Source organism: Arthrobacter sp. P4_F10, assembly GCF_056401435.1.
In genome coordinates this window covers 1-55,323 of the sequence record NZ_JBFUJJ010000005.1, presented here as the reverse complement: position 1 = coordinate 55,323, position 55,323 = coordinate 1, and the positions used below count along the sequence as shown (strand labels likewise).

Sequence of the window (55,323 nt, the reverse complement as noted above, 5' to 3'; positions counted from 1 at the left end):
TGAGCCACGCCATCCTTACGCACAACCGGAACGCCGCTCCGGGCGCGCCGCAGGCCGACGGCATCGTGGTGACCCCGAGCCACAACCCGCCGGGAGACGGCGGATTCAAGTACAACCCCCCGCACGGCGGCCCCGCCGACACCGACGCCACCGGCTGGATCGCCAACCGCGCCAACGAGCTCCTCGAAAACGGCCTGCGCGGAGTCAAGCGGATCCCAGTGGCCGACGCCCTCGCCGCCGGGACCACCGGCAAGTTCGACTTCCTCAGCAGCTACGTCGACGACCTCCCCTCGGTGCTGGACCTGAATGCGATCCGCGAGGCTGGCGTGCGGATCGGCGCCGACCCGATGGGCGGCGCGTCGGTGGACTACTGGGGCGAGATCGGCGAGCGGCACCACCTGAACCTCACCGTGGTCAACCCCACCGTCGACCCCCAGTGGGCCTTCATGACCCTCGACTGGGACGAAAAGATCCGGATGGATTGCTCCTCGCCGTCGGCGATGGCCTCCCTGATCAACCGCATGTCCGACGGCGCCAAGTTCGACGTCGCCACCGGCAACGACGCGGACGCCGACCGCCACGGAATCGTTACGCCGGACGGCGGGCTGATGAACCCGAACCATTACCTCGCCGTCGCCATCGATTACCTGTACCGGCACCGCACCGGCTGGAACCCGCAGTCCGTGATCGGCAAAACCCTGGTCTCCTCCTCGATCATTGACCGCGTGGCTGAAAGCCTGGGCCGCAAGCTTGTCGAGGTTCCCGTGGGCTTCAAGTGGTTCGTCCCCGGGCTGCTGTCCGGAGAAGGCGCTTTCGGCGGCGAGGAATCCGCCGGTGCCTCCTTTAACAAGATGGACGGCAGCGTCTGGACCACCGACAAGGACGGCATCCTGCTGGCACTGCTGGCCTCGGAGATCACGGCGGTGACGGGCAAGTCACCGTCGCAGCTGTACAAGGGCCTCACCGACCAGTTCGGCGACCCGGTCTACGCCCGGATCGACGCGGCGGCCACCCGGGAGCAGAAGGCGGCCCTCGGCAAGCTCTCTTCGTCCGACGTCACCGCGACAGAGTTGGCCGGCGAAACGATTACGGCGAAGCTGACCGAGGCACCGGGCAACGGCGCGGCGATTGGCGGCCTCAAGGTTGTGACCGAGAACGCCTGGTTCGCGGCCCGGCCCTCCGGCACGGAGGACGTTTACAAGATCTACGCCGAGTCCTTCAAGGGTGCCGAGCACCTCAAGCAGGTCCAGGCCGAGGCGAAGGCGCTGGTGGACGGCGTTATTTCGTAGTTCAGCCGCCGGTGGCCAACTCGGCGCGGTCCCTGCCAAGCGTTTTTGCCTGGTAGAGGGCCGCGTCGGCCAGGACCACTGCAGCGTCGAGGCCGTCCGGTCCGGAGCCGGTGGACGCGATGCCGTAGCTCACGGTGGGCAGCCGGGGAACGGCTGCCGAGCCGGTTTGATGGAGCCGGACGCTGATGTCGGCCGCGATTTCCTGCGCCCGGTCCGGAGTGACGCCCGGCAGCAGGAGGATGAATTCCTCGCCGCCGTAGCGGCCCACGAGGTCGGTGGAGCGGACGCTACCGACGCAGGCCCTGGCAAACGCCTGCAGGGCGGAGTCTCCGGCTGAGTGGCCGAACTGGTCGTTGATCGTCTTGAAGTGGTCCAGGTCCGCCAGGATCAGCGACGCCGTGGTGCCGGTCCGGCGCAAGCGGCGCAGTTCGTTTTCCGCAAGATCCAGGAACGCCGAGCGGTTGAGCAGGCCCGTGAGGCCGTCCACAGTGGCGCGGGCCCGCAGATCCCGGGTCTGTTGTTCGTAGCTCAGCTCGGCCATGGTGAAGGAAGCAACCACCAGCGTCACCATCGAGAAGACCGTCATGGGGACGGATCCGAAGACTGACGTGAAAACCGCACCGTCCGGTCCCTTCGTCAGGAAGGCGAAGAGGCGGCCAAGGTAGAAGACGGCCAGGATGCCGGCGCCGACGGCGAGGGGACGGTGGACGCGCGAGTAGTCGCGCTCGAGCAGGAACAGCTCCCGGGATCCCAAGCCGATCAGCACGGCCATGAATCCCAGGTACACGGGGCCTCCGGCCCACGTGTTGGTGGCCGGGTGGTCAAGAACTGAAGCGACGGCGGTGGCAGCCGGGCCGGCCGCTAGGTGCCAGAGCCGGGGTGAGGGGGCCCTCAGCGATCGTCCGCCGGCCCAGATGCTGGCGGCACCGGCGACCAGCAGGACGTTGCCGGCAGGGTTGGCCCACCCCTGGTGCACCGTACCGTCCAGCAGGTACGCGGCGTTGCCGACCAGGAACAGCAAGAGGGCCATGCACCACCAGCCGCTGTAGGGCGACCGGGTGCGCCGGAACGTGATGAAGTAGAACAGCATGAGCAGTGTGAGGTCGACAAGCGCCAAGGCAACCCGCAGTGTCGCGGTGTCAAGCATCATTTAGTGGTCCCCCCGGTCCGCCGTGATTTGCCCGAATACGTCACTTCACCGTCGAAGTTGACCCAAGTATGGCACCCGGCCCGCAGGAATCCACCGCCGGTGTCCCGGATATGACGGGAAGGCTATCCCGTGAGACCGTTCCGGCGCTTACGCCGGGCCTTCGGTCCACAACTTCAGGATCCGGCGCGTGGCGTGCCCGCCGTCGGGCGCCATGTCCACCAGCGCTATCCGGTCAAGGGCGAAGGTGTCGCCCTGCTGGAGCCGTTTGTCGCCGTGGTGCGAGACGTGCGGCCGGTATCCTTCCAGGGTGTAGGCGGGCGTCGAGATCCTGCCGGGCAGCTGCTCCACGATCCGGACCAGCTCGTTGTGGAGGAACTGCAGCTCTTCGCTGGGCTCAATCAGGTTGACCGGGATCGACCCTGCGCGCCCGAACCCGGCTTCGCCGTCCACGCTGAGCCGGCAGCCCAGGGCAGCGGTCACCGGGTCCGCCATGAGGGTGGCGATCCGTTCGGCGAGCGGATCGACTGAGGCCGGCGCGTCAGGTTCAGGTTCGGTGCCGGCTTCCTCGCGGGGTTCGACGGCGCCGAACTTAACCACATCGAACTTAACCACGTCGAACTTAACCAGGGTGAGGTGCAGCGGCCAGTCATCACGGGGAAACTCGAGCCCCTCGGCTACCGGTTCCACGAAGGCCACCGCGATCAGGTTCCGCATGGGAAAAGTGTGCCACGTCGCGGCGTTTACGGACCGGGCGGCCGTCGCAAAACGCACAGTGCCGGCGGCGAAGGCACGGACTAAAATAGGAAGTGGCCCTGGATGTGGGCCTTGCGCTGAACCGCAGAATCGCATCCCGCGTGCCTCCGGCCTGTCCCCCATGGTGCCGGAGGCACCTCCGCGGGTGCACAGTGCCGGAGGCACCTCCGCGGGCGGACAGCGCCGGAGGGCGGCGCCGGGGCCTTAGACGGTACGGACGACGTCCTCGTAGGCGAATTTCGGCTTGGCTGCGCCCCATGCATCTTCCCCGGGCTGGCCGATGTTGACCACCAGGAAGCTCTTCTGGCTCCCGTCGGGGAAGAACGCGGCGTCGATCTTGGCGAAGTCGGCGCCGGTCATTGGACCGGCCGCGAGGCCCAGGGAGCGGACCGCGAGGATGAAGTAGCCGGCCTGCAGGTGGGCGTTGTTGTTGCCCGTGGCCGCGGCGAGGTCCGGCGCGGCGTCGTACATGGCCTTGGGGGCGTTGTAGCCGGGAAGGAACGCGTCCCACTGTTCCTGCCAGGCGGTGTCGTAGCTCAGGACCGCGACGAGCGGCGCGGAGGCCGTCTTGGCACGGTTTCCGGCGGAAAGTGCGTCCACGAGCGTGGCCCGGGCTTCGTCGGAGCGCACGTAGGTTACGCGCAGCGGCTGGGAGTTGAAGGCGGTGGGGCCGAACTTCGTCAGTTCGTAGATGGCGCGGGCCTGGTCCTCAGTAACGTCGCCGGTGAAGGCGTTCGCGGTGCGGGCCTCGGCAAAGATGGCGTCCACCGCTGCTGCGTCGATTACTGCTTCTTCATGGGCGATCGTCATTCGCGTCCCTTTCCCTGGGCTGGCGCACTCTTGGGTGACCGGCTTCTCCTGCTGTCCATAGTTGCAACTTCAACGGCCTGCGTCTGCTTCCCGCTGCGTCCTGTGACGTCGGACACCAGCCCGGCGCACCCCGCCGTCCCGATCCGCGCCGTCCCGATCCGCGCCCTCCCAACACACGCCCTCCGGAGGCAACGGACGGCCGGTAGAGGATCGGCCGGTATACCCCTGGGCGGTAAAGTTGCTCGGGCAGATTCCTTCCGCCCCCGCCCCACATTCTCTGAAAGGCTCCCGGCATGAGCATGCTCGGCACCAAATGGAAGCTCCACGGCACGGGCAAGTCCGTCCGCCCCGGTGAGGTCGTCAGGCCGGATGAGCGGCTCATATGGCCCCTGACGGTAGGGATCGGGATGCAGCACGTTGTGGCCATGTTCGGTGCCACCTTCCTGGTCCCGATCATCACGGGCATGCCGCCAGCCACCACCTTGTTCTTCTCCGGCATCGGCACCCTGCTGTTCCTGGTCATCACGCAGGGACGCGTGCCGAGCTACCTCGGTTCCAGCTTCGCGTTCATCGCACCGATCATGGCTTCCCAGCAGCAGTTCGGCATCCCCGGGGCGCTGGGCGGCGTGGTGCTGGCCGGCGCGGCCCTCGCCGTGGTTGGTGCCGTGGTGCAGAAGTTCGGCGCCGGCTGGATCAACCGGGTCATGCCGCCGATCGTGACCGGCGCGATCGTGGCCTTGATCGGGCTGAACCTGGCGCCCGCGGCGAAGAGCAGCTTCGACCAGGCCCCGGTGACAGCCTTCATCACCTTGGCCGTCATCATCGTGGTCAGCGTGCTGTTCCGCGGCATGCTGGGCCGGCTGAGCATCCTGGTGGGCGTTCTGGTGGGCTACCTTGTTGCGATGATCCGGGGCGAGGTGAACTTCTCCAAGATAGACGGCGCGGCGTGGGTCGGCCTGCCGCACTTCCAGACTCCCGAGTTCCACCTCGGCGTCGTGGGCCTCTTCGTGCCGGTGGTGCTGGTGCTGGTGGCGGAGAACATCGGCCATGTGAAGTCCGTGTCGGCCATGACAGGCCAAAACCTCGACGGCGTTTCCGGCCGGGCGCTGCTGGCAGACGGCGCCGCCACTGTACTTGCCGGTCTGGGCGGCGGGTCCGGGACCACCACGTACGCCGAGAACATCGGCGTCATGGCTGCCACCAAGGTGTATTCGACGGCAGCGTACTGGGTGGCCGGGATCTTTGCAGTGATCCTGAGCTTCTCGCCGAAGTTTGGCGAACTTATCGCCACCGTCCCCGCCGGCGTCCTGGGCGGCGCGGCCACGATGCTCTACGGCATGATCGGCGTGCTGGGTGTGAAGATCTGGGTCCAGAACAAGGTGAACTTCTCCAACTCGATCAACCTGACCACGGCCGCCGTCGCCCTCATTGTCGGGATTGCCGACTACACCTGGACCATCGGGGACCTGAAGTTCACCGGGATCGCGCTGGGCTCGGCTGCGGCGCTGGTGATCTACCACGGCATGAAGGCAATCGCGAAGGTGCGCGGCACGGTGGCAGAGCCGGAAACTGAAGATCCTTCACCGGCTGCGGCCTCGACGGCCGCGGTCAAGGCAGCCACAAAGCGCACTCCCAAGAAGCGCCGCTAAAAAACTCCGCTAAGAAGCGCCGCAGCGGAGGGGCGACGGGGGGCGACGGCGCGGGGACTAGCCGGCGTCGAAGGCGTCCTTGTCGTCGTCGCGGTCCTTCGGCGACCTGCCCTCCGGCAGGTCCGTCCCGGAGCCGTCCGGCAACCCAGCAGCATCCTGCCCGGACTCGGAGGAGAAGGACCGCCCGGGGGGCAGGCTCGTCGGTATTTGCCGGGTCCATTTCGGCCTCAGCGGACGGCACGGCAGCCCCGGACTCCGCCCGGACATGCCGGCCGGCCATTTCCTGCTCGGCGGTCGGCGCGCCGTAGCCGCCCTCTTCTTTGGCGGTCTTCGGATCCTGCTGGTTGTCAGTCATGTCATTGCTCCTGTCGTTGGAAATGGGACTAGCTGGCATTGGGACGGGTCCGGAGCGGGCTCAGAGTCCTTTGCCTCCGGTGACCGGAAGGACTGCTCCGGAAATGTAGGAACCGTGGTCCGAGGCGAGAAGCACATAGGCCGCCGCGAGCTCCGCCGGCTGCCCCGCCCGCTGCAGGGGCGTGTCCTGGCCAAAGGACGGCAACTTCTCGGGCCACTCGGTGGCCGGAATCAGCGGCGTCCAGATGGGGCCGGGGGCCACGGCGTTGACCCTGACCCCTTTTGGCCCGAGCTCCTGCGCCAGCGCCTTGGTGAACGCTACCTGCGCGGCCTTGGTCATGGCGTAGTCGATGAGTTGCGGGGACGGGTTGAAGGCCTGGATCGATGCGGTGGTGATGATGGAGGCGCCGGCTTTCAGGTGCGGGACGGCGGCGCGGGCGGTCCAGAGCAGGGAGTACAGATTGGTTTTGAAGACACGGTCGAACTCTTCGGTGGGGAGCGATTCCAGGCTGTCCCGGTTCTTCTGGTAGGCCGCATTGAGCACCAGGACATTGAGGCCCCCGAATTCGGCCAGCGTCGCCTTCACGATGTTCGCCGCGAAGTCCTCGCTGCGGCCGTCGCCAGGAAGCAGCAGGGCCTTGCGTCCGGCCTTCCGGATCCACTCGGCGGTGTCCTGCGCGTCTTCCTCTTCCTCCGGCAAGTAGGAGATGGCGACGTCGGCCCCCTCACGGGCGAAGGCGATCGCCACCGCTTTGCCGATTCCGGAGTCACCGCCCGTGATGAGGGCGGCTTTGCCGTTCAGGGCGCCGCTGCCGCGATAGCTTTCCTCGCCGTGGTCCGGTTTGGGCTCCATCGGCGAGGTGAGGCCGGGCTGTTTCTGGACCTGTTCCGGGAACGGGCCGGAATGGTAGCCGGCGCGGGGATCGCGCGGCTGGTCCTGCTGCTTGCCCTGGCCGCCCGAGCTGCTGGCTGCGGTGCTGCTTGCGTCACTCATAGTCCACCTAACCAATGTGTGTCGGTTTCCAGGAATGCGCCTCGGGCCCGTGTGACCGGGCCGTCGGAGAACATCCCAGCGAAGTAAACAGTCCTACCCTAACCGCAATATCATCAGCAAGCTTAGTACCGACTTGTTTTTGGCAACTCTCAAGCCTAGGTTGAGGGTGGACTGCACGCTGCGGCAGGTTCACGATGATTTCAGGATTGCGCGGAGGAGCACCAAATGACAGGCCCAGTGGCGCCGAAGGATGACGGCAGGGATGAATCACGCGCTGAGCGGATGGACCGCAACTGGGCCGAACTGCTGCAGGAACTGCGGGTTCTCCAGACCGGGGTCCAGCTCCTTGCCGGCTTCCTGCTGACGCTGCCGTTCCAGGCGCGCTTCGAGACGCTCGATGATTACCAGACCCGCCTGTACCTCGCCAACGTCGTCCTGGCCGCCCTCACCACGGCCACGATCCTGCTGCCTGTGAGCGTGCACCGCCGGCTGTTCCGGCAAGGCCTGAAGGCCACGCTCGTGGCCAGCGCCGACACCATCGCCAAGTTCTCACTGGCCGGCGTCGGGCTCCTGAGCGTGGGTACCACATCCCTCATTTTCGACGTCACCGTGGGCCGGACGGCGGGCCTGATAGCCGGCGCCGGCCTGCTGGCCGTACTGGTGCTGCTGTTGGTGGTCGTCCCTGCCGGCCTCCACCGCAAGGGCCGCGAGGAGGAGCCACTATGACGGACGTTTCGCAGGAGCAGCTCGGGGCAGGCACGGGAGGAACCATGGGCAGGTGGGTCAAGGAACACGGACTGCTGCTGGCCAATATCGGGCTGTTCGCCATCTTTTTCGGCGGCATGGTCCTCAGCGGAGCCAGCACCTACAGCGACGAGCAGATGGCCCACGGCGAACCGGCCGTGACCGTCCTGAGGTACCTCGGCACCGGGGCCTTCCTGGAGGCGACATTCGAGAACTGGGAGTCGGAATTCCTGCAGATGGGCATGTACGTCGTCCTGACCGTCTTCCTGTTCCAAAAGGGGTCCTCGGAGTCCAAGCCAATGGGCCGCACTGCCCCGCAGGACGAGGACCCCCGGCAGGCCAGTGTGAAGGCTTCCACCCCTTGGCCCGTACGGCGCGGCGGCTGGGTGCTCACGCTCTACGAACACTCGCTTTCGATCATGTTCCTGCTGCTGTTCCTGGCATCCTTCATCCTGCACGCTGTGGGCGGCACGGACGAGTACAACAGTGACCAGGAGGCACACGGACAGCCCACCGTGACGGTGCTGGGCTATCTGGCGACGAGCCGGTTCTGGTTCGAGTCCTTCCAGAACTGGCAAAGCGAGTTCCTCGCTGTGGCGGTCCTGGTGGGCGCCTCGGTCTACCTGCGCGAGAAGGGCTCCCCCGAGTCCAAACCCGTGGCCGAGCCGCACTACGAGACCGGCGCCTGAACCACAAGGTGGTCGGCACGGCAGCCGGCCAGCAGGTGCGCTAGGCGCCTTCGAGGACCTGGCTGGTGACCCAGGCAAGGTACTTTGCGGCGTTGGCGACGGCGTCCTCCGCGCTGCCGGCGACGTCCAGCAGTTGCGCCGCGGCGACGACTCCGTGCCGGCCGAGGTCCTCCGGGGTGACGAGGATCCGGCCGGCCACCACGATCACCGGAATGCCGAGGGCCTGGGCGGCGTCGGCGAGGGCGATCGGCGCCTTGCCCGTCAGCGATTGGCTGTCCATGGAGCCCTCCCCGGTGATGACCAAATCAGCCACGGCGAGTTTCGCGGCAAGCCCGGTGAGCCCGGCCACCAGCTCGAAGCCGCCTTCGAGGGCGGCGGTGCTGAAGGCCAGGAACGACGCCGGGAAGCCGCCGGCCGCGCCGGCGCCGGGCACATTGACGTCCCGGCCCGTCGACGCGCGCAGGACCGAGGCCCAGTTGCGCAGGCCGGCGTCGAGCAGCTCCATCGCATCGGCGTCGGCGCCTTTTTGCGGACCGAAGACGTACGCCGCCCCGTCGCTGCCGTACAGCGGGTTTTGGACGTCGACGGCGATCCTGAACTTCACTTCGGCCAGCCGCGGATCGAGGCCACTGATATCCACGGATGCGACCTCGGCGAGCGATCCGCCGCCGAGGGGCACCACGTTGCCGGCGGCGTCCAGCGGCTTGAGTCCGAGGGCCCGGAGTGCGCCGCTGCCGCCGTCGCTCATGGCTGAACCGCCTACGCCCAGCACGATTTCCGTGGCACCGGCGTCCAGCGCGGCGGCAATCAGCTGGCCGCAGCCATAACTGTGGGCGCGCAGCGAGTTCGCCGGTGTGGGCTCCATGTGCGCCAGCCCGGAGGCCTGCGCCGTTTCAATCACCGCGGTGGCCCCGCCGAAGGCGTCGGCACGGATGGCCCACGCGGCACCGATCGGGGCCAGGATGGGGCCAACGACTGCGTTGAGCCGTTCCTCGTAGCCGGCCGCGACGGCCGCCTCGAGGGTCCCTTCGCCGCCGTCGGCCACCGGAAACTGGACGGCCTCCGCGTCGGGGTAGACGCGCAGGGCGCCTTCGGCAATGGCGGCGGCGGCTTCGACGGCGGTGAGGGAGCCCTTGAACTTGTCCGGGGCGATGAGGATGCGCATGGCTCTATCCTGCCAGTCCGGCGGTCCCGGCGTGCTGAGGAGACGCGGTGTTCAGGCCCAGGTTCCGCGCTCCGTCAGGACCGCTTTGAGCAGGTCCGCTCGGTCCGTGACAATCCCGTCGACGCCGAGGTCCAGCAGCCGGTGCATTTCGGCGGGCTCATTGACTGTCCACACATGGACCTGCAGGCCGTGCCGGTGTGCCCGCCGGATGAAGCCGGGCGTCACCACAGGCACGGCGCCGTAGCGGACCGGGACCTGAAGGGCGTGGACGCCGCGCAGCGCCCGGCGCGCCACGAGGGACATCAGCCGCGTCGGCAGCACGGGCCCGAGCAGAACGAACACGGCACTGGACACGATGCCGGCCGAGCTCGCGGCAGGACGGCTCAACTGCTTCAGCACCGCGCGGCGCCGCCGGTCCGAGAAACTGGCCACCAGCACGCGGTCGTGCAGTCCGTGGCGTTCAATCGCCGAGGCCAGGGGACCGACGGAATTCCAGTCCTTGACGTCGACATTGAGCCGGACGTCCGGGAAGGCCGCGATCAGTTCCTCGAACCGCGGGATCGGTTCGGTCCCGCCGATCCTGGCCAGGTCCACGGTCGCGGCCGGAAGGTCCGCGATCCGGCCCCGGCCCTCCGTGATCCGGTCCAGGGTTTTGTCGTGGAAGAGCACCAGCACGCCGTCGGCCGTTGTGTGCACGTCCGTCTCCAGATGCCTGAACCCGAGGTCGACGGCGGCGCGGAACGCGGCCATCGAGTTCTCCAGCCCGTCCAGCGAGAAGCCCCGGTGGGCCATCGCCAGGGGCGCCCGGACGCCGCCCGGGGCCCGGGCTGCGGTGTCCTCCGGACCGCCGTCGCGATTGCCGCGAGGGGCAAAGTAGGGGTGCTGGTCAGTCACTCCTGAAGCGTACCCGAGCCCTTGATCTGCCGGCCGCCGGGCCTCAGCTGCCCTTGGCGGGACGAGGTGTCAGGACTCGTGTTGGCGGATTTCGACGTCGTCGCTGCAGTGCAGCAGCGTGCGGCCGCGGCCGCCGTCGAGATCCACCCAGACCACGCTGTGGTCCGCCGTCACGGCGTCCACGAGCCCGCCCGTCTCGAAGCCCGGACCCAGCCGGACGCTGACGCGGTCGCCTTGGCGCAGCTGCCGCCAGTGCCGGTCCGGCTCCACCGGGTGCAGGGGTTGTTCGTCCGTGTTGTTGATGCGATGCCTGGCCATGATGTCCCCACTATCAGTCAAACGATCTGTCGCGAGCTTCCAGCCTAGGACGCCAAGGTGAACGCAAGTTGACTGTCCGCTGGGAATCCGGTGTCCACGGGGAACTGGACCGGTGTGCGGCGCAGTGCCGGCCGTGCCGGGCGCCTGTTCGGACAGCCGGGCGCCGGGTGGCTTTTAGCGGAGCCGGACGCCGAGTTCGGCGAGCTTGGCCTCGAGGATCTGGGCGACGCCGTCGTCGTCGAAATGCGGGGCCTGCTGGCCGGCGGCCCGGATCGCTTCCGGGTGGCCGCTGGCCATCGCGTAGCCGTGCCCGGCCCAGCGCAGCATCTCGATGTCGTTGGGCATGTCCCCGAATGCCACCACGTCCGCGGCGCCGATGCCGAGGGACGACGCATATTCAGCCAGGGTCACGGCCTTGTTCACGCCGGGCAGGGACAGCTCCAGCAGGGCCATATTCGGCGCCGAGTGCGTGGCGGCGGCCAGATGGGCGACGGCGGGCGTCACCTCGGCCAGGAAATCGTCGGCGGTGCCTTCCCGGACTATGGCCAGGAACTTCGCAATGGAGTCCCCCTCGGTGAGGGTGGTGTGCAGCGGGGCCGGAGTGAATTCCGCGAGCAGTCCGCTCGAGCCGTTTTCGATAAACCCCGGCTCCAGGTGGAAGCCGGTCAGGGTTTCGGCGGCAAAGAGTGCGGACGGACGCAACCGCTTGATGATGCGGCGGACTTCGAACATAGCGTCAAGGTCCAGTGTCCGGGCCGAGAGCATGCGGTCCGCCTCGAGGTCCCACACCACGGCCCCGTTGGAGCAGATGACCGTTCCGGTGTGCCCCAGCTGGTCCTGCAGGGGGTGGAGCCAGCGCGGCGGCCGTCCCGTGACGAACACCAGTTCCAGCCCGGCGTCGCGGCAGGCGTGGAACGCGCGGACAGTCCGGCCGCTGATTTTGCCGTCATGGCCGAGGATCGTTCCGTCGATGTCACTTGCTACCAGCCGCATAATGCCAGTCTACGTGCGCCGGGACGGTCGGCCCTCGCGGCCGTATGCGCCGAGATCGCCGGACCGCGCCGGGTTCGCCGGACAATTCCGGCGATCTGGAGAGTTTCCGGCGAACTCGGCGACGGCGACGGCGGCCGGCTCAGTGGCGTTCGAGGATGCCGGTGAGTGTGCCCCGGCCCAGGGTGTGCCGCGACAGCTTCGCTTCCAGGCTGCCCGGAGCGGTGTGCTCGTTCAGCCCGCACGGTGCAATGTCGAGCGCGTGGACGGTGATGACGTAGCGGTGCGGCCCGTGCCCGGGAGGCGGCGCGGCGCCCAGATAGCCGTGGAATCCGCCGTCGTTCCTTAACTGGATGGCGCCCGCGGGAAGGAGCTTGCCGCCCTCGGCGCCCGCCCCTGCCGGCAGCGACGTGACGCTGGCGGGGACGTCCAGCACCGCCCAGTGCCAGAAGCCGCCGCGGCCTGGGGCGTCGGGGTCGAACATCGTGACTGCATAGCCTTTGGTGCCGGCCGGGGCGCCGCTCCAGCTCAGCTGCGGGGATTCGTCCTGGCCGCCGGCGCGCATCTTCCCGCTGCGCTGGGCAGGCGGGAGCGTCTGGCCCTCCGTGAAGGATTCACTACGGACAGGGAACACCGGAAAATCGTGGCGTGTCATGGCTGCCTTTCACTCACTGCAGGGGCGGGGCCCCCATTTCCATCCGTGCCATCTCCGCGCGGGTGGGCGGGTTGGCGCCGGCGCGGGACACGGTGACCGCCGCTGCCCGGGAGGCATGGGCGAGAAGGTCGCGGAGACTTTCGGGGGAGAGTTCGCGCAGGGCCTCGCGGTTTTGTGCCCCGTCCAGGCCCAGGTCCACCACGCCGGACAGCAGCGCGGCCATGAACGAATCCCCTGCCCCGACTGTGTCCGCGACGCTGATCTCGGGGGCGGGGAACTGCGCCGCACCTGCAGCGTTGATGCCCCAGGGGCCCTTGCCGCCGCGGGTCACCACCACCATTGCGGGACCTTCGGAGCCGCCCAGCGCCAGCCAGCGGCGGGCCGAGTCCAGCGGGTCAACACCGGGGTAGAGCCATTCGAGGTCCTCGTCGGAGGCTTTCACAACGTCAGAGAGGGTCACGAACTTTTCGGCCTGCCCGCGGGCATAGTCCACGTCCGGGATGATGCTGGGGCGGCAATTGGGGTCAAAGCTGATAGTGGCGGACGGGTGGGCGCGTTCGACGGCGGCAAGCACGTCAGCGGCGCCGGGCGCCAGCATGGTGGCGATGGATCCGGTGTGCAGCAGCGTGGTTCCCTGGAGCAGGAACGGCAAGCGCGCCGCGACGCCGGGAAGCTCCCAGGCGAGGTCGAAGGTGTAGGTGGCGGCGCCGGCGTCGTCGATCAGTGCGGCGGCCACGCTGGTGGGCAGCTCGTCGGGTCCTAGCGGGAGCAGCACGGAGCTCGACTTCAGGTGCGCGGCCAGGGCCTCGCCATAGGCATCGCGGCCGTAGCGGCCAATGAACTGGACGGGATGGTCCAGCCGCGCCAGCCCTACCGCCACGTTGAGGGGGCTGCCGCCGACATGGGCCTGGACGCCGGAGGACCGCTGGACTACATCAACCAGCCCCTCGCCAATAACTGTGAGCATGACCATACTCTGCCAGAGAATCCGCTCCGGCGCCGTGTGTTGCGCGCACGGCCCGCAACCGCCTCGCTGCCCGCTCAGGCCGCTGTGGTGTCCAGGGCGATCCCGGCGGACGCGGCGTGGGCGAACCTGGCGTCGATGTGGACCACATCCCGGCCTGCCCGCGCCAGGAGGCTGGCGGCGATCCCGGCACGGTACCCGGAGCCGCAGTGCACCCAGAGTTTCCCGGCAGGGACGTCCCCGAGGCGCAGCAACAGCTCGTGCAGCGGCACGTTGACCGCGCCCACAACGCGGGCGGCGGCGAATTCGTCAGCCCGGCGCACGTCCAGGACGGTGTCCCCAGGCGCCCGGTGCGCGAGCACGCCGTCCCAGCCCACGCGCGGGTAGGAGGCAAGGCCGGCCTGCGGCGCCAGGACCTCCGGCTCGGTTCCGACGGCGGCGTCCGGGGATTCGATGCCGATCCGGGAGAGGTCGCGGATGGCGCTCTCTATGTCTTCCCGCGAGCCCACCAGGGTCACCGGTTCRCCCCACGGCAGCACCCAGCCGAGATAGGTGGTGAAACTGGAGCCGGAGCCATACTCAAAACTGACGCTGCCTTTGAGGTGGCTGCTGGCGAACGCCACCCGCCGCCGCACGTCCACCACCCACTCGCCGTCGTCCAACCGCCGGGTGAGCTCGGCGGCATCGAGCGATTCGGGAACGGCCAGCTCCGCAGGCCCCGGGCCCCGAAGGTTGGCCGGACTCATGTGGGCGTAGTACGACGGGTGGTCCGTGAGGTTGGCGATGAGCTGGCTGACGAAGTGGTCCTCGTCAGGGTCCGTCAGGGCATGGTTGGCGGCGAGCTGTTCGCCGATGGTCGAGGACCGGGCGCCCGTGGCGGGTCCCGAGGAGCAGAACGAGCCGAATCCGTGGGTCGGGAACAGCGCGGCACCACGGCCGGCCTCGGCGGCGAGGCGCCGGACCGAGGCGTACTGGTCATGGGTCAAGCCGACCGTGTCCGCCTCGGCTACGAGGTCGGTGCGGCCCACGGAACCGTACAGCAGGCTGCCGCCGGAGAAGACGGCCCGCTTCCCGCCGTCGTCCACGATGAACGACATGTGGGTGTGCGTATGGCCCGGCGTGGCCACCGCCTTGACCGAGAGCGAGCCCACCCGGATCGTTTCGCCGTCGGAGATTGGCGTGCGCTCGAATGCCACGGGATCGGCGGCGTTCACGAGGTAGCTGGCGCCGTGGGCGCGGGCCAGGATCAGGCCGCCGGTGATGTAGTCATTGTGCAGGTGGGTCTCGGCCACGTGCGTGATGGAAACGCCGGCGTCGCGGGCGGCCGCCTCGATGCGGTCGGTGTCACGCTGCGGGTCGATCGCCAGCGCCACAGAGCCGTCGTGGACCAGGTAGCTGCGGTCCCCGAGTTGCGGGGTCTCGATAACGATGACTTCCATGGTCCCTCCGCTGAGGTCAGCCCTGTCAGGTCAGCCCCGGTTGACGGGGTGCCCCTCGTCCTGCCACTGCATGATCCCGCCGGTGACGTTGACGGCGTCGTACCCCTGGTCCTCCAGGTAGGTGGTGGCCTGGGCGCTGCGGCCCCCGGCGGCGCACATGACGTAGACGGTTCCGCTGGCCGGAACCTCGTCGAGGGACTGGACAAACCGTGAAAGCGGGATGCTCCTGGCGCCAGGAACGCGGACAGCGGCGTATTCGTCTTCCTCGCGGACGTCGACGATTTCGGTGGCGTCGCCCAGGGCGGCCAGGTCCTTGACGGAAATGCTCTTCATGCCTGTTCCTTTCGCGGGCGCCGGACGGCCCGGCGCGCGTATTCCAGCGAGACAATGATACCCCTTGGGGTATCATGCATGCTCTGGACGGCACGTCCTTGCCGCACCCTCAAATCTAGTCCGTCGGCCTGTCCTGTCCATCTGGCCCGCGGACTCCACTTAGTCTGCGGGACGGTCTTGCTGGTAGACGTCCGGGATGCCGTCGTGGTCCGAGTCGATCTTTTCTTCCTCCTCGGCCCGGCGGTACTGCTGGTTGCGGGCCCGGAGCACGCCGGTGGCGAGGAGCGCCGCGAGCACAGAGGCCGCGAGAATCCCCACCTTCGCGTGGTCTTCGTGGGCAGTACCTTGACCAAAGCTCAACTCAGCCAACAGCAGCGACACCGTGAAACCAATGCCGGCCAGGATCGAGAGGCCGAAGACGTCGATCCACTTGAAGGAGCCGTCCAGCCGGGCCCGCGTGACTTTGGTGATGAGCCATGTGGTGCCGAGGATCCCGGCCGGCTTTCCGGCCACGAGCGCCAGGATGATGCCCACCGCCACGGGATCCGTAAGGGCGGCACCGAGGCCCTGCCAGCCACCAATGACCACCCCGGCGGAAAAGAACGCGAAAACCGGGACGGCGATCCCGGCCGAAATCGGGCGGAACCGGTGTTCGAAGAGCTCCGCGAGCCCCGGGCCGGCTTCAGGGCCGCCGCTGGCCCGGGAGCGCTTGACGGGAATTGCAAACCCGAGCAGGACCCCGGCCACGGTTGCGTGGATGCCTGACGCGTGCACGAGCGCCCACGTCGCCGCGCCGAGCGGCAGCAGGATCACCCAGGCCGCCCATGCGTGCATGCCGAAGAACCGGCGGCATTTGTGCGCCAGGATTGTGTAGAGGCCCAGCGGGAGCAGGGCCAGCAGGAGCGGCTCGGGGTGGAGGTCGCTCGTGTAGAAGATCGCGATGATGGCGATGGCCAAGAGGTCGTCCACGACCGCGAGGGTCAGCAGGAAGATGCGCAGCGCACTGGGAAGGTGGGAACCGATGAGCGCCAACACCGCGACGGCGAAGGCGATGTCTGTGGCGGTGGGAATCGCCCAGCCGTGCAGGGTCTCGGGGCCTGAAAGGTTGACGACCGCGTAAATGAGCGCCGGAACGGCCACACCGCCCACGGCGGCGGCCACCGGAACCACGGATTTGCTCGGCTGGCGCAGATCGCCGGCGACAAATTCGCGCTTGAGTTCGAGCCCGACCAGGAAGAAGAAGATGGCCAGCAGGCCGTCGGCGGCCCAGGCGCCCAGGGTCAGGTCCAGATGCCAGGGCGCGTAGCCGACTTTCAAGTCGCGCAGCGCGAAGTAACTCTCCGAGGCCGGGGAGTTGGCCCAGACAAGGGCCACCGCCGCCGCGGCGACCAGCAGCGCGCCGCCCACGGTTTCCTTGCGGAGGATTTCGCCGATCCGCAGGGCCTCGGAGTAGCTGCCCCGGCCGATAACGGTGAGTCGAGGGGGTGTGGGAGTGGGTGGCAGGGCGCTCATGGAGTCCTCAAAGTGGGGTCGACGGAACTATGCCGACCAGACTTCCCGGCGCACCTGCGGTCCAGTGTATTCGCTTTCGCCGCCGTGGGACGCCGGGTGGACGCCGGACGAGTGCTTGGCTGGCGGCAGGGCGGGCGTCTGGCCGACAGCTTCACCGGCAGCCGGGCCGGCCGGATTTCAGGCCAACAGCTGCTGCACGAGTTCACGGCATTTCCGGTAGGCGGGTGCTTTCGGATCAATCAGCGCAAAGTGGTCGCCCGGGACCTTCAGCAACTGAACCGGCGCGCCGGCCGCCTTGGCTGCTCCGGCGTAGGTCTCGGACTGGCTCACCGGCACGGTGTCGTCTTCCGTACCGTGAACGGCATATACGGGCACGCCCAGCGGCACCGCGCTCATGGGGTCCGCATATCTATGACGCTTGGGATATTTCTCGGACGAGCCGCCCAGGAAGTTGCTGACGGCGCCGTTGCTGAGATTGAGCCGCTCGGCGGCCGCGAGGTTGAGCACCCCCGACTGACTGACGACGCCGGTAAGCTGCACCGCGCCGTCGTCGTCGCCTCGGCGCGTGAGCTGGCGGTCCGCATCCGGGGCGCCGAGCCCGGCGAGGCGGCTGCGTCCCGCCGCCCAGACCGCGAGGTGACCGCCGGCAGAGTGGCCCAGGGCCACCACCCGGTCCAGCCCGAGCCCGTGCTCGTCGGCGAGTTCACCGAGCTTGTCGATTCCGGCCAGGACGTCGGCAAAGGTGTTGGGCCAGCCTCCGCCGTTGCCGGCGCGCCGGTACTCCAGGTTCCAGGCTGCCATGCCGTGCGCGGCGAGGTCCTTGGCAAGGGGCTCCCCAAGTTCTGCGCCGTACTGCGAACGCCAGTACCCGCCATGGATCACCACCACCACACCCTTGGGCGCGGCCACTTCCGGGAGGAAGAGCTCACCCCACTGGCTGGGGTCCTCGCCATATTGGTACTTCTGCCTCTTCACAGCGTCCTCCTTGGGGCCCGGTGAACAGGCGGCGGAGATTGCCCCCAAAGTCACCGCCGCTGCGCCAGCGATCATAGTCCGCCGCCGCATTTCAGCCATGTGCTGAGCCTACCTTGGGCGCCAAGCGGCCCCGCGCAGGCCGGCCCCCTGCACGCCGCCCTTGCCCACCGCCCTTTGGCGGCGGCTGCGAAAGTGCCTGCGGGAGAGCCTGCGGCCCGGTGTCGGTGGTGCGCCGTAAGCTGGATCCATGGCGAGCAACTGGGACCGTTTGGACTTGAGCCTGCGCGATTCCGTGCAGGAAAACGTGGAACTCTACGAGCGGGTCCGGCCTGCCCTGAAGCTGGTCACCCGGGAGGTCCTGCTCACGCTGCGGACCATGCTCAAGGACACCGAGGTCACGCCGTTGTTCGTCACCGGCCGCACCAAGACGGTTGAATCCTTCCGCGAGAAAATTTCCCGCACGGAAGAACCGCTGGAGCCGGGCGGACCACCGGTGCTGAAGTTCCCGGACCCGTTCCGGACCCTGAACGACATGGTGGGCATCCGCGTGATCACCAAGCTTCCGGCGGAAAACGCGGTGGTGGCCAATCTGATCAAGCGCCAGCGCCAGCTCTTTGACTGCCGCGGGGACCGTGAAAAGGACATCGGCTCGATCGAGTCCGGCACCTACGGCTACTCCAGCCGGCACCTGATCCTGCGGACCATACAGAACGAGGCCGTCAAGGACTACCAGCTGGCCTTCAACCCCGACATCCCGCCGAACGGCAGCTACTTCTTCGAGTGCCAGATCCGCACAGTGTTCGCCCACGCGTGGAGCGAAATCGAGCACGACATCCGCTTCAAGGCCGAGGACCCGAGGGCCTGGACCCCGCACTTCGACCGCCAGTTCACCGCCACGGCCGCCATGCTGGAGACCGTGGAGAGCGCCTTCTCGGACCTGCATGAGCGCTACGAGGAGGTCCGCGGTTACTGGGATGTGGACGGCGAGGGTGCCGCACCGCTGACGCCCAACCGGATCCGCGACGTCTGGCGGACCCTGCTGCCGCACGTGGACCGCAAGGTCGACGACGACTGGGGCTGGGCCGCGGAGCTCATGGCCGCCCACGGCCTCAACCAGACCATGCAGCTCGCCGGGCTGCTCAGCGCCAACCGGATCACCGAGGTCCGCAAGGCCCTGGACCACCGCTACTCGCCCGGCCCGGACCGGCTCCTCGATGACCTGCTGCTGTGGCAGTACGGCACTGAACACATCGAGCTCACCGCCGAGCCGGCCGACGCCGTCCCGCACCCCCGGCGCGACAGCCTCCTGCGGCGGCTCAAGCAGATCGAACGGTACCGGCTCACCCAGGGCTAGCGCGGGCGGGCCTGCGGACGCCTATGGCGCGCTCTGCTGCGCTCTGCCGCGCTCTGTTGCGCCCTGCCTGCCTGCCGAGTCTCCCCACCTTTGACACAGCTACGCCGGGACTCGCCGGCGATTCGGCGGGGCACGCCGGGCGCCGACTTCAAAGGTGGGGAAAGTCCGGCGTCGATTCCGGTGGAGACGGCTGGTATTCCTTGGTTCGATGGGCGCGGACGCCGCGTGCGGCTTATTTGTGGGCGTAGGTGAGGCAATCGGCGTTGTCGACCCCCGGGCCCACGTGAACTTCGGAGGCCTTGCACATCAGATGGTCGTTGTGGGTGCATTCAGTTCGCTGGCAGGCGCCGACGTCGGCCAGCACCTTGGGGAGCCCGCCGTGCACACCGATGTCGATGAAGGTCGCGCACGAGGCATGATCTTCAGCGCCGCCGACGGTAATGGCGGCTGCGTTGCAATGGGAGTGGTCGTTGAAGGAGCAATTGTTCACGCTGCAGTCGGCTACGTGCGTCGTCATTGGGTCTTCCTCCATGCTCCGGCCACCCCGGCCGGGCGGCGCCGTGGTTCCACCGTAGGCCGCACCTGGGCAAACAAAAAGACCCAAACGTGTGACCTAATACCGGTCCGGACGGGCGCCCTGCCGGCTAGTTTCCGGCGCCGAGCTTGCCGGCCAGGCGTTCGCGCATCAGGGCGCTGGCCTCATTCAGGCCCACGACGTCGACGCTCTTGCCGTGCCGCCGGTACTTCTCAGTGATGGCATCCAAAGCTGCGATCGTGGAGGCGTCCCACAGGTGGGAGTCGCGCATATCAATGACCACGTGCTCCGGGTCCAACGCGTACTCGAACTGGGTGTAGAGGTCATTCGAGGAGGCGAAGAACAGTTCGCCGTCCACACGATACGTGGCGCGGCTGCCGCCGTCGTCCTCCGTCACCGAGCGCTCCACTGTGACGAAGTGGGCCACCCGCCCGGCGAACAGAACCATCGCAACAATGACGCCGACGCCGACGCCGATCGCCAGGTTGTGCGTGGCCACGGTCACCACCACGGTGGACGCCATGACCGCGGTTTCGCTCTTGGGCAGCGCCTTGAGCGTGGCGGGCCGGATGCTGTGCCAGTTGAACGTGGCGACGGAGACGAAGATCATGACGGCCACCAGCGCGGCCATCGGGATCAGGGACACGATATCTCCGAGGGCCACCACGAGGATGAGCAGGAAAACGCCGGCCAGGAGGGTGGAGATCCGGGTGCGGGCGCCGGAGGCTTTGACGTTGATCATGGTCTGGCCGATCATGGCGCAGCCGCCCATGCCGCCGAAGAAGCCGGTGACGATGTTCGCGACACCCTGCCCCCATGCCTCGCGGGTCTTGGGTGAACGCGTGTCCGTGATGTCATCGACGAGCTTCGCGGTCATGAGGGATTCGAGCAGCCCGACGAAGGCCATGGCCAGCGCGAACGGGAAGATGACCTGAAGCGTTTCGGGCGTGAACGGCACGCCTGGAAGGGACAGGGCGGGCAGCGAGTCCGGCAGTGCGCCCTTGTCCCCCACCGTAGGAACGCCGACGGCGGCCGTCACCGTGATGAATGTCAGGGCCAGAATGGCCACGAGGGGTGCGGGGACGGCTTTGGTGAGCCTGGGCAGGCCGAAGACGATCAGCAGGCCCAGGGCGGTGAGCGGGTAGACCAGCCATGGCACGCCGATCAGCTCGGGCACCTGCGACATGAAGATCAGGATGGCCAGGGCGTTCACAAAGCCCACCATGACCGGGCGCGGGATGAAGCGCATCAGTTTGGCCACGCCGGAGAGGCCCAGGACGATTTGGAACACGCCGGCCAGAATCACCGCCGCCACAAGGTAGTCCAGGCCGTGGGACTTCACGAGTGGGGCGGTCACCAGGGCGACGGCGCCGGTGGCAGCCGAGATCATCGCCGGACGGCCGCCGACGAAGGCGATCGTCACCGCCATCGTGAAGGACGCGAAGAGCCCGATCCTCGGGTCCACGCCGGCGATGATCGAGAAGGCGATCGCCTCAGGGATCAGGGCCAGCGCCACGACGAGTCCGCCCAGGACCTCGGTCTTGAGCCTGCGCGGGGACGTCAACGCACCTCGGACCGATTGCAGTTGCTCGGGCGTGAAGGCCGGGGCCTCCGCGTCGATACTGGTGGCCATCGCTGGCTCCGTTCGTGGCTAAGAAGGCGCAACGGCCTCCAGATTTCAAAGAATGTGCAGAATTCAGGGAATGTGGGGCGCTGCGTCGCGCCGGAGGGGCGGGGAGTTCGCCGATTTGGGCTCACCCACCCACTGAAACCCTACCCGTTGGGTTCTCCCGGCAGACGGATGCCCAAAAATCTGACATATTAGTCCGACAGGTGGTCACGAAGTGGCCAGTGCCCGGACGCCGGTGGCACCATTCTTGGATGCTTGAGGCAACTAAAATCCCCGATACCGTCCAGGACGCGAGCATCGCCGCAGGCGTCCCGGCCAATCCCGCCCTCGCCGCCGAGGCAAAGATCGCCCGCATCGCAGTAACGGTCTTCCCGATCCTCGTCGTGGTGGCCGGGCTCGCCGGTTTCCTGCTCCCCGGGGCGTTCAAACCCCTCGCACCCAGCGTGCCCTTCCTGCTGGGCATCATCATGTTCTGCATGGGCCTGACGCTGACCCCGCCGGATTTCGCCTCGGTGGCCAAGCGCCCCTGGGCGGTGGCCCTGGGAATCGTGGCGCACTACGTCATCATGCCGGGGGCCGGCTGGCTGATCGCCGTCGCCCTCCACCTCGAGCCGGAGCTTGCGGTGGGCCTGATCCTGGTGGGCTGCGCGCCGTCGGGCACGGCCTCCAACGTGATGGCGTTCCTCGCCAAGGGCGACGTGGCCCTGTCCGTGGCCGTCGCTTCCGTGTCCACCCTGATCGCCCCGATCGTGACGCCGCTGCTGGTGCTGTTCCTGGCCGGCTCGTACCTGAGCATCGACGCCGGCGGCATGGTCCAGGACATCGTCAAGACCGTCCTCCTGCCTGTCATTGCCGGCCTGCTGGCCCGCCTCTTCCTCCGCAAACTGGTGGCCAGGGTCCTCCCGGCGCTGCCGTGGGCCTCCGCCGTCGTAATTTCCCTGATCGTGGCGATCGTGGTGGCCGGCAGCGCGAGCAAGATCGTCGCCGCGGGTGGCATCGTGTTCCTCGCTGTGGTGCTGCACAACGGTTTCGGACTGGGCCTGGGCTACCTGGCCGGCAAGCTGGGACGCCTGGATGACAAGGCGCGCAGGGCCCTCGCCTTTGAGGTCGGTATGCAGAATTCCGGCCTGGCCGCCACCCTCGCCACGGCGCACTTCGGCGCGCTGGCAGCGCTGCCGTCTGCCGTCTTCTCCCTGTGGCACAACGTCTCCGGCGCGATCGTGGCCGCATGGCTGGCCCGGCGCCCCATCCGGGAAACCGCAACGCAGGAAACCGCAACGCAGGACACAGCACCGGAGGCCTCCGCGCTGAAAGCCTAGGCGCGACCTAGCCCCGGAGCCGGGCGAGCAGCAAAGCGACGGCGCGCTCGGCCAGGACCGCGGGCGTGTCCGTTCCGGCCGGGACCACATCGTATCCGCCCTGGACAGCGAGGCTGCCGGCCCCGGCGTCGTCCGTAATGAGCACCTGGGCCATGCCGCGGCCGGCGAGTTCCGCCATTGTCCCGGAGTCATCGCCAGTCGCCGGCGCGCAGGTGTGGATCACGCCGTCAGCGCCGCCGGAGAGCATGAACTGCCGCCAGCCCCCGCCCAGCAGGATGACCGCCTGGTAGCCGCGCTCCGGCAGGATCCCGGCCAGCAGCGTGGCGATAGCCCTGTCCCGCGGCTGTTCGAGGTCCGCGACGGCCACAACCACGAGCTCCGTGCGGCCCCGGCGCATTCCCCGGGCGGCACGGTTGGCCACGTAGCCAAGTTCGCGGACCGCGGAGTGCACCCGGTCCTGGGTGGCCTGGCTGATCCGGGTGGTGCCGCCGGAGCGGCCGGAGAGCACGTAGGAGACGGTGGTCAGGGAGACCCCGGCCGTCTCCGCGACGTCGCGGATGGTGGGCTTGGATCCATGCCGCACGAATTGCTCCCGGTACTTCGGCGCCGCGAATGCGCGGCGGTTGAGGCGATACTGGCACGGCGCGGAAGTCGCGCCGGCCTGTTCTGCACTCTATCGCCGGGATGGCCCCCGGCGTGACCCTACGGGCAGGTCCTTGGTGAATGCCAGCGGTCCGATGGTTTCCGGGTCCGCGGAGAGATCAAACTGTGCCTCGTAGCCGGTGTTCAGGTAAAGGTGTTTCGCCTCCGGCTGGCGGGGGCCGGTGGTCAGGTAGACCTTCCGGTAGCCGCGGCGGGCGGCCAGCGCCTCCAGTTCGGCGAGGACAAACCGGGCCAGTCCGCGGCGGCGATGTGCCGAATGCGTCCAGATCCGCTTGAACTCGGCGGTCTGCGGGCTATGCCGGCGGAAGGCACCGCCCGCCACGGACTCGCCGTTCTCGCGCACAATCAACAGGGCCCCGCCCGGGGCGGCGAATTCCTCGGCCGGGTAGCGGTTGAGTTCCTCCGCGGCGGCTCCCCTGCCGAAGAGGTTGCCGTAGCGGGTGTCATATTCGAGCGCGAGCTCATCCAGGAGCGGCCGGACCCTGGGATCGCTCATGGGGAGATTGAGGACCGTCAGCGCGGCGTTGTCCACGGGCGGGGTTTCCACGGGCGGGGTGTGTAGTGGTGACGGGGTCATGACTGGTCCTTTCCGCCGCCGGCGGCGGCCTGAGGCACCGCCTGGCCGCTGTTGGTCTGGCCGGTGTTGGTCTCGGCCAGGAGGTTCAGGATGCGCCGGGCCAGGGCGTCGTTTTCGCGGAACGGCGCGGCGTTGGTGCCGGGCCGGGCGAAGGCGCCGGCGCCCCAGCCCGAGGTACCGGGCCCGACGCCGAACAGCCGCTCGCGCCGCTCCCCGACCGGACTGATCAGCTCGTTGTGGGCGGACACCAGGAGCCGCCCCGTCGCGTGCGTCCCGTCCGCGGTGAGGAGCTGCTGTTCGGTGCCGAGCCCGGAGCTGTGCAGCTGGCGCAGCAGCGGGTTCGCGGAGCGGGCCACCGACGGCGCCGGGAGCCGGGCCTCGATCAGCGCCGCCGCTGACACGGTGATCCCGGCCTGGGCCGAGCGGGCGACGAACCGGCCCGAGTACTCCGCGGCCTCGATCTCCAGCCCCGGGCCAATGAACTGCAGCAGCCCGGACCGGTGGATGGCCAGCATCTCCCGCAGCCTGCGCGGCGGCGGCCCGGAATCGACGAAGCTAAAGAAGCCGTGCCACCAGCCCTGGACATCGCGCTGTGAGCGCGCGTTGAGCCGCTCGGACGGCACCAGCCGGCCCAGGTCCATATAGGACTTGAGCAGCGAGATGAACAGGGCCAGGGTCTCCGAATGGTCCGGCCCGGTGCGCAGCTCAAGGTCGCGGCCGATGTACGCCGCCACCGCGGCCTGGGCGTCCGCGTGGCCGGCGAAAACCCGGCCCGCGAAGGGATGGTCCAGCCGTTCGAGGTCCAGGTGGAGCTCTGCGTCTGGGACGGACTCAGTGACCAGCCGCTGGCGCTCCTGGCTGTACCACTGGGCGGCGGAGAACCGCTCGGCGAATTCCTGCCAGCCAATCCGGACCCGGCCCGGGTAGCCGGTGAACAGCTCGCGGTAGTACGCGTAGCCTGCATCCTTGGCAATCAGGGGCCAAAGCTGGGCGCGGAAGTCCAGCTCGCCGGGCCCGTCCAGCAGCGCCGCGACGGCGTCTGCGGTAAAGAACGCCGGTTCCCCCGCGGCGTCACCGCGCAGGGTGGACGTGATCTTGGAGTGGTAGGGCACGCCGCGGCGGGAGCCGGCCCACAGCCGCGGCTCAGCACCGGAGGGCCGGTAGCGCAGGCCGCCGTCGGGCAGCTCCTCGAACCTGCCGCCGCGGCCCTCCATGAGCAGCACCAGCAGGTCCACGAAGGCCAGGCCCATGCCGGAGACAATCACGTCCTGGCCGGCGGCGAGCGGTGAGTAGTCGACGTCGGTCGTGTAGCTCGGCGCCGCGTGGAATGCGCCGTGCCGGGCGGCAAAACCGGCCCACGCGGCAGACTCCGGTTCGGGCAGCGAATCGGTGTGCCCCAGGGAGGCGATCACGACGTCGGCGCGCAGCATCGCGCCGCCGGCCAGCCGGACGCGGTAGCTTTCGGCGCCGGGTTCCGGTTCGCCCTCTTCGAGTTCGACGGCGGACGCGGTGTCCCGGTGCACCGTGACGGTGACGTCCGGTCCGAGCGCGGCGACGGAGCGGCGGAAGAACCATTCCAGGTAGACACTCTGCAGCTGCCGGGTGGGAAAAGTGGAGCCGGTGAGGGCAGCCAGCTGGCGCCGGAGTTCCTGCGGCAGCTCCGGAACATCCACGATGGAGCCGTCCAGGACCCCGGCGGCCCAGTCCGCCAGGCCGGGGCCTTCGATGGCCGGTCCCTCGCATTGGACGGTGGCATCGGTGAACATCGTGACATCCGCCGCGGCGGAGTTGAGCATCAGCCCGGGATGCTGTTCGTAGCGCCAGATCCTGCCCGCACCCGGAGTGTGCGGCTCCACGACGTGGACCTGGAGCGTACCGGCGAACAGTTCCGGCCGGTTTGCGGCGAGGCGTTCCAGCAACCCGGCCGTGCGCGGGCCGCCGCCGATGAGGACCACGGATGGGGCATTCACTTGCATGACGGTCTCCTGGCTCTGGTGCGGAGCCCTCATGCTAGGCACCCGAAACGGGGCCGGTCGAGGCACCGGTCACAGCCGTTCACCCCCCGTAATGCGGCGTAAATCGAGGCAAGAAAACGTCGTGTGACGCCGTGCGAACCTGCGTGAACGTATGCAACTTGCCGCCTTGCCGCGCGTTTTCGCACGCCCCTAGATTGGCAGCCAACCGTACCCCCACAGCAACTGGAAGAAGCGAGGTGGCGCATGAGTTCAACAGCAACCCCGGTGGCACAGTCCGCCCCAGAGCCGGCGTCCGCCAGCATCGAATCCGCACCCGACACTGCACCGGCCGGAGCTGCCGGCTCCGGTTCAGCGGGCCGCAAGGCCGCCACCGACTATGCCGACTACCGGCTGGTCCCGGCCCGCCACCCGTGGCGCTGGGTGGGCACCGCCGTCGTCGCCCTGGGCGTGGCCGGCATTGCCTGGTCCCTGGCCACCAACCCGCGCTGGGAATGGGGCGTGGTGGCGCAATGGTTCACCGCCCAGTCAATTGTGAATGGCCTGCTGGAGACGCTCAAGCTGACGGCCATCTCCGGGGCGCTCGGGTTCATCCTGGGGTTCATCCTGGCACTGATGCGGCTCTCCGCGTCCCCGCTGCTGGTCTCGGTCTCCTGGACCTTCTCCTGGATCTTCCGCTCCACGCCGCTGCTGGTGCAGATGCTGCTCTGGTACAACCTGGGCTACCTCTACGAGAAAATCAGCTTAGGGCTCCCGTTCACGGACGTGCGCTTCTTCGAGGCGCAGACCACCACCCTGATCAGCCAGTTCGCCGCGGCCGTCCTCGGCCTGACCCTGAATCAGGCCGCCTACTCCGCCGAGATCATCCGCGGCGGCATCCTCTCCGTGGACCAGGGCCAGCTCGAGGCCGCAACCGCCCTGGGCATCCCGGCATGGCGGCGCTCCACCCGGATCGTCCTGCCCCAGGCCATGCGGGCCATCCTGCCCACCGCCTTCAACGAGGTGATCGGCCTGGTCAAAGGCACCTCGATTGTCTACGTCCTGGCCTATTCCGAGCTGTTCTACACCGTCCAGGTCATCTACAACCGGACCCAGCAGGTCCTGCCGCTGCTGCTCGTGGCCACCCTCTGGTACGTCGTGATCACCTCGGTGCTGAGCGTCTTCCAGTACTACATCGAGCGGCACTACTCCAAGGGCGCCGTCCGCACGCTGCCCCTGACCCCGCTGCAAAAGGCCCGCAAATTCCTCGCCACGCATGCGCCCGCTACCGGGGAAACCACCCAGGAAAGAGGCACCCGATGAGCGCTCTTGCCACTAACACCCCCGCGGCGCCTGCCGCCACGGACGCCGAAACCACCCGCGGCCTTGTCGAGATCACCAAGGTCCGCAAGTCCTTCGGGGCCACGGAGGTTCTCAAGGGCATCACGCTGACTGTCGAGCCAGGCGGCGTCGCCGTGATTGTCGGCCCATCCGGGTCCGGCAAATCCACCCTCCTGCGCACCATCAACCACCTGGAAAAGGTCGACGCCGGGTTCATCGCGATCGACGGCACGCTGGTGGGCTACGAGGTCCGGGGCCGCCGGCTCCACGAACTGCGCGAAAAGGAAATCCTGAAGCAACGCACCGAGATCGGCATGGTGTTCCAGAACTTCAACCTCTTCCCGCACCTGACCGCGCTGGAAAACGTCACCGAGGCGCCCGTCGTCGCGCCGCGGGCAGGAAGACCCCGCTCTTCGCAGGCCGAGGCCCGCGCACGCGGGCTGGAGCTGCTGGACCGGGTGGGCCTGAAGGACCGCGCCGGCGCCTACCCGCGCCAGCTCTCCGGCGGCCAGCAGCAGCGCGTCGCGATTGCCCGGGCCCTGGCCCTGGACCCCAAAATCCTGCTCTTCGACGAACCCACCTCGGCCCTGGACCCGGAACTGGTCAACGAGGTCCTGGACGTCATCCGCGAGCTCGCCAAGTCCGGCACGACGCTGATCATCGTCACGCATGAGATGGGATTCGCCCGCGACGTCGCCGACACGGTCGTGTTCATGGACCAGGGCCAGATCGTCGAGCAAGGCACACCCCAGGAGATTTTCACCAACCCGCGCGAAGAACGCACCCGGAGCTTTTTCTCCAAAGTGATCGAACCCGCCTTCAACATCTAAGGAACACCCCCATGGCAAGCAGCCCCACCCTCCGCACCGCCCTTCCCAATACTGGTCCCCGGCGGAAGCCTGCGGCGTTCCCCGCCGTCGTCCTCATCGGCACCCTGTCCGGCACGCTGGCGCTGAGTGCTTGCGCAGATCCCGGCGCCTCAGCGGCTGCCGGCGGGCAACCGGCCACGACGGCGGCGCGCAACGGCGTCGTCTACAACACCTCGCCGGACCAGCAGCGCATCAGGACCGAGAAGGACGCTGCCCTGGCCGCGAAAGTCCCCGCGCTGATCGGCAAGGACGGCAAGCTGACCGTGGCCACGACGGCGGGCGCGATTCCGCTGTCCTTCCATGCCACCGACGACAAGACCCCGATCGGCGTCGAGGTGGACCTGGCCCAGCTGGCCGCCGACAAGCTGGGCCTGGACCTGGATGTCCAGGTGACCTCCTGGGAGAACTGGCCCCTGAAGACCCAGTCCGGCGACTTCGAGGCCGTGTTCTCCAATGTGGGCATCAACGCCGCCCGCGTGAAGCTCTTCGACTTCTCCACCTACCGCGCCGCGTACATGGGCTTCGAGGCGAAGAAGAGCTCCAGCTACAACATCAAGGGCTCCGCCGACATCTCCGGCCTGAAGATCTCGGTAGGCTCGGGCACCAACCAGGAGAAGATCCTGCTCGCCTGGAACAAGGAACTGGAGGCCAAGGGCAAGGCACCGGCGGTGCTGCAGTACTACTCCTCCGACGCCGACACCATCCTGGCGCTGTCCTCCGGCCGCACCGACCTGAACCTCGCGCCCTACCCGTCCGTCACGTACCGGGAAAACACCCGCGACGACCTCAAAGTGGTGGGCAAGGTCAACGCCGGATGGCCCTCCGAGACCCTGGTCGCGGCCACCACGCTCAAGGGCAACGGCCTGGCCCCGGCCATCACGGACGCACTGAACTCCGCGATCAAGGACGGCTCCTACGCCAAGGTCCTGGACCGCTGGGGACTCTCCGAAGAAGCCCTGCCCGAGTCCACGACCGTCACCGAGGCCAACTTCGGTACCGCCCCTGCAGGGAAAACAGAGGCAGGGAAAACACCGTGAAGTTCCAGGTCCTCGACATCATCCCGCACCTGAAGAACCCCGTCACCGGGGCGATCGTCTCCACCGCGGACCGGCTCAACCAGGTGGTGGAAACCGCGCGCCGGGCGGAGGAACTCGGCTACGACAGCTTCTCGGTCGGGGAACGCCACGCGGGCGAGTTCATCTCCTCCTCCCCCACCACCGTGCTCGCCGCCATCGCCGCAGTGACCACCAGGATCCGGCTGCAGAGCGGCGTGACGGTACTGTCCGTGCTGGACCCGGTGCGGGTCGCGGAGGACTACGCCACGATTGACCAGCTGAGCCGCGGCCGGCTGGAACTGGTGATCGGCAAGGGCAACGAAGTGCTGCAGTACCCGCTGTTCGGCCTGGACCTGGCGGATCAATGGGAGCTCCTCGCGGAGAAATACGCCCTGCTCCGCCGGCTCTGGACCGAAGAGAACCTCACCTGGTCCGGGACGTTCCGCGCCGCGCTGACAGAGCCCGTCACCACCATGCCCCGGCCCTTCTCCGGCGCGCCGCGCGTCTGGCACGGTTCCGCCACCAGCCTGGCCTCGGCGGCCCTCGCGGCGCGGTGGGGCGATCCGCTGTTCACGGCCAACGCGATCCAGCCGCGGGAAAACTACAAGATGCTCATCGACCACTACCGCGAAGAATATGCACGCCACGGCCACGATCCCCGGCACCAGTACCTTGGCTCCGGATCGGGCGCCGGCGGGGTGTTTATCGCGGACACCACGCAGGAGGCCAAGCGGCACTTCGGCCCGGTCTACGAGGCCCTCACCACCGGCAGGAATGTTCCCGGCAACAACTCCCCCTACCGGGACATCGACCACGCCGTCGCCGAAGGCCCGGCCCTGGTGGGCAGCGCGGAGCACGTGATCGACAAGATCCTCAGTTACCACGCGCTCTACGGCCACGACCTGCAGCCCATCTCGCTGCCCACCACGCTGCCCTTCGACCAGCAGCTGGAAATCCTGGAGCGGTTCGCCCTCGAGGTCATTCCGGCCGTCCGCGCCGCCGCGCCCACCACCCTCTGGGCCGACGGCGACCCCTATGCCGGCCGCCCGCAGGCCAGCCTCGCCGGCAACACCGGCGGCGCCACCGAACCCGACGCCGCCGCCCGCGTCACAGCCGACCACACCAACCACAGGAGCTCCCATGTCTACACCCACTGACACCGACGGCCGCTCCGACCCGGAATTCCAGGCCGCCGGCAGCCAGGACCGCCGGACCAGTCCGGACCACAGTCCGGGCCGCAGTCCCGACCCGGCATTCCAGGCCGCATGGGCGGACTGGCATGCCGCGCACGAACGCCACCGCGCCGACCCCCACGGCTTCCTCGCCGTCACCCACCTGCACTGGCTCGCCTCTTCGCCCGCCCGCCTGGACGGCGCGCCGGGCACGTGGAGCGTAGAGGACGACATTGTTCGCCTGGAATTGCGGGCAGGCGAACGCGTCCTGCGCGACGGGCAGGAACTGAACGCCGACGGGATCGGAGCCACGGTGTTCCTGGGCCCGATTCCCGAGCGCGAAGACCTGAATCTGCGCGTGGAAGATGCCGGCGCCGGTCATACCGTGATCGAGCTCGCCAAACGCGGGGGCCGCTATGTGGTGCGGCCGCGGCATCCCCTGAACCCGCTGCTCACCGGCTACCGCGGGACACCCGCCTACGCCCCCACCCCCGAATATGCCATTTCAGGAATATTCATCCCGTTCGCCGAACCGCGGCCCACCACCGTGGGCGCGGCGGTCGAAGCAATCCACCATGTCTACGAGGCCCCGGGGGAAATCCGATTCCGGCTCCGCGGTAAGGACCTGAGCCTCACCGCCTTCAACGGCCACACGCCGGGCACGCTGACGGTGCTCTTCACGGACGCGACGTCGGGCAAGAGCACTTACGCGGCCAACCGTTCGCTCACCGTGCCGGCTCCGGGCGCCGACGGCGCAGTCTGGCTCGACTTCAACCGGGCGGTGAACCTGCCGTGCGCCTACACGGATCTCGCCACTTGCCCTCTGCCGCCGGCCGAGAACCGCCTGCCGGTGGCCATCGAAGCCGGCGAACAGATCCCCTACGAACGATTGGAGGCATCATGAGCACACCTCCCGCCCACGACGGGCCCCTGGGACACGGCCTGCTGCTGCTGGAGCTCGACGGCGCCGGCAGCCACCCGGCCGCGCGGCGGGTTTCCCGCACAGCATCCGCGTCCTTGCTGGCCCCGGAACACCTCCGCGGCGCTGTGCTCGCCGCCGAGTCTGCCGGGTTCCATGCGGTGACGTTTTCCGATCCGGGCCTGCCGGACCCCGATCACCCCCACCCCGACCACCCGCACCCCGATCCTTTGGGCCCGGACGCCGCGGCCCGGCTCAACGCCTTGCAGCGCGCGGCGTTCGCCGGTCCCGTGACGCGCTCCCTCGCCTTGATCCCGGAAGTGGACACCGTCTACACCGAGCCATTCCACATCTCGACCCAGCTGGCCAGCCTGGACTATGTCTCCGGCGGACGGGCCGGCTGGCTGGTGGCCGCCTCACCAAGCGCAGCCGATGCCGCCGCCGTCGGACGGGACACCGCGCGCGGGGAGCGGCTTTCCCGGGAGGCCGCCGATTCGATCGAGGTCAGCCGCAGGCTCTGGGACTCCTGGGAGGACGACGCCGTAATCCGTGACGTCCCCACCGGTCGCTACCTCGACGTCGACAAGCTGCACTACATCGACGCCGAGACCGGAAGCTATTCCGTCAAGGGTCCGTCGATCATTCCGCGGCCACCCCAGGGCCAGCTCCCTGTGCTCGCCCCGGCCGGGCTCCTCCCCCCGGAGGCCGTCGCGGCCGGGGCGGCCGACGCGCTCCTGGTCTCGGCCCCGACCCCCGAGCTCCTGGCCGCCGAGCTCGGGGCGACGCGGGCAGGACTCGCCGCCGGCGGGACCGGGCCCGCGCTGATCGCCGAGCTCGACGTCGTGCTGGACTCCCGCGGCCAGGCCGCCGCGGAGCGGCTGGACCGGCTGAACGGCCACGCAGCGTGGCAGAGCCGGCGGGCGCGTTTCGTCGGGACGGCGGCTGAGCTGACCGAACTGCTCGCCGAAGTACTGGCCTGGGCCGACGGCGTCCGCCTGCACCCCGCGGTGCTGGAGACGGATCTGGAGGAACTGTCGCGGCTGGTGCTGCCGGAGCTGCGCCGCCGCGGACTCCTGGCGCCCACCACGCCGGACGCCACCTTCCGCGAGCAGCTGGGACTGGCGCGGCCAGCAAGCCGGTATGCCGCCGTGACAGCCGGAACAACTGCCCCCGGCAGGGAAAACTAAGGAGTTCACCATGAGCCACATCAGCCACCCCACCGCTGAATTCACCCCGTCAGGTCAGCTCCAGCTGGGCGTGTTCTTCCAAGGCGTCAACTCCGGAACCGTCTGGAAGAGCGCCGAGTCCGGCTCCCAGACTGATTTCGAATCGTTCCGGCGCATCGCCCAAACCGCCGAGCGCGGCCTGTTCGCGGCGTTCTTCCTCGGCGAAGGCCTGCGGCTGCGCGAGCACCTCGGCCGCCCGCACGCGCTCGACGTCGCCGGCCGCCCCGACGCACAGACCGCGCTGGCCGCCCTCGCGGCCGTGACCACGAACATCGGCCTGGTCGCTACCCAGAACACCACCTACAACGACCCCGCAGACCTGGCGCACCGGCTCTCCACCCTGGATCTGCTCTCCGGCGGCCGCGCGGCCTGGAACATCGTCACCACAGACAACGCCTGGACCGGCGCGAACTTCCGCCGCGGCGGCTACCTGGCCCACGCGGACAGGTACACCCACGCCGAGGCCTTCGTGGAAACCGCCAAGCGCATCTGGGACGCGTGGGGCGACGCCGCCGTCGCGGGCTCAGCCTCCGCGGCCCGGTGGTCGGCGGAGTGGGCGGTCCGGCGGGTGCGCCACAGCGGCCAGCACTACTCCGTGGACGTCACTCCGCGGCTGCCGCGCAGCGCCCAGTACCGGCCGGTACTGTTCCAGGCCGGGGATTCGCCCGAGGGCCGGGACTTCGCCGCCCGACAGGCGGACGTCATCTTTTCCGCGCACCCGCAGCTCGATGACGCGCTCGAATTCCGCCGCGACATCGTGGAGCGCACGCTTCGGGCCGGCCGGGGCGCCAACGACGTGAAGATCATGCCCGCCAGCGAGTTCATTCTCGCCGCCACACCGCGGGAGGCGCTCGAAAAGAAAGCCTGGGTCCGCAGCCTGCAGATCGGCCCGCAGCAGGCCATCGCGTACCTCGAGCAGTTCTGGGGCCGGGAGCTGCAGGGCTACGATCCCGACGGCCCTTTGCCGGACATCGACCCCGTGGTGGAAGAAACCTCCGAAACCCGCGGCAGCGGCTTCCATGGCGCCAAGGCCCGCCAACTGGCCGACCAGTGGCGGGCCGAGGCCAAGGAGAAGGGCCTGTCCATCCGCCAGTTCGTCTCGGCCAAGACCAGCCGGGGTGACTCCACCTTCACCGGCTCGTACACCGAGGTCGCGGACCGGCTCACCGAGTATGCCCGGACCGGCGCCGTCGACGGGTTCAACATCTCGCCGTGGCTCATCCCGTCCGGACTCGATGACATCGTCAACCACCTCGTGCCGGAACTGCAGGAGCGCGGCGTGTACCCCATGGAGTACGCGGGCAGCACGCTGCGGGAGAACCTCGGCCTGGCCACCCCGGTGCGCACAGCTGCCGGCGTCGATGCGGACTCCGTCATCTCACAGGCCTAAGCAAGCACCATCGATTGCTCCGTAGCCGCCCTTTTCGAGACTCAGAAGGGCGGTTACGGAGCAATCGACGTTCCGGGCAGCGGGCTACTTCTTTGGCAGGCCCGCCGGGTTCAGTTCCGACGTCGCTACGGCCTCCTCGGACAGCCCCCAGCGGTCCAGGATCTTGGCGTAGCTGCCGTCCTGGATCAGGTGGTTCAGTCCGGCCTGGGCCGCGGCGGCGAAGCCGTTGTCCTTCTTGGTGGTGACGGCGATGCTGGCCTTCAGCGGCCAGCCGCCGTCCACCAGACCCACCAGCTTGGTCTTGGCGTCCGTGGCCGCCTTGTAGGCCGCCGTGGCGTTGGGGCCGAAGGTGAGGTCCGCGCGGCCGGACTGGACGGCCAGCTGGGAGGCGGAGTCGTCGTCGAAATACTGGAACTCCACAGGCTTGAGGCCGTTCTTCTTGTTCTCTTCATCCCAGCGCAGCAGGATCGCCTCCTGGTTGGTGCCGGAGCCGACGATCACGCGCTTACCGGCGACGTCCGGGGCCGATTCGACCCTGGTGACGCTGCTGTCCGCCTTGGCGTAGAAGCCGAGCTTGTCCTCGCGGTAGCTGGCGAAGTCGAACTTGAGCTTGCGCTCTTCCGTGACGGTGACGTTGGAGAGCACGGCCTCGTACTTGCCGGAGTCGACGCCGAGCGGCCAGTCGGCCCACGCGGTCGGGACAATATCGGCCTCCAGGCCCAGCGACTCGGCCAGTGCGACGGCGAGATCCACCTCATTGCCCACCGGGGTCTTGTTGTCCGTAGCGTATACGGCCAGCGGTGCCGCGAACGGACTCACCGCCACGGTCAGTTTCCCGTCCTTCTTGATGGCGTCCGGGACCAGCGCGGCGGCCGCGGCATCCACAGTGGCCTTGATGCGGTCCTGCTGCGGGGAGAGGTTGAACTGCTTGACGCCGGAGGAGGACGACGGCGCCGCCGACGTGCCGCCGTCCGCGGCGGCGCCGGGATCGGAGCAGGCCGCGAGACCCAAGGCAGTGGTGGCCGCCAACGCGACGGCGACGCCTGATTTGAACGAAAGACTCGACATGGTTTCTCCTTGAAAGTGGTGGTCTGCGGTGCTGGTGCCAGCAACTATCCGGGGCGCGCGAAAGCCGGTCAAAGCGCCGTGAAACCGGGTGAAACCAAGGGATACAGGCGGTAATACCCGTTCATCCGGCGTCCGCGGACGCTGCCTGCGGACGCCCAGTGTTACCGAAGATTGCCCTGCGTGACGTGGCGGGAAGGAATTGTTCACGGCGGGCCGCAACTGGCCTAGCCTGCATAGAAGACCTGCAGGGTGACAGCACGACACAGGAGGGGTGAACTTGTCAGTGAGCACGCACCAGAGCACGCACCAGACCACGCACCGGCTCGGCATCAACGCCCCGGCGGACCTTGTCTTCAGCATGCTGCGGGACGCCTCACACTGGCCTTACCTCGACGGCTTGACGGTGTACTCGGAGCGCGTCGGCGGCGACGACACCGCGCATGAGCTCCGCACGTCGGTGGTTTCCAACGGTTCGCTCAGTTCGAGCCACGGCTGGCGCGTCTTTGATGCCGCCAGCCACCGCGCCGAGTTCCACCAGTTGGACCTCGAACCCCCGCTCCGGGAGCTCGGCGGCGACTGGGAGATCCGGCCCGCGGACGGGCTCTCCGTGGTCACACTTACCCACGAGTTCGAGGTCGACGACGAGCACCTCGCCGAGCGCATCAACGCGATCATCGAGGACTACAGCCGGCGTGAACTGGAGGCGCTCAAGGTCAGCTGCGAACGGTTGTCACTCTTCCTGCAGCACCACGCCCCGCAGACGCACCCAGCACCGCATCCCACAGCAAAGGAGGCCTGAATGTCGGAGGCCAGGTTCACGACGGAACGGGACAGTTTCGGCCGGCTTCTCGCGGACCGCGAAGTCTGGCGGCAGGCCACCACCATCCCCGCGGCAGGCGAGCTGACCGCCCGCTGGCTGGAGGGCAACAGCGAATACCAACCGGGGGTTTTCTCGCCCGGGTTCGACGACGAGACCACGTCCATCGCCGGAGAGCTCGCCCGGCTCAACCGCAACGGGCTCTTCACCAAGGAATCGCAGCCGGGCGTCCAGGCCGGGGGCCTCGCGCAGCGCGCCTACGTGACGGCTTTCTGCAGCCCGGAAACAGCGTCGGCCCTCCTGGCGTTGTCCACCCGGACCGGACTGGTGACGGTTGCGCACGCCCCCGGTGAGACGAGCAGCGCCTCTATCCCGGCCACCGTCCAGGACGACGAGGTCGTAACCGTGCTCGGAAGCAGCGAGGGGCCGGTCGGGGAAGACCAGCTCAGGGACTGGGCGGCCGAGACCAACGAGACATTGGCCCTCGTCCTGGCGGATGCCTGGTACGTGGAAATCTTCGATCCCGTCTGGGGCCGGAACGATGTCCTGCTGACTGCGGTATTTGAGGCGCTGCAGGCCGAATAGCATGTGTCGCCGGGCAGCCGGCGGCTACCCGGCTCCCGGAAAACTCACATATCGGTCGCGTCCCAGCCGATGCTGGCGGCCTCGTCCAGTGTGCGCGCCTCGAAATGCTCCAGCATGTCCTTCATTGCCTCGACGCCCTGCTTGAACAGGGCCGAATCCCGCCACTGCTCAATCTGTTCCAGGGATTCCCAGGGGCCGGTGCTGATGAACCGGTTCTTGACGTCGCGGTCGTGCATCAACACGGCTTTGGCGTTGGGAAAATCCTCCTTCGTTTTCCTGGCCAGGTCCCGCCAGGCCTGCACAAAATCGTTCTCGCGGCCGGGATGCACCAGCCAGATTCCGAGCGTGTAAACAGACACGTCGATCGCCTCCATTGTCCGTACGGGGTTGATAGGGCGATTATGTTCCAGTCCTCCGGCGGGCGGTAGGGCCGGATAGCCCGGCGGGCGCACTCGGGGCCCGCCAATAAACCGTTGTATGGGTGGAGCGGAAGGCCTAGCATGTGGGCAGGCCCCACTCTGGGACCAGCCCCGGACCTTCCATTATTGGGAGCGGGCACGCTTCGGAGGCCGATGTCCTGGGCGTCACAGGATAGGAAAAACGATGAGCAAATATCTGTTCGAAGCGAACTACGTTGGCGACGGGATCAAGGGCCTCATGCGTGAGGGCGGCACCAAGCGGCGTGATGCGGTCGTCGAGGCCCTCAAGTCCGTGGACGGTTCACTCGAAAGCTTCTACTACGCGTTCGGGGAGACGGACGTCGTGGGGGTCTTCGATATCCCCGACCAGGCCAACGCCGTCGCCCTGTCGCTGATGATCAATTCCACCGGCGCCGTGAACCTGCACCTGAAACCGCTCATGTCAGCCGAGGACCTCGACGCGGCAGCCAAGAAGACGCCGTCGTACCGGGCCCCGGGGCAATAGATCACGAACGCTGGGCGCGTTCTGACGGATCCCTGCCGCTGTGAACCATAGGACTAGACTCGTCCCAGCTACGTGAGAAGGGGGACTCGTGGGGTTGTCTGCGCAACAAACGCGCCAGGGCACGAACTATAACCGACTGGCCATTGTGTCGCTGGCCCTTGCTGCATTGGCCGTGATCGGCACCGCTGTCGCCAGTGTGGCGGTTCTCGCTGTCTTCGCCGTCGGAGCCGGCCATGCATCGCTCAGCCAGATCAAGGCACGCGGTGAGCGGGGACGCGGGCTGGCCCTCACCGCCCTCGTGATCGGCTACGGCGTCGCTGCCCTGGCCCTCGTATCCACGATCTACTTCGCTGCAGTCTTCGCTGTTCACCAATAGCCAGTTCACCAATAGCCGGTTCACCAGCAGCCCGTTCACCAGCAGCCGACGGCGGGCGCCGCTCGGGCGTGCCCGCTGCCTTGCCCGCGCGGCGCACCAGCGGCGACGCGTGAGTGCCCGCATGTCTGCCAGTAGGCTCAGGGCATGTCACTGAGCAAGTCACTCCACCGGGGAAGACATTGGATGCGCGGCACCGCGCTGCTGTTGGCTGTGGCCGGCGCGGCAGCAGGCCTGGCCGGGTGTGAATACACCGATGACCTGTCAGATCCGACGGCGGCGCCCACCAGGTCCGGACGGCCGGCACGTTCGCTGCCGCCACCGGTGGACCCGGGAGTCGCCACCGCGGAGAAGCGCAACCTGGATGACCTCGGAGCGGTCCTCGGCGCCCGGCCGGGCGGGATCGTCCTGGAAGGCGTCGGCGGGATCGGCGGCGGCGGATTGCGCAAGTCGGTCAAGGCCCTGGCGAAGGGGACCTACACGGTCACCGCCGCCTGCGTCGGTGCACCGACCAGCTACATTTCCATCTCCCAGGACGGCCTCCGGAACGGAGGGAAACTCGAACTGACACTCGACTGCGGCAAGGCCACCCAAGCACAGGTGGAGCTTGCGGCCGGCCCGGTCCAGGCCCAGGCCGACCGCCGTATGACCGGGCCCGGGGCCGGCGAAGTCGCCGGTTTCTGGATGGTCCCGGCCGCGCCCGGGTCGTAGCCGGGCACCGTTTCAGCGTCAAAACTTCGGGGTCAACGGCTTAACGGCAACCGCCAGAAGGCCGCCGGCAGCTGGCCCGCCAAGCGGGGCCCGTCCCCTCGCAGGCGGCAGGGCCCCGCACCGGCAGTACCGGAGGTTTAAGCGCAGCTGTGTTATTTGGTGCCGTTGTATTCCTCGTCGGTCACGAGGTCACCCCACTCGGACTCCGCGCCGCCCTCGGCGGGGGCTTCCCACATCGCAAGGTGGGTCACGAAATGGTCCGGCGCGGCACCGTGCCAGTGCCATTCGCCCGGCGGCGTGTAGATCGTGTCGCCGGGACGGATCTCCGTCACCTGTCCGCCGCGGGCCTGGACCAGGCCGACGCCTTCGGTGACGTGCAGGGTCTGCCCAACGGCGTGCGAGTGCCAGGCCGTGCGGGCGCACGGGGCAAAGTGCACGGCGTTGACGCGCATGCGGGACGGTTCGGGCTGCGGGGCCGCGATGACGTCAAACCAGACGTCGCCGGTGAACATCTGCGCCGGTCCCTTGACGCTTGGCTTCTTGGCTTGGATTTCCACTGTCATTTCCTCACAGGGTGTTTGTCTGGGTGTTGACTGGCTGGCGCGACCGGAGGCCGCGTCCCCGGGCTCGGAGGCCTGGTTCGGCGTCCTAGTTCAGGGTCGCGGTGTCAATCACAAAGCGGTAGCGGACGTCGGAGGCCAGGACGCGCTCGTAGGCGTCGTTGATCTTCGCGGCCGGGATGACCTCGATCTCGGCGCCCAGACCGTGCTCAGCGCAGAAGTTGAGCATTTCCTGGGTTTCGCGGATGCCGCCGATGGCCGAGCCGGCGAAGGAGCGGCGCCCCATGATCAGGGAGAACACGTTCACCGGGAGCGGTTCCGCGGGCGCGCCGACGTTGACCAGGGCGCCGTCGAGGGACAGCAGCTGCAGGTAGGCGCTGATGTCGATCGCGGCACTGACCGTGTTGATGATCAGGTCAAAGGTGCCGGCGAGTTCCGCGAAGGTGTTTTCGTCGCTCGTGGCGTAGTAGTGGTCCGCGCCGAGGCGAAGACCGTCTTCCTGCTTCTTCAGCGACTGGGACAGGACGGTGACGTCGGCGCCCATGGCGTGGGCGATCTTGACTGCCATGTGGCCCAGGCCGCCCAGGCCGACGATCGCGACCTTTTTGCCAGGGCCTGCGCCCCAGTGGTTCAGCGGCGAGTAAGTGGTGATGCCGGCGCACAGCAGCGGCGCGGCGACGTCGAGCTCGATGCCCTCAGGAATGGTGACCACGAAGTCTTCGTCCACCACGACGTGGGTGGAATAGCCGCCCTGGGTGATGGTGCCGTCACGGTCGACGGCGCCGTAGGTGCCGGTCATGCCCTTGAGGCAGTACTGTTCCTCGCCGGCCAGGCAGTTAACGCACTCGCCGCAGGAGTTGACCATGCAGCCGACGCCGACGCGGTCGCCGATGGTGTGCTTGGTCACGGCGGAACCGACCTCGGTGACGATCCCGGCAATTTCATGGCCGGGGACCAGTGGATAGGTCTGCGGACCCCAGTCGCCGCGGACGGTGTGGATATCCGAATGGCAGATCCCGGCGAACTTGATCTCGATCAGGACATCGTGCGGGCCCACGTCGCGGCGCTCGATGGTGGTGAGGGCGAGCGGCTCGGTCGCGGAAGGTGATGCGTAAGCGTTGACGGTAAGCAATGAATCTCCTGCTTGTTGATCGTTGGGGGTTGTTCAACGGAACACCATCCATCAAACCCGTCTTCGCAACGCTGAGGGAGTCCCTGCTGATAGGGGTACTGGCAGGGTCTCCCTCAGCGGGCCGTAAGGCCTAACGTTGATGGCATGGATAATCGAGACGCGACCCGCGAATTCCTTGCCTCGCGCCGGGCGAAGATCACCCCCGAGCAGTCGGGGCTGCCGGTCTATGGCGCCAAGCGCCGGGTGCCGGGGCTGCGCCGCGGGGAAGTCGCGATGCTGGCCGGCGTCAGCGTCGAGTATTACACCCGGCTGGAGCGGGGAAACCTGTCCGGCGTTTCGGAGGGTGTGCTGGATGCTGTGGCAAAGGCGCTGCAACTCGACGACGCCGAACGGGCCCACCTCTTCGATCTGGCCCGGGCGGCGGCCCCGGGCAGCCGGACCCGCCGTCGCCCCCGTCCCGCGGAGTCCGTCCGACGGAGCGTTCAGCTGACGCTGAACGCAATCACCAACGCGCCCGCATTTGTGCGGAACGGACGCATGGACATCGTTGCGGCCAACCCGCTGGGCTATGCCTTGTATTCGGACATGTATGTGGGTCCGGCCCGCCCGGCCAATCATGCCCGTTTCATCTTCCTGGATGGCCGCTCGCGCAGCTTCTATCCGGACTGGGAGCGTGCGGCGAACGACACCGTCGCGATCCTGCGCACCGAGGCCGGCCGCGACCCCTACGACCGCGGGCTGACCGACCTGGTGGGCGAACTATCGACCCGGAGCGAGGAATTCCGCACCCTGTGGGCCGCGCACAACGTGCGCCAGCACTACACCGGGCTCAAGCACCTCCACCACCCGGTGGTCGGGGACCTCCACCTGATGTACGAGGCCATGGATGTCTCGGCCGACGCCGGGCTGTCCCTGCTGGTCTACAACGCCGAGCCCGGCTCCGCGTCGGAGGATGCGCTGCGGCTGCTGGCCAGCTGGGCCGCGACCAACCGGCAGGTCAAGGAGGCCGAGGCAGCTTCTACGGTGGACAAGGCCTAACCGCACGGAGCAGGCCGGAGCTGTCACGCCAGGGCGGAAATGCCGTCCGCGTATCCATCGGGCTGGCCGCCGTTGGAGGTGAAGTTGTTCAGCCAGGCCATGGCGTCGTCCCTGGAAGTGAAGAACTCGTGGGGGTACCGGGTATGCCGGCTCATTGCCGCCGCAATCACGCGATCCACAGTGCTGGATCCGAGCACGGCGATCGCCAAGACCCCTGTTGTCTGCGCGAACTCGTACCTGGCGGCCGCGCTGATCTCCACATCCGTCATTTCGGAGAGCATCGGCATCGGTGTTCCGCCGCTGACCTGCGCTACGGCCCGCATGGCGTCCCTGGCGTCGTGGACATCAACAAACGAGCCGGGCTGCCAAACCGATCTGATGATGCCCGCGCTGACGCTCAGCACGTTCTTTCCATCAGCAGCTGCAATATGTCCTGGCATCATCGAAACCATTGTAGGTCCGGCCCTGCCAAGCCAGGGCTTTGGGCACGGTGTGCGTGGCGGAGCGCAAACGGTGGCCGGTTGCGGCTGCACTGGGCCCGGCTCCCCCCGGAATGGACATGCCCCACGGCGCGGAGGGCATGCCCCTTGGTCCGGCGCCACGCGCCAGCCCGGGACATGCTCTGTTGCTCTGTTGCTCTGTACGGTGCTGCCTTGCAATGAGCATGTCCCCAAAGGCCTGCGTTGACTGGACATGTCCCCCTCCGGCATTTGGACATGCCCCACGGTGCGGCCCAGGGATGGACATAGTGGGCTTATGTCCATCCCTGGGCGCCGGAACAGGGCATGTCCCCCGGAGAGAAACAGCGGAACCGGCCCAACCCCTGACCGGCTCCGGGTTCAGGACTCCAGGACCAGCAGCTGGGCCTTGTCCGCGTCCCAGCCCACCCACAGCTCCTCATCCGGCAGGATCCGGGTGCCCCTGTCTGAGCTCAGCTCGCGGAGCTGGAGTTCGTGGCCGCCGGCCGTGAGGCGGTGGCGGACCGTGGCGCCCAGATTCGTGGAGGACACCAGGGTCGCGGCGCATCCGTTGCCGGCCGAAGCCCGCGTCCTGAACTTGAGGTGCTCCGGGCGGATCGAGACGGCGTAGCTCTCGCCGCTGGCCCCGCGGTCCCGGACCTTTGCCAGGCCAAGTCCGCCGAGGTCCACAACTGCCTCCTCGCCGTTTCGCTCCACGATGGTGCACGGGATGAGGTTCGTGTCGCCGAGGAAGCTGGCCACCCAGTCGGTCATGGGGTGGTTGTACACCTCCTCCGGCGGGCCGGACTGCACGATCTTCCCGTCCCGCATCACCACGATCCGGTCCGACATGGCCATGGCCTCGTCCTGGTCGTGCGTCACGAACAGCACGGAGATGCCCAGGCTCTTCTGCAGGGTCTTGATTTCCTCCTGCATCTGCTCGCGGAGGCGCTTGTCCAGGGCTGCCATCGGCTCATCCAGCAGCAGGGCCGCCGGGTTGAAAACCAGTGCCCGGGCCAGCGCCACCCGCTGCTGCTGCCCACCGGAGAGCTGGCGGGGCTTCCGGCCGCCCATCTTGCCCAGTCCCACACGCCCGAGGGCTTCCTCCGCGCGCTGGCGCCGTTCCGCCCGCGGCACCTTCCTCATGCGGAGCGCAAACTCCACGTTTTCCAGCGCGCTCATGTGCGGGAACAGGGCATAGTTCTGAAACACCACACCGAGATTGCGGTCCCGGGGCGGCAGCGAGTCCACAGGCCTGCCGTCAATGAGGACGGTTCCGGCGGTGTGTTCTTCAAACCCCGCAACCATCATCATGGTGGTCGTCTTGCCGGAGCCGCTGGGGCCCAGGAGGGTCACGAACTCTCCAGGCTGAACCGTCAGGTCCAGCTCGTCCACGGCAACGACGTCGCCGTAGTGCTTGCTGACCTGGCGGAGCTCAATGGCGCCCTGGGCGGCTCTCCCCGTCCCGGGAATTGACTCCGCGGAAATCACTGATGCGGTCATCGACTTTCCTTACGTTTGTGCGGACACGGCCAGCGGCAGCATCCGGGTTGAAGAACGGCGCTTGAGGACAAACAGGACCTGGAGCAGCAGCCCGATTGTGGCGACGCTGACCAGCAGGGCGGACGACACCGCGATCTTCGGGGTCAGGTTGAACTGGATATCCGTGAACATCTTGACGGGCAAGGTGGTGGCACCCGGGGACTGCATGAACAGGGACATCACCGTCTCATCGATGGAGACCGAGAACGCGAAGAGCGCCCCGGAAATCAGGCCGGGCAGGATGATGGGCAGATACACGTGCCGCAGGACGGAGAGCGGACCTGCCCCGAGGCTCTGCGCCGACCGGACCAGGGCCGGGTTGAGCCCGGCGAGGCTGGCACGGGTGGTCAGGTACACATAGGGGGTCGCGATGACTGCGTGCGCCAGGCCGATGGGAACGATGCTGCCCACCATGCCGATCGAGATGAAGAACTGGTAGAAGGCCAGCGCGAGCACCACGGTCGGCACGATCATCGGCGCGAGGATCAGACCCACTACTGCGGGCTGGCCGGGGAACTTGCGCCCGTGAAGGCCGATCGCCGCGGTGGCGCCCAGCAGCACACCGATCACGACAGCGATCGCCGCCGACTGCAGGCTGGCCGTCAGGGCGGAGGTCCAGGCCCGGTCGGCGAAGAATCCGGCCACGGCGGCGAAGGAGATCCCCTCCGGCGGGAAGGTGATGTAGCGGCTGTCGTTCAGCGCGACCGGCACCACAATCGCCGTCGGAATGACGAGGAAAAGGAAGGCCGGGATGGAAAGAAGCGCCAGCAGGCGGTGCTGCGGATTAGTTGTCTTCATGTTGGCCTCCTGCCTTGAGGACGCGCTGGTAGACGGCCACGAGGATGCTGACCATGACCGTCAGGATGACGGCCAGAGCAGCGGCCCCGGAGAAGTCCGTGAGCTGTCGGGCGTAGTAGTCGATCTGGTTGGCGATCATCATGTCGCCTGGTCCGCCCATCACCACGGGCGTGATGAAGAAGCCCGTGCTGATGATGAAGACCAGCAGCCCGGCGGCGGAAATGCCGGGCATGCTCAGCGGCAGCGTGATCCTGCGGAACACGGCTCCTTCCCGTGCGCCAAGCGAGCGGGCCGCCAGCCCCAGCCGGTCATCGATCGAGGCCAGCGAGGAGAAGATCGGGAACACCGCGTACGGCAGCAGGCAGTGCACCATGCCGACGATCACGGCGAACCGGTTGTGCAGCAACGGGATCGGCGCACCCGTAAGCCCGATTCCCTGCAGGAAGGCGTTCACCATGCCGTTGTCCTGGAGCAGGACCGCCCAGGCGAAGTTTTTCACCAGGATGCCGGTCCAGAACGGCAGGAGTACGACGGCGAACAGGATCACCCGGGTGACGGTTCCGGCCCGCCACAGGACCATGGCGATGATGTAGCCGAGCACCACAGTGACGACGGTGCTCGCCAGGCTGATGGTCAGGGTGTTGACCAGTGCGCGCACCACCAGCGGGTCCTCAAGGACGCGCTGGTAGGCGTTGTCGGCGAAGCTTGCGCCGACAAGTTTGCCCAACGGCGTCAGGAACAGCACGACGTCGAAAGCAAGGATCGGGGCCAGCAGCAGCCACCAGCCGCTGCGCCGCCGTCGGGGTGCGTCAGCAGAAGGCGGCGCACCGCGGCCGCGGGGCCGCGTCCGTTCGAGGGTTGCGTTGCTCATCTCAGCTGGCCTGCCAGAGCTTAAACTGCTGCTCGGTCTTCTTCAGGTTCTGCGACCACCATTTGTCGTCGCGGACCAGGATCTTGTCCGCGAGCCGGGGGCTGGTGGGAAGCGTGTCCGCGATTTCCTTCGGCAGCTTGGACAGCGCCGGGGTGTTGGCCAGGGTCAGGTTGGTGACCTTGTCGAACGCTGCGCCGGCCTCCGCGTCGTTGGACATGAAGTTCATCAACTTGAAGGCGGCTTCCTTGTTCTTGGCGCCCTTCGGCACCACGAAGTAGTCGCCGGCGAGGACGGCGTTTTCGGCGGAGAAGTTCAGCTTGGCGCCGTCATTGCGGGCTGCGTTAATGCGGTTGTTGAAGCTGGTGGAGAGGGAGACCTCGCCGGAGGTGAGCTGCTGGATGGGCTCCTGGTTGGCGGCGTGGTAGAGCAGCCGGTCCTTGCCCGGGTGCTGGCCCAGGACCCTCAGGGCCCGGTCGACGTCGAGAGGGTAGACCTGGTCGAACGGGACACCGTCGGCCAGCAGGGCGGCTTCCAGGACGGAGCTGTCGGACAGCTGGTTGTACACCGAGCGCTTGGTGTTGTACTTGCCCTGGTCGAAGAACTGGGCCCAGTCCTTCGGGGCCTGCGCGTCAGAAATGACCTTCTGGTCCCACGCCATGACGAACAGGAAGCTCAGGTACTTGATGCCGTATTCGGCCTTCGCGTATCCCGGCAGTCCCTTGTCACTGATGATGTCGTAGTCGAACTTCTCCAGCAGCCCCTCGGCCACGGCTACCTCATACTCCGGCGCCGTGATTTCCACGAGGTCCCACTGCACGTCGCCGGACTGGACCTGGGCCTTGAGCGCGGCCAGGCTGGTGTTGGCCAGCAGCGTCGTCTGGATCCCCGACTGCTTGGAGAACGGGTCCAGGATCGTCTGGGTCAGCTGGTCGTTGTAGGAGCCACCGTAGGACGTGACCGTCACCGTCTTGTTCGCGGCGGCACTTTCGGCGGGCTTGGCCGCGCAGCCGGAGAGCGCCAGACCCGCAAACGGCGTCAGTGCTGCCGCCTTGAGGAGCTGCCTGCGGTCAAAGGGAGTGGAACGGAATTCTGTCATGGGGGACAGTGCCTCTCATGTACGCGGGCACGCCGAAAGAAGGCGCGCCGGATTGCGGGCGTGGTGGGGTGCGGTGCGTGTGGTTGCGTGTAGCGCAGGGAAAAGAGGAAGGGACAGCGGCGGTTCGCGCGCGCCATCCATTCCACCTGGAGATCTCGAGTCCGCCTTCCGGCGGCTTTTCGGTTTCGCAACTCTAACTGTGAAGTTGCTCACTAGTCAACAGTTGTATTGCTTTGAGAAACAACGGGATTTCTGTCCCGCGCGCTCCCCTAACGCCGACTTCCGCTGCCCTCCCGGGCATCTCCAGATCCACGGACCGCCCCTGGCCGGATCATGAAGAATGCGCCTGAACCGGCCGGGGACGTGAAGACCACGCTCGATTCCTCGATCGGCGGCTTGGAACACCTCATGGTCCACCCGACACCCGCCGCGTGAGCCGCGGGGATCACTGAATGATGCGGCCGTCGTGGATAACAGTCCTCGGCCTGTCCTGGTCCCAGAGAACTGCCGGGTCCGCAAAGGGGTCGCCGTCCAGGATCACGGCATCGCCTGCCATCCCGGGTCCGATGCGCCCGATGCTTGGGTCCTGAAGAAGTTCCGCGTTGACCGAGGTCAGCGACCTCAGCGTCTCCAACACCCCCGCCGCCTCGATCTGCAGCCGAATGCCGACGAGCTGATCGTCCTCAAGGTCCCCCATCAGGTCAGACCCGAAGCCCACTTTGACTCCCGCCTGCAGGGCCAGTTCCACAGCGACCTTTCCAGCCTCAAGCACCTCGGCGTTCTTGGCCTGGGAAACGGGGTTCAGACCCAGCCCCGCTCCCCTTCGGCTCATGGCATCGTAGGCCGCAAGCGTCGGCACGAGGAAGCTTCCGTGCCCGGCCATCATCTGCGCCGTGTCCCGGTCCAGGAGGTTCCCGTGTTCTATGGAACGTACCCCGTTTTCCACGGAATGCCGGATTGCCTCGGGTGAATACGCATGGGCCGCAACGTAGCTGTTGCGCCGGGTGGCCTCGTCCACCACCGCCCGGACTTCTTCTGCTGAATACTGCGGTAGGCGGATGGGATCGGTCAGGGAGACGACGCCTCCGGAAGCCATGATCTTGATGGCATGGCTTCCCGTGCGGAACCGGTCACGGACTGCCCGGCGCAGGTTGTCCACACCGTCCACTACTGCGCACATGTGACCGTGATCGAAGCAGACGTCCAGATCCGCGGACCGGGGATCCCCATGGCCACCAGTCTGGCTGAGAGCCGGACCCGTGTAGTAGTACCTTGGAGCCGTGACCAGGCCGCTGCGGATGGCGCGGGCGAGCCCGCTGTCCCCGCCGGCCACGTCGCGGACGGTTGTGAATCCCCGCTGCACCGCGGCGCCCAAGCGGCGCGCCCCCACCAGGGCTGTGTAGCTCAGGAGCGAGCGCTCAACCTCAAGGCCGCCCAGACCAACGGCGTACGCATGAAAATGGGCATCAATGAGCCCGGGCACCACTACACGGCCGCCGGCGTCGATCACCTCGCCGTCGGGGATGACGTCCCCGGTCTCCTGAATGACCCCGTCCCGGAACAGGATGGATCCGCTTGCCAACTCGGGCGAATGTCCGTCAAAGATCCGGGCGTTCTGGATGGTCAGGGCGGCTGCGTTTGTCATGCTGACAACTCCTCGGTGAGACGTTCGCGGTTGGGCTCAGTCCGATTTTCTAGGTGCTGGCCGGTTCCGTGGAACCGCGCACCATCAGCGAGCCCTGGAGGATCAGCTGGGGCTGTTCCAGGGCCTGGCCCTCCATGAGCCTGCGGAGCTGCTCGCCGGCCTTGGCCCCGAGGGCGTCGCCCGGGAGGTGGACGCTGGTCAGGCCCGGGTTGGACGTGGCCGAATAGGGCAGGTCATCGAAGCCCGCCACGGCGAGCTCCTGCGGAATGCGGACGCCGGCCACCCGGGCTTCCTGCAGCACCCCGTAGGCATGGGTATCGGTGGCGCAGACGACGGCGGTAACACCGTCCCGCTGCCAACTCGGCCACGCCGCGGCGAATGCTCCGGCGGCGGCGCCGACGTCAATGGTGGTGCCGATGACATGGTCCGCGGCCACGATGATGCCCACCGCCGCGGACTCCTCCAGGAATGCCGCCCGCCGGATATCGAAGGTCGCCGTGCCGGTCACACTGTCCATGTACGCCGCCCGTTTGTGTCCGGCCCCCGCCAGGTGCCGGGCCAGCTGCCGGGCGCCGTGCCCGACGTCGAGGTTCACCGACGGGGCGAAGGACTCCAAGCCGGGTGCGTCCAGCAGGACCAACGGCCCGGCTGCGGAAAGATCCCGAAGGAACGCCGCGCTGGGCGCATCCACCAGCAGCCCGGCCGGCCGCAAAGCCAGAAGCTTGCGGACATCATCGACGCGCGGGGACTCGCCGGCGTCCGTGACGGAGAGCAGCAGCTGGTAGTTGGCGCCCAGGGCGCCGCGGACACCGGCAATGACCTTGGCGAAAAATGGGTTGGAGATGTCCGGTGCCACCAGAATCACGATCGAGCTGATGCCCTTGGCCAGCGAACTGCCAATGCTGTCCACCACGTAGCCAAGTTCGGCAATGGCTTCCCGCACCCGCGAAATGTTGTCTTCCGACACCCGCCCCTGGGTCTTCCCGTTGGCCACCAGGGAGACCGTTGCGGTGGAGACCCCGGCCCGCTCGGCCACCATCGCCGCGGTGACGCGCGGGGTGCGCCCCCGAAGTTCGTGCACTTGTTCGCCGGATTCCATACCTCGATCGTAGCCGGGAGGGGTGCGTCGCACCCGCCACAATACATCAAGCGCTTGACGTAATGAACGTTAAGCGCTTGACGTTGACTCCGGGACAGTGTCAAACTCACTCTGAACGCTTTATCGCACCGCCCCGGCGGACCCCCAACGACGTGGAGATATTTACGTGGATCCCATCACCCTGAACCCGGAACGCAGGAAGATCATCCTGGACTGCGACCCGGGCCATGACGACGCCGTGGCCATGCTGCTGGCTCACGGCAATCCGAACATTGAGTTGCTCGCCGTCACGACGGTCGTCGGCAACCAGACCCTCGAAAGGGTCACCCGCAACGCCCTGTCCGTCGGCACGATTGCCGGCATCACCGGCGTCCCCTTCGCCGCCGGCTGCGATCGGCCCTTGGTCCGCAGCATCGAGACCGCTCCCGACATCCACGGTGACAGCGGCATGGACGGCCCCGCCCAGCCCGAATCCAGTATCGAACTGGACCCGCGCCACGCCGTCGATCTCATCATCGACACCGTCATGGCGCATGAGCCCGGCACCGTGACGCTGGTGCCGACGGCAGGACTGACGAACATCGCCATGGCGGCCCGCAAGGAACCGCGCATCGTGGAACGCGTGAAAGAAGTTGTCCTCATGGGCGGCGGGTACCACGTAGGCAACTGGAGCGCCGTTTCCGAATTCAACATCATCATCGACCCCGAGGCCGCACACATTGTGTTCAACGAACCCTGGCCGGTGGTCATGGTCGGCTTGGACCTCACGCACCAGGCCCTCGCGACCCCCGAAGTCGTGGAAAAAATCGCTGCCGTGGGGACCGGGCCGGCCCAGTTCGTGCTGGAACTGATGGAATTCTTCACCAAGACCTACAAGGACGCCCAGGGCTTTGACTACCCGCCCGTCCACGACCCCTGCGCCGTGGCCTACGTCATCGATCCCACGGTCATGTCCACCCGCAAAGTGGCGGTGGACATCGAGCTGCAGGGCCGGTTGACGCTTGGCATGACCGTGGCCGATTTCCGGGCCCCGGCACCGGCGGACTGCCACACCTCCGTGGCTGTGGACCTCGACCACGGGAAGTTCTGGGACCTCGTCACCGACGCGCTGGTGCGCATCGGCGACGTGGACCCGTCCGCTGCCGTCAGCATCGGCGCAGGGACCGGAGGAGCCAACTCATGAGCACCCTGACCTACGAATCCAAGACCACGCGCAGAAGTGTTACTGCCCTCACCGCCGCATTGTTGACGGCCTGCGTTGCTTTCCAGCTCAATGCCTCAATGCTCAGCCCTGCCCTGGTCACGATGGGCAACGAACTCAACACGGATCAGGCCGTGATCGGCCTGTCGCAGACCTGGTTCTTCACCGCGGCGGCATTGTTTTCCCTCTTCCTGCCGCGCCTTAGTGACATTGTGGGGCGCAAGAAGATCCTGCTGGGCATGATGGTGATGATGGCTGTCGGCTCCCTGATCGCGGCTATGGCCCCTGACATCACCTGGCTCTTCGTCGGACGCATCGTCCAGGGAGTCAGCGGCCCCACCGTCCCGCTGTGCCTGATCATGTTGCGGTCGGCCGTCAGCGACCCGCGGAAGTACGGCGCCCTCATGGGCCTGATCACCGCCGTCAACGGCGGGGTTGCCGGTGTGGACTCGTTTGTCGGTGGCTACTTCGCCGAACACTTCGGGTTCCGCAGCATCTTCTGGCTCATGGTCGCACTGGCCGTCGTGGCGGCAGGCCTCGTCGCCCTCCTGGCAGGTGAAAGCAAGCCAGCGATGGGCACCAAAATGGACTGGCCCGGCGTGGTCTTCATCGTCATCGCGGTCGGCGCCCTGCTGACAGCCCTCAACGAGGCCTCGAAGCTGGTCGGCGCGTTTTCTCCCGGCACACTTGCGCTGGCCATCGGCCTGATCGCCGTTGCCGCTATCGCCTTCTGCGGGTTCTGGATCGTGGAAAAGCGCACGCCGCAGCCTATGGTGGAGACCGCCCACCTGCGTCAGCGCTCGACGTGGGCGCCGCTGTTGACCACAACACTGACCATGACCGGCGTCTTCGCGGTCATCAACGGCATTGTCCCCGCCTACGTGCAGGCCACGGCCCCGGGCTTCGGCGTGGGACCCACCGAAATGTCACTCATCATCCTCACTCCCTATGCCCTTCTGGGGTGGGTGGTCGGCCCCATCAGCGGCCGTCTGGCCCCGGTTCTTGGCTACACCAAGGTGCTGCGGATCGGCATGGCCGGCAGCGTCGTGGCCCTGGCCGTCATTGCCTTCTACGGTCTCAGCAGCCTGCCGATGATGATTGCCGGAACAGCGTTGCTGGGCATCATGTACGCGGGGACGGTCAACATCATGCTGAACGGCCTTGGCGTTGTCCTCTCCCCCGAAGGCAACCCCGGCTTCCTCCCCGGCATGAACGCCGGCGCGTTCAACCTGGGCGCGGGCCTGAGCTTCCTGGTCCTGCCGGCGGCGCTCGTGGCTTCCTCCGCACTGGGCGATGCCCAGGCTTCCTACCTGACCGCGATCGTTGTGGGACTTATCATCACCGTGGCGGCATTCGCTGCATCACTGCTGATTCCCAAGCCCGTAGAAGCTGAGGCAAAATGACCATCCCGACCCCGCCTCCGATCGTCGTCGTCGGATCGCTGAACGCGGACCTGACCATCTACTGCGACAGGCTCCCGCTCCCCGGCGAAACAGTGCACGGGAACGGTTTTGCGGTCAACCCCGGAGGGAAGAGCGCCAACCAGGCCGTCGCCGCGAGCAAGCTCGGGGGACGGGTCTTCCTGATCGGCGCGGTCGGCGACGACAGCAACGGGAACATGCTCCTGGCATCCACCGCCGGGGCGGGCGTGGATATTTCCCACGTCCGCCGCGCTCCCGATACCGCGACCGGCGTCGCCGTCATCTCCGTAGACGCGAACGGTGAGAACAACATCATCATCTCGGCCGGGGCCAACGGCACGCTGACGCCGGAGGATGTTGCCGCCTCCATCGAAGTGTTCCAGGGCGCGTCCGTGGTGTGCCTGTGCCTCGAAGTCGGCCTCGCCACGGTCGAAGCCGCGGCCCGGTTGGGCCACGACGCCGGTGCGACAGTTCTGCTCAACCTCTCGCCGTACGCCGAGATCCCGGCGAGCCTCGCAGATCTCTGCGACGTTCTGCTCGTGAACGCGCATGAGGCGTCGCTGTTCCTGGGCGGCACCGCCGTACCCGACGCCGACGCGGACACCGCGGCATGGGCGCCGGTCCGGGCCAAGTTCGCCGATCGCGGACTGCACCGCGTTGTGGTCACTTTGGGGGCCAACGGCTCCGTCGTCCTGGACTCCGGGACCGGGGCCGGGGCTGGGGCTGGGGACCACATCACCCGCATTGAACCCACCAGGGTTGAGGCCACGGACACCACCGGAGCGGGTGATGCGTTCACCGGCGCCGTGGCTGCGCGCCTTGCCGCCGGCGCATCGCTCCCGGCCGCTGCCGCCTTCGCATCCGTTGCAGCGGCCTTGGCAGCGACCAGGAAGGGCACGCAAACGGCGTACCCGGAAGCGGCCGACGTTCAGGGAATGCTGGCGTAACGGCCACCCCCACCAGTTGGGACCGCCACGGGAGTGGGCGCTGCAGATACTGTCTGTGGCGCCCACTACCGGTTAAGCTCCGGACATGCCCGGTGGCCATGTCATGGCAGCAAACAATATGCACAGCAGATTCACAGCGAGGCGCTATGGAAGTTACAGCCGCAAGGCCGAGAATGGTTCGACCTGATAGGAGTATTTGCCGGGCGATGGCGGCCGCGACTTACTGGAGCATCAGTGGCGAGCGTCTTGACTAATCGAGCCGAAATCAAGCGAACGTGTACCGACTAGTGATGGGCTCCCAGCATTATCACTCTGCGCAAGCATGTACTTCCCTCGCTCCTCGCCCTGGTCCTGCTATCGACGTCGGCCTGTACGTCCGGGACAGCAGCCGGCTCCCCGTCCGGTGCCGCGCCGAGCCAATCCGCCAAGCCCGCCAAGTCCGCGAGCCCCAGTGTTGCCGTGCCGCAGCTGGCGCCCGTCAGCACGGTGGACGCGCGCACCGTGCTGGCGGCTTTCAAGTCCCGGGACATGGTGGGGCATATGCAGGCGCTGCAGCGGGTGGCCGATGCCAATGGCGGCAACCGCGCGTCGGGCACCTCCGGTTATGAGGAATCGGCCCGCTATGTCGAGGAGCAGCTGCGGGCAGCCGGGTATGCGCCGGTGCGGCAGGCCTTCACGTTCAAAGAGGACGGCCGGCGCGGGAAGACGGTGGAATCCTTCAACATCCTGGCCGACACCGGCGGCGATGCCGGGCACACCGTGGTGGTGGGCGCGCACCTGGACTCCGTGCAGGAGGGCCCGGGCATTGACGACAACGGCAGCGGGGTGGCGGCGGTCCTGGAGACCGCGCGGTGGATGAAGGAGGCCGGGATCACGCCGGTCAACCGGGTCCGGTTCGCGTTCTGGGGCGGGGAGGAGGACGGCCTCTACGGGTCCCAGCACTACGTCGACGAGCTCAGCCAGGCCGAGCTCAGCCAGACCGCGGTGAACCTGAACGTGGACATGGTGGCCTCGCCCAACGGCGTGCGCTCCGTCCATGACGGGGACGGCACGGACTTCGGCCACGCCGGTCCCGCCGGGTCCAAGGCGATCGAGGACCTCTTCTTCCGCTACTTCGAGGAGAACGCGCTGCCCGCCGAGACGACGCCCTTTGACGGCGGGTCCGACTACGACGCCTTCCTCTCGGCCGGCATTCCAGGCGGCGGGCTGTTCACCGGCGATGAGAAGAAAAAGACCCAGGCCCAGGCCCAGACCTATGGCGGGGTGGCCGGCAAGGACCTCGACCCCTGCTACCACGAAGCCTGCGACACCATCGCCAACACCAACCCGGAACTGCTCCAGGAAATGTCGGGCGCCCTGGCCTACGCCACCGTGGCCTACGCAATGGCGAAGACCGGCTAACTGCCCCGGTTGCCGATGAGACCGGACGCCCACACAGGAAGGTCCCCGGAACGGCACCTTCTGGAGGGGCCGTGCCGGGGACCTGTGCTTCCTGGGGCCAAACTGTGCCCTAGATTTCGGCCCCGCGTCGCGCCGGGGCTCCTTGGGGCTGCCGCACGGCGGCCGGCGTGAACCGTGCGCCGGTGTCCGGGAATCCGGGCACGGCAACGCGGGCATGGGTGTGGATCTCCTCGACGGAGTCGCGCGTGTGTTGCGCGATCTTCTCCATGGTGGTGACCCACATGCCGTCCATGGATTTAACCCGGTCCATCAGCTGTTCCAGGGCCACGGCCTTGGACGGCCGGCCGGAGATGAAGGGGTGGTTGGTCAGGACGAAGCAGCTCCCGGCAGCGTGGTGCGCTTCGGCCTCCAGCGTCCACATTTCCAGGACCTTGGCCGGGCTTTCGATGACACCGCTTCCGGTGACGCCCGGGTAGAAGGCGTACTGCTCCCAGTCGTCCAGAGCCCAGTCGACGGGGATTTCCACGAGGTCGCGGGGGTCCCCCTCGGCAACGCTGAAGCGGTAGGGCGCGTCGCCGTCGAGCAGGCTTGAGTCATAAAGGAACCCGCGGTCGGCAAGGAGCGTTGCGGAATGCCAGTTGAGCTCCCACCACGGTGCACGGTATCCGGTCGGCCGGACGCCGGCGGCCTTGGCCAGGGCATCCAGGCCCCGGTCCAGGTACCGTGCCTCCGTGGCGGCGTCGATGCCCTGCATGTGTTCGTGCAGGTAGCCGTGGTGGGCGATCTCGTGGCCGCCGTCCGCAATCCGGCGGACTACGTCCGGGTAGCATTCGGCCGTGAAGCCCGGGACGAAGAACGTCGCCTGGATCTCCTGTCGCTCGAGGATTTGCAGGATCCGTGGGACGGCGACCTTGGGCCCGTAGGACTGGTGCGTCATGAGCGACATGCGCCTGGTGCTCTGCGGGTCATGGGCGATGGTGCAGGATTCGGCGTCGACGTCGAAGGTGAAGGACGCCGCGGCACGGTGGCCGTCGGGCCAGGTGATGGGATGGGCGGTGTCAGCAAAGGCGGGGAAGAAGTTCACGGGTTGATCTCCTGCTAAACGGCGGGGGTGGTTGACGTGACCGGAAGGCCGGTTGCGTCAGGTGAATCTGCGGTCTGTTCGCTGGGGGCGGGGACATCCAGGAACTTGCGGTGGAACCGCGGTCCGAGGACGGCGTAGGCGGCGGCGCTGGCCAGTCCCCCGGCGAGCCAGGACAGGTCCCATCCGCCCAGCGCGACGGCGATGGGCCCCTGCATGGCCGGCACCAATCCGTACATGAACAGCCAGGTGGCGAAGATGCCGATGAGCAGGGAGGCGATGCCGGCCGGGTTCACGCCGGGCAGCCGCTTGGTGCCGACGGCGTCGAAGAGCCTGTCTGGGTTGCCGGGCCAGCGTTTCTCGATCCAGAAGTAGTGGACCAGCATGACTCCGCCCCAGGCAGCCACCCAGGCGACCAGCCCAATCAGCCAGGCGTCCAGTACCGTGGCGAAGTCCTCCTGGAAGATGAAGAAGATCACGACTGCCAGGGAGAAGACGCCGACGAACAGGTTCAACTTGCGCCTGCTGATGGAGATGTCCAGCGCCTGTGTGGCGACGGAAAAGGTGTAGATGTTCAAGATGTTGGTCGCGATCGGGCCGTGCAGCACCATGAGCAGCACGGGGAGGGCCAGCGCGCCGAAGTTCAGGACGATGAGTTTGCCGGGGTCTATTTCCCCTGTGTTGGTGGCCAGGCTGGCACCCAGGATGCCCAGCCAGACGACCGGGATGAACTGGCCCAGCACCGACGCGAGGTAGACCTTGCGCTTGGGCACCGTGGTGCTGACGAAGCGGGAGTAGTCCGCGGCGTAGGTGAACCAGGTGATGCCCCAGCCGATGCCGATGGCCGTCATGACCGCGCTCATCGCGGCGATGCGT

At 67.7% G+C, this 55,323-nt stretch carries 55 protein-coding genes (1 of these 55 only partly in view); 23 read left to right on the top strand and 32 right to left on the bottom strand.

What is annotated here, in order from left to right; all coding sequences use genetic code 11:
- On the top strand, window positions 1-1,289 hold the 3' portion of the coding sequence (gene pgm / locus AC1DR1_RS07510) for a phosphoglucomutase (alpha-D-glucose-1,6-bisphosphate-dependent) (RefSeq protein ID WP_229995631.1). 361 nt of this gene lie to the left of the window's left edge; 1,289 of the gene's 1,650 nt are visible here — the last part of the coding sequence; its start codon lies off the left edge, out of view; it ends in the stop codon at window positions 1,287-1,289.
- 1 nt (window position 1,290) lies between these two features.
- Here pgm and AC1DR1_RS07505 read toward each other — a convergent pair whose 3' ends face one another.
- The 3 genes from AC1DR1_RS07505 to AC1DR1_RS07495 all read right to left on the bottom strand — a co-directional run bounded on the left by AC1DR1_RS07505 (window position 1,291) and on the right by AC1DR1_RS07495 (window position 4,002).
- Window positions 1,291-2,439: a GGDEF domain-containing protein gene (locus tag AC1DR1_RS07505; RefSeq protein WP_476992417.1), complete on the bottom strand. Its 1,149-nt coding sequence runs from the start codon at window positions 2,437-2,439 to the stop codon at window positions 1,291-1,293.
- Between the two features lie 147 nt (window positions 2,440-2,586).
- Window positions 2,587-3,153 (bottom strand): hypothetical protein, encoded by a 567-nt coding sequence (locus AC1DR1_RS07500; RefSeq protein ID WP_229995633.1) that lies wholly within the window; start codon window positions 3,151-3,153, stop codon window positions 2,587-2,589.
- A gap of 243 nt (window positions 3,154-3,396) precedes the next feature.
- Window positions 3,397-4,002, bottom strand: a complete 606-nt coding sequence (locus AC1DR1_RS07495; RefSeq protein ID WP_229995634.1) for a malonic semialdehyde reductase — start codon at window positions 4,000-4,002, stop codon at window positions 3,397-3,399.
- A gap of 293 nt (window positions 4,003-4,295) precedes the next feature.
- Here AC1DR1_RS07495 and AC1DR1_RS07490 point away from each other — a divergent pair, with 293 nt between their 5' ends.
- Complete coding sequence (locus tag AC1DR1_RS07490) at window positions 4,296-5,651, top strand: uracil-xanthine permease family protein (RefSeq protein ID WP_476992416.1); 1,356 nt, start codon at window positions 4,296-4,298, stop codon at window positions 5,649-5,651.
- A 415-nt stretch (window positions 5,652-6,066) separates the two neighbouring features.
- Here AC1DR1_RS07490 and AC1DR1_RS07485 read toward each other — a convergent pair whose 3' ends face one another.
- Window positions 6,067-6,999: an SDR family oxidoreductase gene (locus tag AC1DR1_RS07485; RefSeq protein ID WP_476966040.1), complete on the bottom strand. Its 933-nt coding sequence runs from the start codon at window positions 6,997-6,999 to the stop codon at window positions 6,067-6,069.
- A gap of 225 nt (window positions 7,000-7,224) precedes the next feature.
- Here AC1DR1_RS07485 and AC1DR1_RS07480 point away from each other — a divergent pair, with 225 nt between their 5' ends.
- Window positions 7,225-7,725 carry a DUF6328 family protein gene (locus AC1DR1_RS07480; RefSeq protein ID WP_476966039.1) on the top strand — a complete coding sequence of 167 codons (501 nt, stop codon included), beginning with the start codon at window positions 7,225-7,227 and terminating at the stop codon, window positions 7,723-7,725.
- Entirely contained in the window at window positions 7,722-8,432 is a 711-nt protein-coding gene (locus AC1DR1_RS07475) for a DUF6766 family protein (RefSeq protein ID WP_476992415.1), read from the top strand. Before AC1DR1_RS07480 ends, AC1DR1_RS07475 begins: the two co-directional genes overlap by 4 nt.
- 40 nt (window positions 8,433-8,472) lie before the next feature.
- On the opposite strand, the gene AC1DR1_RS07470 is transcribed toward AC1DR1_RS07475, so the two are convergent.
- The 10 genes from AC1DR1_RS07470 to AC1DR1_RS07425 all read right to left on the bottom strand — a co-directional run bounded on the left by AC1DR1_RS07470 (window position 8,473) and on the right by AC1DR1_RS07425 (window position 17,677).
- Window positions 8,473-9,597, bottom strand: coding sequence for a glycerate kinase (locus AC1DR1_RS07470; RefSeq protein WP_476992414.1), 1,125 nt, complete (start codon window positions 9,595-9,597; stop codon window positions 8,473-8,475).
- A gap of 51 nt (window positions 9,598-9,648) precedes the next feature.
- On the bottom strand, window positions 9,649-10,491 hold the full coding sequence (locus AC1DR1_RS07465; protein WP_476992413.1) for a glycerophosphodiester phosphodiesterase family protein: 843 nt from the start codon (window positions 10,489-10,491) through the stop codon (window positions 9,649-9,651).
- A 69-nt stretch (window positions 10,492-10,560) separates the two neighbouring features.
- Entirely contained in the window at window positions 10,561-10,809 is a 249-nt protein-coding gene (locus tag AC1DR1_RS07460; protein ID WP_229995641.1) for a hypothetical protein, read from the bottom strand.
- Window positions 10,810-10,983: 174 nt separating this feature from the next.
- Window positions 10,984-11,802, bottom strand: coding sequence for an HAD family hydrolase (locus tag AC1DR1_RS07455; RefSeq protein ID WP_229995642.1), 819 nt, complete (start codon window positions 11,800-11,802; stop codon window positions 10,984-10,986).
- Between the two features lie 139 nt (window positions 11,803-11,941).
- Complete coding sequence (locus AC1DR1_RS07450) at window positions 11,942-12,454, bottom strand: YbhB/YbcL family Raf kinase inhibitor-like protein (RefSeq protein WP_476992412.1); 513 nt, start codon at window positions 12,452-12,454, stop codon at window positions 11,942-11,944.
- A 13-nt stretch (window positions 12,455-12,467) separates the two neighbouring features.
- A complete protein-coding gene (locus AC1DR1_RS07445; protein ID WP_364746861.1) occupies window positions 12,468-13,421 on the bottom strand; it encodes a carbohydrate kinase family protein in 954 nt (317 codons plus the stop codon).
- A 74-nt stretch (window positions 13,422-13,495) separates the two neighbouring features.
- Window positions 13,496-14,857, bottom strand: coding sequence for an MBL fold metallo-hydrolase (locus tag AC1DR1_RS07440; RefSeq protein ID WP_229995823.1), 1,362 nt, complete (start codon window positions 14,855-14,857; stop codon window positions 13,496-13,498).
- 30 nt (window positions 14,858-14,887) lie between these two features.
- Window positions 14,888-15,190 (bottom strand): rhodanese-like domain-containing protein, encoded by a 303-nt coding sequence (locus AC1DR1_RS07435; protein ID WP_229995824.1) that lies wholly within the window; start codon window positions 15,188-15,190, stop codon window positions 14,888-14,890.
- Between the two features lie 159 nt (window positions 15,191-15,349).
- Window positions 15,350-16,702 carry a Na+/H+ antiporter NhaA gene (gene nhaA, locus AC1DR1_RS07430; protein WP_229995825.1) on the bottom strand — a complete coding sequence of 451 codons (1,353 nt, stop codon included), beginning with the start codon at window positions 16,700-16,702 and terminating at the stop codon, window positions 15,350-15,352.
- Window positions 16,703-16,879: 177 nt separating this feature from the next.
- Window positions 16,880-17,677 (bottom strand): alpha/beta hydrolase, encoded by a 798-nt coding sequence (locus tag AC1DR1_RS07425; protein ID WP_229995826.1) that lies wholly within the window; start codon window positions 17,675-17,677, stop codon window positions 16,880-16,882.
- A gap of 247 nt (window positions 17,678-17,924) precedes the next feature.
- On the opposite strand from AC1DR1_RS07425, the gene AC1DR1_RS07420 reads away from it, so the two are divergent.
- A complete protein-coding gene (locus tag AC1DR1_RS07420) occupies window positions 17,925-19,031 on the top strand; it encodes a GTP pyrophosphokinase (protein ID WP_229995827.1) in 1,107 nt (368 codons plus the stop codon).
- A 232-nt stretch (window positions 19,032-19,263) separates the two neighbouring features.
- Here AC1DR1_RS07420 and AC1DR1_RS07415 read toward each other — a convergent pair whose 3' ends face one another.
- Both AC1DR1_RS07415 and AC1DR1_RS07410 read right to left on the bottom strand, forming a co-directional pair.
- On the bottom strand, window positions 19,264-19,548 hold the full coding sequence (locus AC1DR1_RS07415; protein ID WP_229995828.1) for a DUF1540 domain-containing protein: 285 nt from the start codon (window positions 19,546-19,548) through the stop codon (window positions 19,264-19,266).
- 127 nt (window positions 19,549-19,675) lie between these two features.
- Complete coding sequence (locus tag AC1DR1_RS07410) at window positions 19,676-21,199, bottom strand: SulP family inorganic anion transporter (protein ID WP_476966037.1); 1,524 nt, start codon at window positions 21,197-21,199, stop codon at window positions 19,676-19,678.
- 248 nt (window positions 21,200-21,447) lie between these two features.
- Here AC1DR1_RS07410 and AC1DR1_RS07405 point away from each other — a divergent pair, with 248 nt between their 5' ends.
- Window positions 21,448-22,515, top strand: a complete 1,068-nt coding sequence (locus tag AC1DR1_RS07405; protein WP_364746852.1) for a bile acid:sodium symporter family protein — start codon at window positions 21,448-21,450, stop codon at window positions 22,513-22,515.
- A gap of 7 nt (window positions 22,516-22,522) precedes the next feature.
- Here the strand turns inward: AC1DR1_RS07405 and AC1DR1_RS07400 are convergent, their stop codons facing one another.
- The 3 genes from AC1DR1_RS07400 to AC1DR1_RS07390 form a co-directional block, all read right to left on the bottom strand.
- Window positions 22,523-23,098, bottom strand: coding sequence for a LacI family DNA-binding transcriptional regulator (locus AC1DR1_RS07400; protein WP_229995831.1), 576 nt, complete (start codon window positions 23,096-23,098; stop codon window positions 22,523-22,525).
- 90 nt (window positions 23,099-23,188) lie between these two features.
- Entirely contained in the window at window positions 23,189-23,755 is a 567-nt protein-coding gene (locus AC1DR1_RS07395; RefSeq protein ID WP_364746850.1) for a GNAT family N-acetyltransferase, read from the bottom strand.
- Window positions 23,752-25,731, bottom strand: coding sequence for an FAD/NAD(P)-binding protein (locus tag AC1DR1_RS07390; RefSeq protein WP_229996145.1), 1,980 nt, complete (start codon window positions 25,729-25,731; stop codon window positions 23,752-23,754). Before AC1DR1_RS07390 ends, AC1DR1_RS07395 begins: the two co-directional genes overlap by 4 nt.
- A 243-nt stretch (window positions 25,732-25,974) precedes the next feature.
- On the opposite strand from AC1DR1_RS07390, the gene AC1DR1_RS07385 reads away from it, so the two are divergent.
- The 7 genes from AC1DR1_RS07385 to AC1DR1_RS07355 are packed head-to-tail and all read left to right on the top strand — an operon-like array spanning window position 25,975 to window position 33,679.
- Window positions 25,975-27,030, top strand: coding sequence for an amino acid ABC transporter permease (locus AC1DR1_RS07385; RefSeq protein ID WP_229996146.1), 1,056 nt, complete (start codon window positions 25,975-25,977; stop codon window positions 27,028-27,030).
- Window positions 27,027-27,878, top strand: a complete 852-nt coding sequence (locus AC1DR1_RS07380; protein WP_229996147.1) for an amino acid ABC transporter ATP-binding protein — start codon at window positions 27,027-27,029, stop codon at window positions 27,876-27,878. Before AC1DR1_RS07385 ends, AC1DR1_RS07380 begins: the two co-directional genes overlap by 4 nt.
- Before the next feature lie 11 nt (window positions 27,879-27,889).
- Window positions 27,890-28,954, top strand: a complete 1,065-nt coding sequence (locus AC1DR1_RS07375; protein ID WP_476992411.1) for an ABC transporter substrate-binding protein — start codon at window positions 27,890-27,892, stop codon at window positions 28,952-28,954.
- Window positions 28,951-30,129, top strand: a complete 1,179-nt coding sequence (locus tag AC1DR1_RS07370; RefSeq protein ID WP_476992410.1) for an LLM class flavin-dependent oxidoreductase — start codon at window positions 28,951-28,953, stop codon at window positions 30,127-30,129. Before AC1DR1_RS07375 ends, AC1DR1_RS07370 begins: the two co-directional genes overlap by 4 nt.
- A complete protein-coding gene (locus AC1DR1_RS07365) occupies window positions 30,113-31,048 on the top strand; it encodes a DUF1684 domain-containing protein (RefSeq protein ID WP_476992409.1) in 936 nt (311 codons plus the stop codon). Before AC1DR1_RS07370 ends, AC1DR1_RS07365 begins: the two co-directional genes overlap by 17 nt.
- Window positions 31,045-32,250 carry an LLM class flavin-dependent oxidoreductase gene (locus AC1DR1_RS07360; RefSeq protein WP_476992408.1) on the top strand — a complete coding sequence of 402 codons (1,206 nt, stop codon included), beginning with the start codon at window positions 31,045-31,047 and terminating at the stop codon, window positions 32,248-32,250. The genes AC1DR1_RS07365 and AC1DR1_RS07360 overlap by 4 nt, the downstream gene beginning before the upstream one ends.
- 10 nt (window positions 32,251-32,260) lie before the next feature.
- Window positions 32,261-33,679 carry an NtaA/DmoA family FMN-dependent monooxygenase gene (locus AC1DR1_RS07355; protein WP_364746839.1) on the top strand — a complete coding sequence of 473 codons (1,419 nt, stop codon included), beginning with the start codon at window positions 32,261-32,263 and terminating at the stop codon, window positions 33,677-33,679.
- 84 nt (window positions 33,680-33,763) lie between these two features.
- Here AC1DR1_RS07355 and AC1DR1_RS07350 read toward each other — a convergent pair whose 3' ends face one another.
- Window positions 33,764-34,747, bottom strand: coding sequence for an ABC transporter substrate-binding protein (locus AC1DR1_RS07350; RefSeq protein WP_229994884.1), 984 nt, complete (start codon window positions 34,745-34,747; stop codon window positions 33,764-33,766).
- 283 nt (window positions 34,748-35,030) lie between these two features.
- Between AC1DR1_RS07350 and AC1DR1_RS07345 the strand changes: the two genes are divergently transcribed.
- Both AC1DR1_RS07345 and AC1DR1_RS07340 read left to right on the top strand, forming a co-directional pair.
- Window positions 35,031-35,546, top strand: a complete 516-nt coding sequence (locus AC1DR1_RS07345; protein WP_229994885.1) for an SRPBCC family protein — start codon at window positions 35,031-35,033, stop codon at window positions 35,544-35,546.
- Complete coding sequence (locus AC1DR1_RS07340) at window positions 35,547-36,149, top strand: DUF6919 domain-containing protein (RefSeq protein WP_229994886.1); 603 nt, start codon at window positions 35,547-35,549, stop codon at window positions 36,147-36,149. It abuts the gene before it with no gap.
- A gap of 44 nt (window positions 36,150-36,193) precedes the next feature.
- On the opposite strand, the gene AC1DR1_RS07335 is transcribed toward AC1DR1_RS07340, so the two are convergent.
- Complete coding sequence (locus tag AC1DR1_RS07335; RefSeq protein ID WP_229994887.1) at window positions 36,194-36,523, bottom strand: antibiotic biosynthesis monooxygenase family protein; 330 nt, start codon at window positions 36,521-36,523, stop codon at window positions 36,194-36,196.
- A 229-nt stretch (window positions 36,524-36,752) separates the two neighbouring features.
- Here AC1DR1_RS07335 and AC1DR1_RS07330 point away from each other — a divergent pair, with 229 nt between their 5' ends.
- The 3 genes from AC1DR1_RS07330 to AC1DR1_RS07320 all read left to right on the top strand — a co-directional run bounded on the left by AC1DR1_RS07330 (window position 36,753) and on the right by AC1DR1_RS07320 (window position 38,157).
- Complete coding sequence (locus tag AC1DR1_RS07330; protein WP_018774995.1) at window positions 36,753-37,073, top strand: GYD domain-containing protein; 321 nt, start codon at window positions 36,753-36,755, stop codon at window positions 37,071-37,073.
- Between the two features lie 88 nt (window positions 37,074-37,161).
- Entirely contained in the window at window positions 37,162-37,449 is a 288-nt protein-coding gene (locus tag AC1DR1_RS07325; protein ID WP_229994888.1) for a DUF4190 domain-containing protein, read from the top strand.
- 144 nt (window positions 37,450-37,593) lie between these two features.
- A complete protein-coding gene (locus tag AC1DR1_RS07320; RefSeq protein WP_229994889.1) occupies window positions 37,594-38,157 on the top strand; it encodes a hypothetical protein in 564 nt (187 codons plus the stop codon).
- A gap of 152 nt (window positions 38,158-38,309) precedes the next feature.
- On the opposite strand, the gene AC1DR1_RS07315 is transcribed toward AC1DR1_RS07320, so the two are convergent.
- Window positions 38,310-38,714: a (R)-mandelonitrile lyase gene (locus AC1DR1_RS07315; protein WP_229994890.1), complete on the bottom strand. Its 405-nt coding sequence runs from the start codon at window positions 38,712-38,714 to the stop codon at window positions 38,310-38,312.
- A gap of 91 nt (window positions 38,715-38,805) precedes the next feature.
- Window positions 38,806-39,849 (bottom strand): NAD(P)-dependent alcohol dehydrogenase, encoded by a 1,044-nt coding sequence (locus AC1DR1_RS07310; protein WP_229994891.1) that lies wholly within the window; start codon window positions 39,847-39,849, stop codon window positions 38,806-38,808.
- A 144-nt stretch (window positions 39,850-39,993) separates the two neighbouring features.
- On the opposite strand from AC1DR1_RS07310, the gene AC1DR1_RS07305 reads away from it, so the two are divergent.
- Window positions 39,994-40,887, top strand: coding sequence for a helix-turn-helix transcriptional regulator (locus AC1DR1_RS07305; RefSeq protein WP_476992407.1), 894 nt, complete (start codon window positions 39,994-39,996; stop codon window positions 40,885-40,887).
- Between the two features lie 23 nt (window positions 40,888-40,910).
- On the opposite strand, the gene AC1DR1_RS07300 is transcribed toward AC1DR1_RS07305, so the two are convergent.
- From AC1DR1_RS07300 to AC1DR1_RS07270, 7 genes are all read right to left on the bottom strand, one after another.
- The gene (locus AC1DR1_RS07300) at window positions 40,911-41,330 is read right to left on the bottom strand and encodes a DUF7793 family protein (RefSeq protein ID WP_364746833.1); all 420 of its coding nucleotides are present in this window, start codon (window positions 41,328-41,330) and stop codon (window positions 40,911-40,913) included.
- 396 nt (window positions 41,331-41,726) lie between these two features.
- Window positions 41,727-42,848, bottom strand: a complete 1,122-nt coding sequence (locus AC1DR1_RS07295) for an ABC transporter ATP-binding protein (RefSeq protein ID WP_229994894.1) — start codon at window positions 42,846-42,848, stop codon at window positions 41,727-41,729.
- A 9-nt stretch (window positions 42,849-42,857) separates the two neighbouring features.
- Window positions 42,858-43,685, bottom strand: coding sequence for an ABC transporter permease (locus AC1DR1_RS07290; RefSeq protein ID WP_026539571.1), 828 nt, complete (start codon window positions 43,683-43,685; stop codon window positions 42,858-42,860).
- On the bottom strand, window positions 43,672-44,556 hold the full coding sequence (locus AC1DR1_RS07285) for an ABC transporter permease (RefSeq protein ID WP_229994895.1): 885 nt from the start codon (window positions 44,554-44,556) through the stop codon (window positions 43,672-43,674). The genes AC1DR1_RS07290 and AC1DR1_RS07285 overlap by 14 nt, the downstream gene beginning before the upstream one ends.
- Window position 44,557: 1 nt before the next feature.
- The gene (locus AC1DR1_RS07280) at window positions 44,558-45,652 is read right to left on the bottom strand and encodes an extracellular solute-binding protein (protein ID WP_364746830.1); all 1,095 of its coding nucleotides are present in this window, start codon (window positions 45,650-45,652) and stop codon (window positions 44,558-44,560) included.
- A gap of 445 nt (window positions 45,653-46,097) precedes the next feature.
- The gene (locus AC1DR1_RS07275) at window positions 46,098-47,297 is read right to left on the bottom strand and encodes a metal-dependent hydrolase family protein (protein ID WP_364746828.1); all 1,200 of its coding nucleotides are present in this window, start codon (window positions 47,295-47,297) and stop codon (window positions 46,098-46,100) included.
- Window positions 47,298-47,346: 49 nt separating this feature from the next.
- Window positions 47,347-48,396, bottom strand: coding sequence for a LacI family DNA-binding transcriptional regulator (locus AC1DR1_RS07270; RefSeq protein WP_364746826.1), 1,050 nt, complete (start codon window positions 48,394-48,396; stop codon window positions 47,347-47,349).
- Between the two features lie 166 nt (window positions 48,397-48,562).
- Between AC1DR1_RS07270 and uriH the strand changes: the two genes are divergently transcribed.
- The 4 genes from uriH (at window position 48,563) to AC1DR1_RS07250 (ending at window position 53,366) form a co-directional block, all read left to right on the top strand.
- A complete protein-coding gene (uriH, locus tag AC1DR1_RS07265) occupies window positions 48,563-49,579 on the top strand; it encodes a uridine-preferring nucleoside hydrolase UriH (protein ID WP_364746824.1) in 1,017 nt (338 codons plus the stop codon).
- Window positions 49,576-51,000, top strand: a complete 1,425-nt coding sequence (uriT, locus tag AC1DR1_RS07260) for a uridine transporter UriT (RefSeq protein WP_229994900.1) — start codon at window positions 49,576-49,578, stop codon at window positions 50,998-51,000. Before uriH ends, uriT begins: the two co-directional genes overlap by 4 nt.
- Window positions 50,997-51,965, top strand: a complete 969-nt coding sequence (locus AC1DR1_RS07255) for a ribokinase (RefSeq protein ID WP_229994901.1) — start codon at window positions 50,997-50,999, stop codon at window positions 51,963-51,965. Before uriT ends, AC1DR1_RS07255 begins: the two co-directional genes overlap by 4 nt.
- A 459-nt stretch (window positions 51,966-52,424) precedes the next feature.
- Entirely contained in the window at window positions 52,425-53,366 is a 942-nt protein-coding gene (locus AC1DR1_RS07250) for a M20/M25/M40 family metallo-hydrolase (protein ID WP_364746821.1), read from the top strand.
- A 109-nt stretch (window positions 53,367-53,475) separates the two neighbouring features.
- Here AC1DR1_RS07250 and AC1DR1_RS07245 read toward each other — a convergent pair whose 3' ends face one another.
- Both AC1DR1_RS07245 and AC1DR1_RS07240 read right to left on the bottom strand, forming a co-directional pair.
- Window positions 53,476-54,450 (bottom strand): polysaccharide deacetylase family protein, encoded by a 975-nt coding sequence (locus tag AC1DR1_RS07245; RefSeq protein WP_229994903.1) that lies wholly within the window; start codon window positions 54,448-54,450, stop codon window positions 53,476-53,478.
- A 14-nt stretch (window positions 54,451-54,464) separates the two neighbouring features.
- Window positions 54,465-55,323: cytosine permease (locus AC1DR1_RS07240; RefSeq protein ID WP_476992406.1), on the bottom strand; the 859-nt coding region annotated here is incomplete at its 5' end.

What these genes read in the sequence shown, in the direction of transcription:
- AC1DR1_RS07505 (WP_476992417.1), bottom strand. Translation starts at nt 2,439, where the DNA reads ATGATGCTTGACACCGCGACACTGCGGGTTGCCTTGGCGCTTGTCGAC.
- AC1DR1_RS07500 (WP_229995633.1), bottom strand. Translation starts at nt 3,153, where the DNA reads ATGCGGAACCTGATCGCGGTGGCCTTCGTGGAACCGGTAGCCGAGGGG.
- AC1DR1_RS07495 (WP_229995634.1), bottom strand. Translation starts at nt 4,002, where the DNA reads ATGACGATCGCCCATGAAGAAGCAGTAATCGACGCAGCAGCGGTGGAC.
- AC1DR1_RS07490 (WP_476992416.1), top strand. Translation starts at nt 4,296, where the DNA reads ATGAGCATGCTCGGCACCAAATGGAAGCTCCACGGCACGGGCAAGTCC.
- AC1DR1_RS07485 (WP_476966040.1), bottom strand. Translation starts at nt 6,999, where the DNA reads ATGAGTGACGCAAGCAGCACCGCAGCCAGCAGCTCGGGCGGCCAGGGC.
- AC1DR1_RS07480 (WP_476966039.1), top strand. Translation starts at nt 7,225, where the DNA reads ATGACAGGCCCAGTGGCGCCGAAGGATGACGGCAGGGATGAATCACGC.
- AC1DR1_RS07475 (WP_476992415.1), top strand. Translation starts at nt 7,722, where the DNA reads ATGACGGACGTTTCGCAGGAGCAGCTCGGGGCAGGCACGGGAGGAACC.
- AC1DR1_RS07470 (WP_476992414.1), bottom strand. Translation starts at nt 9,597, where the DNA reads ATGCGCATCCTCATCGCCCCGGACAAGTTCAAGGGCTCCCTCACCGCC.
- AC1DR1_RS07460 (WP_229995641.1), bottom strand. Translation starts at nt 10,809, where the DNA reads ATGGCCAGGCATCGCATCAACAACACGGACGAACAACCCCTGCACCCG.
- AC1DR1_RS07455 (WP_229995642.1), bottom strand. Translation starts at nt 11,802, where the DNA reads ATGCGGCTGGTAGCAAGTGACATCGACGGAACGATCCTCGGCCATGAC.
- AC1DR1_RS07450 (WP_476992412.1), bottom strand. Translation starts at nt 12,454, where the DNA reads ATGACACGCCACGATTTTCCGGTGTTCCCTGTCCGTAGTGAATCCTTC.
- AC1DR1_RS07445 (WP_364746861.1), bottom strand. Translation starts at nt 13,421, where the DNA reads ATGCTCACAGTTATTGGCGAGGGGCTGGTTGATGTAGTCCAGCGGTCC.
- AC1DR1_RS07435 (WP_229995824.1), bottom strand. Translation starts at nt 15,190, where the DNA reads ATGAAGAGCATTTCCGTCAAGGACCTGGCCGCCCTGGGCGACGCCACC.
- nhaA (WP_229995825.1), bottom strand. Translation starts at nt 16,702, where the DNA reads ATGAGCGCCCTGCCACCCACTCCCACACCCCCTCGACTCACCGTTATC.
- AC1DR1_RS07420 (WP_229995827.1), top strand. Translation starts at nt 17,925, where the DNA reads ATGGCGAGCAACTGGGACCGTTTGGACTTGAGCCTGCGCGATTCCGTG.
- AC1DR1_RS07415 (WP_229995828.1), bottom strand. Translation starts at nt 19,548, where the DNA reads ATGACGACGCACGTAGCCGACTGCAGCGTGAACAATTGCTCCTTCAAC.
- AC1DR1_RS07410 (WP_476966037.1), bottom strand. Translation starts at nt 21,199, where the DNA reads ATGGCCACCAGTATCGACGCGGAGGCCCCGGCCTTCACGCCCGAGCAA.
- AC1DR1_RS07405 (WP_364746852.1), top strand. Translation starts at nt 21,448, where the DNA reads ATGCTTGAGGCAACTAAAATCCCCGATACCGTCCAGGACGCGAGCATC.
- AC1DR1_RS07395 (WP_364746850.1), bottom strand. Translation starts at nt 23,755, where the DNA reads ATGACCCCGTCACCACTACACACCCCGCCCGTGGAAACCCCGCCCGTG.
- AC1DR1_RS07390 (WP_229996145.1), bottom strand. Translation starts at nt 25,731, where the DNA reads ATGCAAGTGAATGCCCCATCCGTGGTCCTCATCGGCGGCGGCCCGCGC.
- AC1DR1_RS07385 (WP_229996146.1), top strand. Translation starts at nt 25,975, where the DNA reads ATGAGTTCAACAGCAACCCCGGTGGCACAGTCCGCCCCAGAGCCGGCG.
- AC1DR1_RS07380 (WP_229996147.1), top strand. Translation starts at nt 27,027, where the DNA reads ATGAGCGCTCTTGCCACTAACACCCCCGCGGCGCCTGCCGCCACGGAC.
- AC1DR1_RS07375 (WP_476992411.1), top strand. Translation starts at nt 27,890, where the DNA reads ATGGCAAGCAGCCCCACCCTCCGCACCGCCCTTCCCAATACTGGTCCC.
- AC1DR1_RS07365 (WP_476992409.1), top strand. Translation starts at nt 30,113, where the DNA reads ATGTCTACACCCACTGACACCGACGGCCGCTCCGACCCGGAATTCCAG.
- AC1DR1_RS07360 (WP_476992408.1), top strand. Translation starts at nt 31,045, where the DNA reads ATGAGCACACCTCCCGCCCACGACGGGCCCCTGGGACACGGCCTGCTG.
- AC1DR1_RS07355 (WP_364746839.1), top strand. Translation starts at nt 32,261, where the DNA reads ATGAGCCACATCAGCCACCCCACCGCTGAATTCACCCCGTCAGGTCAG.
- AC1DR1_RS07350 (WP_229994884.1), bottom strand. Translation starts at nt 34,747, where the DNA reads ATGTCGAGTCTTTCGTTCAAATCAGGCGTCGCCGTCGCGTTGGCGGCC.
- AC1DR1_RS07340 (WP_229994886.1), top strand. Translation starts at nt 35,547, where the DNA reads ATGTCGGAGGCCAGGTTCACGACGGAACGGGACAGTTTCGGCCGGCTT.
- AC1DR1_RS07335 (WP_229994887.1), bottom strand. Translation starts at nt 36,523, where the DNA reads ATGGAGGCGATCGACGTGTCTGTTTACACGCTCGGAATCTGGCTGGTG.
- AC1DR1_RS07330 (WP_018774995.1), top strand. Translation starts at nt 36,753, where the DNA reads ATGAGCAAATATCTGTTCGAAGCGAACTACGTTGGCGACGGGATCAAG.
- AC1DR1_RS07320 (WP_229994889.1), top strand. Translation starts at nt 37,594, where the DNA reads ATGTCACTGAGCAAGTCACTCCACCGGGGAAGACATTGGATGCGCGGC.
- AC1DR1_RS07305 (WP_476992407.1), top strand. Translation starts at nt 39,994, where the DNA reads ATGGATAATCGAGACGCGACCCGCGAATTCCTTGCCTCGCGCCGGGCG.
- AC1DR1_RS07300 (WP_364746833.1), bottom strand. Translation starts at nt 41,330, where the DNA reads ATGATGCCAGGACATATTGCAGCTGCTGATGGAAAGAACGTGCTGAGC.
- AC1DR1_RS07295 (WP_229994894.1), bottom strand. Translation starts at nt 42,848, where the DNA reads ATGACCGCATCAGTGATTTCCGCGGAGTCAATTCCCGGGACGGGGAGA.
- AC1DR1_RS07290 (WP_026539571.1), bottom strand. Translation starts at nt 43,685, where the DNA reads ATGAAGACAACTAATCCGCAGCACCGCCTGCTGGCGCTTCTTTCCATC.
- AC1DR1_RS07285 (WP_229994895.1), bottom strand. Translation starts at nt 44,556, where the DNA reads ATGAGCAACGCAACCCTCGAACGGACGCGGCCCCGCGGCCGCGGTGCG.
- AC1DR1_RS07280 (WP_364746830.1), bottom strand. Translation starts at nt 45,652, where the DNA reads ATGACAGAATTCCGTTCCACTCCCTTTGACCGCAGGCAGCTCCTCAAG.
- AC1DR1_RS07275 (WP_364746828.1), bottom strand. Translation starts at nt 47,297, where the DNA reads ATGACAAACGCAGCCGCCCTGACCATCCAGAACGCCCGGATCTTTGAC.
- AC1DR1_RS07270 (WP_364746826.1), bottom strand. Translation starts at nt 48,396, where the DNA reads ATGGAATCCGGCGAACAAGTGCACGAACTTCGGGGGCGCACCCCGCGC.
- uriT (WP_229994900.1), top strand. Translation starts at nt 49,576, where the DNA reads ATGAGCACCCTGACCTACGAATCCAAGACCACGCGCAGAAGTGTTACT.
- AC1DR1_RS07255 (WP_229994901.1), top strand. Translation starts at nt 50,997, where the DNA reads ATGACCATCCCGACCCCGCCTCCGATCGTCGTCGTCGGATCGCTGAAC.